The 57441-nt window shown below is 71.1% G+C and carries 53 protein-coding genes, 4 tRNA genes and 1 riboswitch (1 of these 58 only partly in view); of the genes, 46 read left to right on the forward strand and 11 right to left on the reverse strand.

Features of this window, described 5'->3' with window-relative positions; genetic code table 11:
* Nucleotides 1–124 precede the first annotated feature (124 nt).
* The gene (locus HLB15_RS03055) at nt 125–802 is read right to left on the reverse strand and encodes a response regulator (protein WP_171103581.1); all 678 of its coding nucleotides are present in this window, start codon (nt 800–802) and stop codon (nt 125–127) included.
* Between the two features lie 112 nt (nt 803–914).
* Here HLB15_RS03055 and HLB15_RS03060 point away from each other — a divergent pair, with 112 nt between their 5' ends.
* Nucleotides 915–1598, forward strand: coding sequence for a polysaccharide deacetylase family protein (locus HLB15_RS03060; protein ID WP_171103584.1), 684 nt, complete (start codon nt 915–917; stop codon nt 1596–1598).
* A gap of 2 nt (nt 1599–1600) precedes the next feature.
* Nucleotides 1601–3514, forward strand: coding sequence for an SGNH/GDSL hydrolase family protein (locus HLB15_RS03065; protein WP_171103586.1), 1914 nt, complete (start codon nt 1601–1603; stop codon nt 3512–3514).
* Nucleotides 3515–3553: 39 nt separating this feature from the next.
* On the opposite strand, the gene rarD is transcribed toward HLB15_RS03065, so the two are convergent.
* Nucleotides 3554–4462 carry an EamA family transporter RarD gene (rarD, locus tag HLB15_RS03070; RefSeq protein ID WP_171103588.1) on the reverse strand — a complete coding sequence of 303 codons (909 nt, stop codon included), beginning with the start codon at nt 4460–4462 and terminating at the stop codon, nt 3554–3556.
* A gap of 124 nt (nt 4463–4586) precedes the next feature.
* On the opposite strand from rarD, the gene HLB15_RS03075 reads away from it, so the two are divergent.
* Nucleotides 4587–4668, forward strand: a tRNA-Tyr gene (locus HLB15_RS03075).
* Between the two features lie 137 nt (nt 4669–4805).
* Here the strand turns inward: HLB15_RS03075 and HLB15_RS03080 are convergent.
* Nucleotides 4806–5312, reverse strand: a complete 507-nt coding sequence (locus HLB15_RS03080; RefSeq protein WP_171103590.1) for an alpha/beta hydrolase family protein — start codon at nt 5310–5312, stop codon at nt 4806–4808.
* A 109-nt stretch (nt 5313–5421) separates the two neighbouring features.
* Between HLB15_RS03080 and HLB15_RS03085 the strand changes: the two genes are divergently transcribed.
* From HLB15_RS03085 to HLB15_RS03110, 6 genes are all read left to right on the forward strand, one after another.
* A tRNA-Thr gene (locus HLB15_RS03085) sits at nt 5422–5494 on the forward strand.
* Nucleotides 5495–5545: 51 nt separating this feature from the next.
* Nucleotides 5546–5622 (forward strand) — tRNA-Met (locus tag HLB15_RS03090).
* Nucleotides 5623–5705: 83 nt separating this feature from the next.
* Nucleotides 5706–5876 (forward strand): 50S ribosomal protein L33, encoded by a 171-nt coding sequence (gene rpmG / locus HLB15_RS03095; protein ID WP_013837798.1) that lies wholly within the window; start codon nt 5706–5708, stop codon nt 5874–5876.
* A 22-nt stretch (nt 5877–5898) separates the two neighbouring features.
* On the forward strand, nt 5899–6384 hold the full coding sequence (locus tag HLB15_RS03100) for an FAS1-like dehydratase domain-containing protein (RefSeq protein ID WP_171103592.1): 486 nt from the start codon (nt 5899–5901) through the stop codon (nt 6382–6384).
* Entirely contained in the window at nt 6381–6803 is a 423-nt protein-coding gene (locus tag HLB15_RS03105) for a MaoC family dehydratase (RefSeq protein ID WP_171103594.1), read from the forward strand. Before HLB15_RS03100 ends, HLB15_RS03105 begins: the two co-directional genes overlap by 4 nt.
* 107 nt (nt 6804–6910) lie before the next feature.
* On the forward strand, nt 6911–9139 hold the full coding sequence (locus tag HLB15_RS03110) for an N-acetylmuramoyl-L-alanine amidase (RefSeq protein WP_212759445.1): 2229 nt from the start codon (nt 6911–6913) through the stop codon (nt 9137–9139).
* A gap of 69 nt (nt 9140–9208) precedes the next feature.
* Here the strand turns inward: HLB15_RS03110 and HLB15_RS03115 are convergent, their stop codons facing one another.
* On the reverse strand, nt 9209–10540 hold the full coding sequence (locus HLB15_RS03115; RefSeq protein ID WP_212759446.1) for a C39 family peptidase: 1332 nt from the start codon (nt 10538–10540) through the stop codon (nt 9209–9211).
* Between the two features lie 131 nt (nt 10541–10671).
* Nucleotides 10672–10777: riboswitch (TPP riboswitch) on the forward strand.
* On the opposite strand from HLB15_RS03115, the gene thiC reads away from it, so the two are divergent.
* Complete coding sequence (gene thiC / locus HLB15_RS03120; RefSeq protein ID WP_171103596.1) at nt 10772–12505, forward strand: phosphomethylpyrimidine synthase ThiC; 1734 nt, start codon at nt 10772–10774, stop codon at nt 12503–12505. It overlaps the preceding riboswitch by 6 nt.
* A 63-nt stretch (nt 12506–12568) precedes the next feature.
* On the opposite strand, the gene HLB15_RS03125 is transcribed toward thiC, so the two are convergent.
* Complete coding sequence (locus HLB15_RS03125; RefSeq protein WP_171103598.1) at nt 12569–13702, reverse strand: LacI family DNA-binding transcriptional regulator; 1134 nt, start codon at nt 13700–13702, stop codon at nt 12569–12571.
* A 90-nt stretch (nt 13703–13792) separates the two neighbouring features.
* On the opposite strand from HLB15_RS03125, the gene HLB15_RS23930 reads away from it, so the two are divergent.
* Nucleotides 13793–15028 carry an MFS transporter gene (locus HLB15_RS23930; protein ID WP_171103600.1) on the forward strand — a complete coding sequence of 412 codons (1236 nt, stop codon included), beginning with the start codon at nt 13793–13795 and terminating at the stop codon, nt 15026–15028.
* Between the two features lie 218 nt (nt 15029–15246).
* Entirely contained in the window at nt 15247–16401 is a 1155-nt protein-coding gene (locus HLB15_RS03135) for a UDP-N-acetylmuramate dehydrogenase (RefSeq protein ID WP_229785723.1), read from the forward strand.
* A 37-nt stretch (nt 16402–16438) separates the two neighbouring features.
* On the opposite strand, the gene HLB15_RS03140 is transcribed toward HLB15_RS03135, so the two are convergent.
* Together HLB15_RS03140 and HLB15_RS03145 are read right to left on the reverse strand one after the other, a co-directional pair.
* Nucleotides 16439–17554 (reverse strand): L,D-transpeptidase family protein, encoded by a 1116-nt coding sequence (locus tag HLB15_RS03140; protein ID WP_249359863.1) that lies wholly within the window; start codon nt 17552–17554, stop codon nt 16439–16441.
* A gap of 131 nt (nt 17555–17685) precedes the next feature.
* A complete protein-coding gene (locus tag HLB15_RS03145; protein ID WP_171103604.1) occupies nt 17686–18759 on the reverse strand; it encodes an adenosine deaminase in 1074 nt (357 codons plus the stop codon).
* 182 nt (nt 18760–18941) lie between these two features.
* Here HLB15_RS03145 and HLB15_RS03150 point away from each other — a divergent pair, with 182 nt between their 5' ends.
* Nucleotides 18942–20858, forward strand: coding sequence for a protein kinase domain-containing protein (locus HLB15_RS03150; protein ID WP_171103606.1), 1917 nt, complete (start codon nt 18942–18944; stop codon nt 20856–20858).
* 22 nt (nt 20859–20880) lie between these two features.
* Here HLB15_RS03150 and HLB15_RS03155 read toward each other — a convergent pair whose 3' ends face one another.
* Genes HLB15_RS03155 through HLB15_RS03170 form a run of 4 tightly spaced genes read right to left on the reverse strand, consistent with a single transcriptional unit; the run spans nt 20881 to nt 24626 of the window.
* Nucleotides 20881–21492 carry a response regulator gene (locus HLB15_RS03155; protein ID WP_171103608.1) on the reverse strand — a complete coding sequence of 204 codons (612 nt, stop codon included), beginning with the start codon at nt 21490–21492 and terminating at the stop codon, nt 20881–20883.
* Nucleotides 21489–22757, reverse strand: a complete 1269-nt coding sequence (locus HLB15_RS24435; RefSeq protein WP_171103609.1) for a sensor histidine kinase — start codon at nt 22755–22757, stop codon at nt 21489–21491. The genes HLB15_RS03155 and HLB15_RS24435 overlap by 4 nt, the downstream gene beginning before the upstream one ends.
* Entirely contained in the window at nt 22747–23628 is an 882-nt protein-coding gene (locus HLB15_RS03165; RefSeq protein ID WP_171103611.1) for an ABC transporter permease, read from the reverse strand. Before HLB15_RS03165 ends, HLB15_RS24435 begins: the two co-directional genes overlap by 11 nt.
* Entirely contained in the window at nt 23628–24626 is a 999-nt protein-coding gene (locus HLB15_RS03170) for an ABC transporter ATP-binding protein (RefSeq protein WP_171103613.1), read from the reverse strand. Before HLB15_RS03170 ends, HLB15_RS03165 begins: the two co-directional genes overlap by 1 nt.
* 230 nt (nt 24627–24856) lie before the next feature.
* Here HLB15_RS03170 and HLB15_RS03175 point away from each other — a divergent pair.
* From HLB15_RS03175 to HLB15_RS03335, 33 genes are all read left to right on the forward strand, one after another.
* A tRNA-Trp gene (locus HLB15_RS03175) sits at nt 24857–24932 on the forward strand.
* Nucleotides 24933–25034: 102 nt separating this feature from the next.
* Nucleotides 25035–25280, forward strand: coding sequence for a preprotein translocase subunit SecE (gene secE, locus HLB15_RS03180; RefSeq protein WP_171103615.1), 246 nt, complete (start codon nt 25035–25037; stop codon nt 25278–25280).
* A gap of 247 nt (nt 25281–25527) precedes the next feature.
* Nucleotides 25528–26316: a transcription termination/antitermination protein NusG gene (gene nusG / locus HLB15_RS03185; RefSeq protein ID WP_171103617.1), complete on the forward strand. Its 789-nt coding sequence runs from the start codon at nt 25528–25530 to the stop codon at nt 26314–26316.
* A 71-nt stretch (nt 26317–26387) separates the two neighbouring features.
* On the forward strand, nt 26388–26819 hold the full coding sequence (rplK, locus tag HLB15_RS03190) for a 50S ribosomal protein L11 (RefSeq protein ID WP_171103620.1): 432 nt from the start codon (nt 26388–26390) through the stop codon (nt 26817–26819).
* 79 nt (nt 26820–26898) lie between these two features.
* Nucleotides 26899–27615: a 50S ribosomal protein L1 gene (rplA, locus tag HLB15_RS03195; RefSeq protein ID WP_171103622.1), complete on the forward strand. Its 717-nt coding sequence runs from the start codon at nt 26899–26901 to the stop codon at nt 27613–27615.
* A 278-nt stretch (nt 27616–27893) separates the two neighbouring features.
* Nucleotides 27894–28526, forward strand: coding sequence for an RNA polymerase sigma factor (locus HLB15_RS03200; RefSeq protein ID WP_171103624.1), 633 nt, complete (start codon nt 27894–27896; stop codon nt 28524–28526).
* Nucleotides 28517–29071 carry a peptidase associated/transthyretin-like domain-containing protein gene (locus HLB15_RS03205; RefSeq protein WP_171103626.1) on the forward strand — a complete coding sequence of 185 codons (555 nt, stop codon included), beginning with the start codon at nt 28517–28519 and terminating at the stop codon, nt 29069–29071. The genes HLB15_RS03200 and HLB15_RS03205 overlap by 10 nt, the downstream gene beginning before the upstream one ends.
* 94 nt (nt 29072–29165) lie before the next feature.
* Nucleotides 29166–30632: a S8 family peptidase gene (locus HLB15_RS03210; protein ID WP_171103628.1), complete on the forward strand. Its 1467-nt coding sequence runs from the start codon at nt 29166–29168 to the stop codon at nt 30630–30632.
* A gap of 10 nt (nt 30633–30642) precedes the next feature.
* Entirely contained in the window at nt 30643–33261 is a 2619-nt protein-coding gene (locus tag HLB15_RS03215) for a CHAT domain-containing protein (protein WP_229785725.1), read from the forward strand.
* A 120-nt stretch (nt 33262–33381) separates the two neighbouring features.
* The gene (locus tag HLB15_RS03220) at nt 33382–35979 is read left to right on the forward strand and encodes a CHAT domain-containing protein (RefSeq protein WP_171103630.1); all 2598 of its coding nucleotides are present in this window, start codon (nt 33382–33384) and stop codon (nt 35977–35979) included.
* A gap of 305 nt (nt 35980–36284) precedes the next feature.
* Nucleotides 36285–36815, forward strand: coding sequence for a 50S ribosomal protein L10 (gene rplJ / locus HLB15_RS03225; RefSeq protein WP_171103632.1), 531 nt, complete (start codon nt 36285–36287; stop codon nt 36813–36815).
* 84 nt (nt 36816–36899) lie between these two features.
* Entirely contained in the window at nt 36900–37289 is a 390-nt protein-coding gene (rplL, locus tag HLB15_RS03230) for a 50S ribosomal protein L7/L12 (protein ID WP_171103634.1), read from the forward strand.
* A gap of 397 nt (nt 37290–37686) precedes the next feature.
* Nucleotides 37687–41199 (forward strand): DNA-directed RNA polymerase subunit beta, encoded by a 3513-nt coding sequence (rpoB, locus tag HLB15_RS03235; RefSeq protein WP_171103636.1) that lies wholly within the window; start codon nt 37687–37689, stop codon nt 41197–41199.
* Between the two features lie 96 nt (nt 41200–41295).
* A complete protein-coding gene (locus HLB15_RS03240) occupies nt 41296–45180 on the forward strand; it encodes a DNA-directed RNA polymerase subunit beta' (RefSeq protein ID WP_171103638.1) in 3885 nt (1294 codons plus the stop codon).
* 451 nt (nt 45181–45631) lie between these two features.
* Nucleotides 45632–46006 (forward strand): 30S ribosomal protein S12, encoded by a 375-nt coding sequence (rpsL, locus tag HLB15_RS03245; RefSeq protein ID WP_020016109.1) that lies wholly within the window; start codon nt 45632–45634, stop codon nt 46004–46006.
* On the forward strand, nt 46006–46476 hold the full coding sequence (rpsG, locus tag HLB15_RS03250; protein ID WP_119139920.1) for a 30S ribosomal protein S7: 471 nt from the start codon (nt 46006–46008) through the stop codon (nt 46474–46476). Before rpsL ends, rpsG begins: the two co-directional genes overlap by 1 nt.
* A gap of 94 nt (nt 46477–46570) precedes the next feature.
* Nucleotides 46571–48673, forward strand: coding sequence for an elongation factor G (fusA, locus tag HLB15_RS03255; protein ID WP_171103640.1), 2103 nt, complete (start codon nt 46571–46573; stop codon nt 48671–48673).
* 123 nt (nt 48674–48796) lie between these two features.
* Nucleotides 48797–49993 carry an elongation factor Tu gene (gene tuf / locus HLB15_RS03260; RefSeq protein ID WP_171103642.1) on the forward strand — a complete coding sequence of 399 codons (1197 nt, stop codon included), beginning with the start codon at nt 48797–48799 and terminating at the stop codon, nt 49991–49993.
* Nucleotides 49994–50517: 524 nt separating this feature from the next.
* A complete protein-coding gene (rpsJ, locus tag HLB15_RS03265) occupies nt 50518–50826 on the forward strand; it encodes a 30S ribosomal protein S10 (RefSeq protein ID WP_019146773.1) in 309 nt (102 codons plus the stop codon).
* A gap of 14 nt (nt 50827–50840) precedes the next feature.
* Nucleotides 50841–51494, forward strand: coding sequence for a 50S ribosomal protein L3 (gene rplC / locus HLB15_RS03270; protein ID WP_171103644.1), 654 nt, complete (start codon nt 50841–50843; stop codon nt 51492–51494).
* Nucleotides 51495–51501: 7 nt separating this feature from the next.
* Nucleotides 51502–52203, forward strand: coding sequence for a 50S ribosomal protein L4 (gene rplD / locus HLB15_RS03275; protein ID WP_171103647.1), 702 nt, complete (start codon nt 51502–51504; stop codon nt 52201–52203).
* Complete coding sequence (gene rplW / locus HLB15_RS03280) at nt 52200–52502, forward strand: 50S ribosomal protein L23 (protein WP_171103649.1); 303 nt, start codon at nt 52200–52202, stop codon at nt 52500–52502. Before rplD ends, rplW begins: the two co-directional genes overlap by 4 nt.
* A gap of 32 nt (nt 52503–52534) precedes the next feature.
* On the forward strand, nt 52535–53371 hold the full coding sequence (rplB, locus tag HLB15_RS03285; protein WP_171103651.1) for a 50S ribosomal protein L2: 837 nt from the start codon (nt 52535–52537) through the stop codon (nt 53369–53371).
* Nucleotides 53372–53385: 14 nt separating this feature from the next.
* A complete protein-coding gene (rpsS, locus tag HLB15_RS03290; RefSeq protein ID WP_171103653.1) occupies nt 53386–53667 on the forward strand; it encodes a 30S ribosomal protein S19 in 282 nt (93 codons plus the stop codon).
* 67 nt (nt 53668–53734) lie between these two features.
* The gene (gene rplV, locus HLB15_RS03295) at nt 53735–54106 is read left to right on the forward strand and encodes a 50S ribosomal protein L22 (RefSeq protein ID WP_119139904.1); all 372 of its coding nucleotides are present in this window, start codon (nt 53735–53737) and stop codon (nt 54104–54106) included.
* Nucleotides 54106–54927 carry a 30S ribosomal protein S3 gene (gene rpsC / locus HLB15_RS03300; RefSeq protein ID WP_171103655.1) on the forward strand — a complete coding sequence of 274 codons (822 nt, stop codon included), beginning with the start codon at nt 54106–54108 and terminating at the stop codon, nt 54925–54927. The genes rplV and rpsC overlap by 1 nt, the downstream gene beginning before the upstream one ends.
* Before the next feature lie 2 nt (nt 54928–54929).
* The gene (rplP, locus tag HLB15_RS03305) at nt 54930–55346 is read left to right on the forward strand and encodes a 50S ribosomal protein L16 (protein WP_119139900.1); all 417 of its coding nucleotides are present in this window, start codon (nt 54930–54932) and stop codon (nt 55344–55346) included.
* Nucleotides 55346–55585: a 50S ribosomal protein L29 gene (gene rpmC, locus HLB15_RS03310; RefSeq protein ID WP_116673593.1), complete on the forward strand. Its 240-nt coding sequence runs from the start codon at nt 55346–55348 to the stop codon at nt 55583–55585. The genes rplP and rpmC overlap by 1 nt, the downstream gene beginning before the upstream one ends.
* Nucleotides 55586–55589: 4 nt before the next feature.
* Entirely contained in the window at nt 55590–55877 is a 288-nt protein-coding gene (rpsQ, locus tag HLB15_RS03315) for a 30S ribosomal protein S17 (protein ID WP_171103657.1), read from the forward strand.
* 133 nt (nt 55878–56010) lie between these two features.
* Nucleotides 56011–56379: a 50S ribosomal protein L14 gene (gene rplN, locus HLB15_RS03320; protein ID WP_013837848.1), complete on the forward strand. Its 369-nt coding sequence runs from the start codon at nt 56011–56013 to the stop codon at nt 56377–56379.
* 2 nt (nt 56380–56381) lie between these two features.
* The gene (gene rplX / locus HLB15_RS03325) at nt 56382–56723 is read left to right on the forward strand and encodes a 50S ribosomal protein L24 (RefSeq protein WP_119139896.1); all 342 of its coding nucleotides are present in this window, start codon (nt 56382–56384) and stop codon (nt 56721–56723) included.
* On the forward strand, nt 56723–57295 hold the full coding sequence (gene rplE / locus HLB15_RS03330; protein ID WP_171103659.1) for a 50S ribosomal protein L5: 573 nt from the start codon (nt 56723–56725) through the stop codon (nt 57293–57295). Before rplX ends, rplE begins: the two co-directional genes overlap by 1 nt.
* Nucleotide 57296: 1 nt before the next feature.
* Nucleotides 57297–57441: the 5' portion of a type Z 30S ribosomal protein S14 gene (locus HLB15_RS03335; RefSeq protein WP_021480434.1), read on the forward strand. It continues 41 nt past the right edge of the window; the window shows 145 of its 186 coding nt (coding positions 1–145); it begins with the start codon at nt 57297–57299; the stop codon falls past the right edge of the window.

A 57441-nucleotide genomic window follows, 5' to 3' on the forward strand; every position in this document is an offset into this window, starting at 1 on the left:
CGCCGCGGCCGCCGCGGTCGCCATCGCGACCGCGACGAACGCCAGGACCATCCGGGCGCGCAGGCTCCACGGCCGCCGGCGCCGCCCGGCCCGGCCCTCGTCCGTCCGCAGGGCGTCCACGCCCCTACACCGGCCCGAACCGGTAGCCGAACCCGCGCACCGTCTGGATGTAGACGGGGGAGGACGGGTCGGTCTCGATCTTCGCGCGCAGCCGCTGCACGCCGTTGTCCACGAGGCGTGAGTCCCCGAGGTAGGAGTGCTCCCACACCGTCCGGAGGAGCTGCTGCCTGCTCAGCACCTGGCCCGGCGACGCCGACAGCTCGAGCAGGAGCCGCAGCTCGGTCGGCGTCATCGCCACCGGCCGGCCCGCCCGGGTCACCGTCATCGCCGCGCGGTCGATCACCAGGTCGCCCCACGCCGACGTCCGCCCCGGCGCGGCGGGCGCCGCACGGCGCAGCACCGCTCGGATCCGTGCGTCGACCACGCGCGGCTCGACCGGCTTGACGACGTAGTCGTCCGCGCCCGCCTCCAGCCCGCTCACGACGTCGATGTCGTCGCCGCGGGCCGTGAGCATCACGATGGGCACCGTCCCGGCCGCGCGGATCCTGCGGCACACCTCGAAGCCGTCGATGCCGGGCAGCATGAGGTCGAGCACCACGAGCTCCGCCGCGTCCTGCGCGTGCCGCCGCAGGCCCTCCTCGCCGGTCGCCGTGGCCACCACGTCGTGCCCGTACCGCCCCAGCGCCGTCGCCAGACCGACCCGGACGGCATGGTCGTCCTCGATCAGCAGGATGCGCGACATGGCTCCAGTATCGAGGAGCCGTCCGGGCCGGACCACGCCTCCCGCCGTTCTGCGACACGGTTGCGACACGGCGACGACGGCGCGGGGACCTGCGCGCCCGAGCGTGGCAGGCATGACACGGACATCGGCACGACCACGACGGCTCCTCGCCGCTCTCGCCCTGCTCCTGACCCTGCCCGTCCTCGCGGCAGGCTGCGCGGCCGCCGGTGCCCTCCGCCCGGCCGACGCCGCGGCCGCCGAGCCGAAGGTGCTCTACCTGACGTTCGACGACGGCCCGGGGGACGAGACCGTCGAGATCCTCGACCTCCTGCGCGCGCACGACGGCAAGGCCGTCTTCTTCGCGCTCGGCCAGAACCTGGCCCGGCACACCGACCTCGGCCGCCGCATCGTCGCCGAGGGGCACGCGCTGGCCAACCACACCTGGAACCACGCGAACCTCACCGGCCTCGACGCCGACGCCCGCGCCCAGGAGCTCGAGCCCACCGCCGACCTCCTGCGCAGCCTCGGCTCCGAGAGCCCCTGCGTCCGACCGCCCTACGGCGCCACCGACGACGCCGTCGCCGCCGACCTCGCCGCCCGCGGCACCGAGCAGGTGCTCTGGACCGTCGACCCCGCCGACTGGTCCCGCCCGGGCGCCGACGTCATCGCCGAGCGGATCCTCGCGGCACCCCGCGGCGCCGTCGTGCTGCTCCACGACGGCGGCGGCGACCGCACGCAGACCGTCGACGCCCTCCGCCAGGCCCTCCCGCGGCTGGCCGCCGACGGCTGGACCTTCGACGTCGTGCCGGGTTGCTGACCATGGGTGCGACCCTCGCCGCCCCGCGCACCGCGGCACCACGCGACGCCGGACGCCGGGAGCACCTGCCGGCGCTCGACGGCCTGCGCGGCGTCGCGATCGCCGGCGTGCTGCTCTTCCACGCCGGCCATCTCGGCGGCGGTTTCCTCGGTGTCGACCTGTTCTTCGCCCTGTCCGGCTACCTCATCACCGACCTGCTCCTGCGCGAGGTCGAGGCGACGGGCACCGTCTCGCTACCCGCCTTCTGGGCCCGCCGTGCACGGCGTCTGCTCCCCGCGCTCGCCGTCCTCCTGGCCGTCGTCACGCTCGCGACCTGGGCCGTCGGCGACGCCGACCTCCGGCGGTCGGCGCTGTCCGACGGCCCCTGGGTCCAGGCGAACCTCGTCAACTGGCACCTGCTCGGGCAGTCGGCGGGCTACTGGGAGGGGTTCGGCGTCGGCCGGGTCTTCGGCCACCTGTGGAGCGTCGCCGTCGAGGAGCAGTTCTACCTGGTGTGGCCGGTCCTCGTGCTGCTGCTCGCACGGGGCGCTCGCGGGTCCGGGGGTGCGGCCGGACGGCGGGTGGCCCTCGCCGCCCTGCTCGGCTCCCTCGCCTCCCTCGCCCTCGTGCTGGTCCTCGCCGACCCCGCCGACACCACCCGTGTCTACACCGGCACCGACACCCGCGCGTCCTCGCTCCTGCTCGGCGCGCTCCTGGCGACCGCACCGGCGCGGCACGTGCTCGGGCGCGCCGTCGGCCGGTGGGCCGGCGTCGTCCTCCTGGTGCTCGCCGGCGGCGTGGCCGCCCTGTGGGGCGTGGCCGACGGCGAGGCCTCGCCCTGGCTCTTCCAGGGCGGACTGTTCGCCCACTCGCTGGCTGCCGCGCTGGTCGTGGCGCTCTGCGTCCGGGCGCCCGGCAGCGCCGTCGCCCGGGTGCTGGGCGCCTGGCCGCTGCGCACCCTCGGGCTCGTGTCGTACAGCCTCTACCTCTGGCACTGGCCCGTGTTCCTGCTGCTCTCCGAGGACCGGCTCGGCCTGGACGGCTGGCCCCGCACCCTCGTCGTGTGCGCGGTGTCGCTGGCGCTCGCGGCCCTGTCCACCGTGCTCGTCGAGAACCCGGTGCGCTTCCGAGCGGGCTGGGCGCGCGGGCGCACCGGGCTCGTGGCGCTCGTCGCGACGACGGCGGCGCTCGCCCTGTTCTGGGTCGTCGTGCCCCGGCCGGTGGCGCCCGTCGTCGACGCGGACGCGGTGGCGGGCCCGTCCGCCGGCTCGTCCGCCGCGGGGTCCGCGGGCGACGGGATCTCGACGGTGCTGCTCCTGGGTGACTCGGTCGCCGCAGGGGAGGCGCTCCCGCTCGGGGCGGCCCTCGACGCCGCCGGTGTCACGCTGGAGTCGCTCGCGGCGGACGGCGGCGGTGGCGTGGTCGGTCCGCTCGGCGAGGCGACGTGGGAGCAGCTGCCCGGTGCGGTCGCGACGGCGCGGCCCGACGTCGTCGTCTACCAGCTCACCACCTACGACTGGGGTACCGCTCAGGAGCAGCGTGCGGGGTACGAGCGGCTGGTGCGCATGGTGTCGGACGCCGGGGCCGACCTCGTGCTCGTCCCTTCACCGCCCATCCGCCCCGACGAGTTCTACGCACCTCACATGGACGAGCTCGCCGGCGCCGAACGCGTCGCGCGCGAGGTCGCCGAGGCCTCGGGCGGGCGCGCCGTGTACCTCGACAGCGCGCCCGTGTGGGGCGAGGCCTACGAGCGCGTGCGCGACGGCGTGCCCGACCGCAGCGCCGACGGCATCCACACCTGCCCGCAGGGTGCCGCCCGGTTCACGGGCTGGCTGCTGGGCGAGCTCGCGCAGCGGTACCCGGGGTTCGCGCCGGCGGACCCCGAGGCCTGGCTGGACGCCGGGTGGGCGGCGGACCCGCGGTTCACGGGCTGCTGACGTCCGCCGCCGCGGTCGCGTCCCGGGCCGGGACCGGGCTCAGGCCCGGTCCAGTCCGGGGCGCGGCGTACGCCGGGCCCGCCGCACGCCGTCGACGGTGAGCAGCACGAGCGCCACCCAGACGAGCGCGAACCCCGCCCACCGCGCGGGCGGCATGTGCTCGTGGAAGACGAGCAGGCCGACGAGGAACTGCAGGGCGGGCGCCAGGTACTGCAGCATGCCGACGACGGACAGGGGCAGCCGACGCGCGGCGGCGCCGAACAGCAGCAGCGGCAGGGCCGTGACGATGCCCGCCGACATCAGCAGCAGCACGTGCCCGGTGCCGTGCCCGGTGAACGTGCCCGACCCGCCGAGCCAGACGAGGTAGCCGAGCGCGACCGGCGTCGCGACGGTCGTCTCGACCGCGAGGCCCGGCAGCGCCGCGACCGTGCGGCCCACCCGGTTCTTCACGAGCCCGTACAGGCCGAACGAGAGCGCGAGGCACAGCGAGATCCACGGCAGCCCGTCCAGCCCCGTGGACAGCACGACGACGGCCGCGACGCCGAAGCCGATCGCGAGCCACTGCACCGGCGCGAGCCGTTCGCGCAGCACGAGCACGCCGAGCAGCACGGTCACGACGGGGTTGATGAAGTAGCCGAGGGCCGCGTCGAGCACCCGGTCGGTGAGGACGGCGTACACGTACACCACCCAGTTGATGACGATCAGCACGGCCGCCACGGTGAACGTGCCGAGGATGCGCGGCGTCCGCAGCGCCGTCACGAACCCGCCGAGCTGACGCAGGACGGCGAGGGCGATCAGGCAGAAGACGAGACTCCACACGATGCGGTGCGCCACGATCTCGAGCGCGCCCGCCGGCTCCAGCAGCGGGAAGAACAGGGGCATGGCGCCCCACAGCACGTACGCGCCGACACCGAGGGGAAGGCCCCAGCGGTCCTGGTTTCCTGTCACGCCGTCACGATAGGTCGCGCGGGCTCCTGCGGGCCCCCACCGGGCTGTGGGGCTCGTCACCCGAGGGGCGCGGGTTTCGATTTCTCGCGCGGGGCCTCGGGGGGATATGCTCGGCACCGTTCACGGCTGGTTGCCCGAGCGGCCAAAGGGATCTGACTGTAAATCAGACGGCTTCGCCTTCGGGGGTTCGAATCCCTCACCAGCCACGTGAAGCACCGTAGGGCCTGACCAGGGAAGACTCTGGCCAGGCCCTACGTCGTCGTCGGGGGCGTGGCCGCACATCGCGGCCACCGGCCCCACGTCCTGGCCCAACGGACACCCCGGCCTCGACGCCACGCTCCGTCTACGGGCGCACGAGCCGCACCAGCGCCGGCCAGGCCATGGCGCCGAGCCGCGCGTCGGCCTCCGCCGAGCCGCCGCGGGCGATGTCCAGGCCTGCCGTCGGTGCCTGCTCGCCGGGCAGGGCTGCCCGGTGGCCGGCCGTCGTGTGGTCGACGACCGTGGTCGGCAGCCCCGCCTGGTCCCTCCGCCCGGCGATGCGGCGCGCGTGGTCGACCGGGTCCCAGACCCGGTAGTCGCCGCCGGCGACGACGAGAACCTCCCGGATCCGTTCGACGGGGATGGCTGCCGCGACAGCATGGTCGGGGTGGGCAGCGCGGGATGCGGCGTACAGCTCGCGGAACTCCGGCGGGTGCGTGGCCGGGGCCCGCCGACGGTCGAGCGGGACGAAGGGCAGGGGCGCGGCGTCGATCCGACCGCTGGATCCGGCGAGGACGAGGACGCCGACGCCGGTCGGGTCGTCGGGCAGGAAACGCACTCCTTCAGGGGCGGAGAGCCGGGTCTCGTCCATGGGCCGGAACTCTACGGAGTGGTGGGAACTCGCTCCCCACCACGCGCGGCGCACCTCACACCCGATTCGATTTCACGCCAGGCCGGAGGGCATGTAGAGTCTTCCTCGCGCCCCGATAGCTCAGTCGGCAGAGCATCTCCATGGTAAGGAGAAGGTCAAGGGTTCGATTCCCTTTCGGGGCTCTGTGATCGACGCGGGGTCGCCTCCGGGCGGCCTCGCGTTGAGTCACGCGCGGCGGGGTAGCTCAGCTGGTCAGAGCGCACGACTCATAATCGTGAGGTCGCGGGTTCGAGCCCCGCCCTCGCTACCAAGCAAGTAGACCCGTCCGGTGTCCTGTGCCGGACGACGAGAACACACATGGCGCCTCCCTCTCGAGGCGCGGAGGTGAGAGCCATGGCAAGCAAGAGCGCGGACGTCCGCCCGAAGATCACGCTGGCCTGCGTGGACTGCAAGGAGCGGAACTACATCACGAAGAAGAACCGCCGCAACGACCCCGACCGCCTGGAGTTGGCGAAGTTCTGCCCGCGCTGCGGCAAGCACACCTCGCACCGCGAGACCCGCTGAGTCCAGGCAGGTTCACACCGACGTGGCGAACGCTGACTTCGAGGGCCGGGTCTACCCGGCCGACGCCCCCTACTCCGTAGGCCGCGAGAAGATCCGCGAGTTCGCCACAGCAGTCGGTGCCACCCACCCCGCGCACCACGACCTCGTGGCGGCGCGGGGTTCGGGCTATCCGGACCTGGTCGCCCCGCCCACCTTCGCGGTGGTCGTGGCGCAGCGCAGCGAGGCGCAGTACATCCAGGACCCCGAGGCCGACATCGACTTCTCCCGCGTGGTCCACGCGGACGAGCGCTTCACGCACCACCGGCCGATCGTGGCGGGCGACGAGCTGACGACCGTGCTGCACGTGGACCGCATCGTGTCGCGCGGCGCCATCAGCATGGTGACGACGCGCTGCGAGCTCTACGCCATGCCGCAGCAGGTCGAGGTGCCGTCGCCCGAGGCGGACTCGCCCGGCGAGCACGTCGCCACGGTCGTCTCCACGCTCGCGATCCGAGGTGAGGACGCATGACCCGCCCTGACATCGCGACCCTGTCGGTCGGCGACGTGATCGGCCAGCGCGTCGTGACGTTCGACCGCGCGGCCCTCGTCCGCTATGCCGGTGCGAGCGGCGACCGCAACCCGATCCACTGGAGCGACCGCGTCGCCCGCGAGGCCGGCCTGCCGGGCGTCATCGCGCACGGCATGCTCACCATGGGCACCGTCGTCAACGTCGTCGTCGACTGGGCGGGCGACCCGGGCGCCGTCGTCGACTACCAGACGCGGTTCACGAAGCCCGTCGAGGTCCCGGACCCGGGCGAAGCGACCATCGAGGTCACCGGTACCGTCGGCGCCCTCGACGCCGAGGCGGGCACCGTCCGCGTCGACCTGGCCGTCACGGTGGACGGCGCCAAGGTTCTGGGGCGCGCCCAGGCGCTCGTGCGGCTCTGACCCGCAGCAGACCAAGTTTTTTCACCCCGGGGGTTCTCTCCGCGCGGCTGATCGGGTGTGATGCTCTCGTCCGGAATTTCATCCGGCCCGACGAGAGGACCATCCGCGTGACGTCACGACGACGTTCCACCGCCCTGGCCGCAGCGGCCGGGGTGCTGCTCCCGCTGATCCCGCTCTCCGCAGCAGCCGCTCCGGCGGCCGACCCCGCCCCCGCGTCGACCGGCGCGACCGTCGACTGCGCCTCCGTGCTCGCCGCCGGGTCGCTCGACGAGTCGTTCGCTGCGGCGTCCGAGATGACCGGCGTGCCCGCCGACCTCCTCAAGGCCGTCTCCTACCTCGAGTCCCGCTGGGACCAGCACGCCGGCGAGGCGAGCGTCGAGGGCGGCTACGGGGTGTTCAACCTCGCGGCAGCGGCGCCGTCGGGGCACGCCCAGGGGCCGGGCCTGCCCGCGTCCGCCGTCACCGACAAGGACGGTGCCGAGCGGGCGGGCACCTCCGAGCTTGCCCGCGCCGCGGCGCTGACCGGACTGTCCGAGGCGGCCCTCAGGGCCGACGCCCAGGCGAACGTGTGCGGCGGCGCCGCGCTGCTCGCCTTGTACCAGGCGCAGGCGGAGCACGCGGGCGCGGCCGATGCCGCCGGCCTGGCCGCCTGGGAGGGCGCCGTGTCCCGGATGAGCGACGTCGACGGCTTCGCGGCGCACGTCTACCGCACGCTGCACGACGGCGCGGGCACGACCACCCCGGCCGACGGCGCGGTGATCCTCGCGGCGCGCTCCGACGTCGTCGTGCCGGAAGCCGCCGGCGACCCGGAGGCCGACTGCCCGGCGGAGCTGGACTGCGAGTGGCTGCCCGCACCGTACGAGAAGGGCTCGCCCGACCTGCCGGACGGCACCGGCGACTACGGCAACCACGACCAGGCCGACCGCACGGGCACGGGCGGCCCGAGCCTCGACTACATCGTCATCCACGACACCGAGACGGCCTACCAGCCGAGCGTGAACCTCGTGCAGGACCCGACCTACCTGGCCTGGAACTACACGCTGCGCTCAACGGACGGGCACATCGCCAACCACCTCGACCCGGCCGACGTCGGCTGGCACGCGGGCAACTGGTTCTTCAACATGCACTCGATCGGCCTCGAGCACGAGGGCTGGGCGGGGACCGGCACGTGGTTCACGGAGGCGATGTACCAGTCGTCGGCGGCGCTGGTGCGCCACCTCGCGGCCGAGCATGACATCCCGCTCGACAGGGCGCACGTCATGGGCCACGACCAGGTGCCCGGCATCCTGCCCGGCTACACGCAGAACGTGCACTGGGACCCGGGCCCGTACTGGGACTGGGACCACTACTTCGAGCTGCTGGGCGCGCCGATCGGCGGTGACCTCGAGGCGACGACGGACGTCGCGCCGGGGGACGTCGTCGAGGTGCGGACCGGCTACGCCGACAACCCGAACACGGTGACCGGCTGCGAGGAGGCCTCGCCGGGCTCGGGCGACTGCGTCGAGGGCGCGGGCACGAACTTCCGCTACCTCTACCAGGAGCCGTCGACGGACGCGCCGCTGGCCAGGGACCCGGGCTGGAAGCCGGACGGCTCGGACGGCACGACCTTCGCGAGCGACGTGAGCGCCCGCGTGCAGTCGGGGCACAAGCTCGTCGTCGACCAGGTCGAGGGCGACTGGCTGGGCGTCTGGTGGGCCGGTTCGCCGGCCTGGCTGCACAACCCGGCGGACCGTCCGGTGGTCGTGCCGGCGACGGCGAAGACGGTCACCGTGCCGGGCGACGTCCCGGCGCCGGTCTACGGCCGTGCGTATCCCGAGGTCGCGGCCTACGCGGCGCACCCCGACGTGCCGGTCCAGGAGGTCACGCCGATCGAGTACACGGTCGGGGTCGGCCAGACGTACGCGGTCGCGGACGACGACGTGCCGTCCGACTACTACCGCGCCGCGACGTTCGACGGCTCGGGTCCGGGTGACCGGACGGTCGTCCGTGGCGACGACGTCTACCACCAGCTCTGGCTCGGGCACCGCCACGTGTTCGTGCGCGCCGCCGACGTCGAGCTGCACGACGCGGTCGTCGCCGATGTGACGGCCCCGTCGATCGAGGGCACGGCGCGCCCGGGCAGGGTCCTGACGGCGCGGCCCGGCACGTACGTGCCGGCGGACGTCCGGGTGCGCTACCACTGGCTGCGCGACGGCGAGCCGGTGCGGCACGCGGTCGGCGCCCGTTACCTGGTGACGGGCCGCGACCGGGGCGCCGAGCTCCAGGTCGAGGTCACGGTCACGGCCCCGGGTCACGCGGCGGCGACGTACGTCTCGCCCCCGGTCCGCGTCCCCTGACCTCCGGTCGAGTGCGGGATCCTCGCCCTGTGCCGTGTGGCGGAAGGGCGAGGATCCCGCACTCAGCGGTCACCAGTTCGGGGTGGTGCCCGGGACCGAGGCCGGCAGGGGGACGTCCTCCGGGTGGAAGACGTACGTCAGGCCGTCGGTCGACGTCTGCCACACCCGCTCGAAGTTCTCGCGCGTGTACACGACCCGCACGTCCTCGTTGGACGCCTTGTTCGGGTCGTTGATCACCGGGTCGCCGTCGGCGGTGAACCCGCGCAGCACCACGAGGTGGCCGTTCGTCTCGTACCCGGCCTCCGGCATCTCCTCGGCGGTGAAGTTGATCGACACGACCAGCGGGATCCCCGCCTCGATGAACCGCTCCGCCTCCGCGAGCGAGCGCAGCCGCGTCACGAACGCGTCGACCCCGAACGTGCCGGCGTAGGCCGCGTTGAACGCCCAGTTGCCCGCGCCCTCGTACGTGTGGTCCCACGTGTGCATCGCGGCGTAGTCGACCTGCGGGTCACCGTTGGGCGCCTCGATGCCCTCGAGCTCGTCGGCCGGCACCTCGCGCCCGTAGGAGTACAGCACCATGGTCGACGACGTCGGCGAGCACCACACCTGCCCGCCGCCCCCGAACTCGGGGTACTCGCCGCGGTGGATGTTCTGGCTGAGCTGCGGCACGTCGAGCACCAGCTCACGGCCCAGCGTGAAACCGGACGTGCCGGTGTAGTGCGCGTCCGGCAGGTACTCGTTGGTCATCGTGCTCACCGAGTCCAGGCGCGGCGACGTCGTGCTGCCCTCCGGCCGGTACAGGGTCACGCGGGTCTGGAACGCCTCCGGCTCGTGGCCCGACTTCGCGACGTAGGTGTCGGTGAACAGGTACGCGTCGTCGTCGGTCTGCCCGTCGACCGACGTGCGGTGGATGTCCCCCACGCCGCGCTCCGGGGCGTGGTCGGCGCCCGAGGCCCAGCGCCCCATGACGAACCACTTCGTCCACGCGCCGTCGGCCTTGCGTCCGCGGAACTCGACCTCGACCCACGTGCCCGTCGGGGTCTCAGCCGTCCACGACGTCACCGACTCGTCGACCGCGTACCCCGTCTCGACCACCGGCGACGTCCACCGGCCGGTCTCGTAGCGCACCGGCGTGCCGTCGCCGAACGGGTCCGTGTACTCGACGACCTCCCCGCGGCCGCGCAGCACCAGCCCGTCGTGCGGCCCGGGCCGCAGGTTCGTCGTCCGCCCGGCGCGCAGCTCGCGGACGCCGTCCCACGCCGTGAGCGTGATCTGGTTGTCCGATGCCGCGGCGTCCGGCGTCCCCGTCGCGGCTCCCGCCGCCACTCCTGCCTGCATCACGAGCGCTCCCGTCGTCGCCAGCGCGAACACCGTGGTCCGCAGCCTTCCCCTTGTCGACATCCCTGCCTCCGTGTCCCGGGCGCACACCCGCGTGAACCAGTCCTGGACTCTCTTTACCAGAGTGACCGGCTCGGCAGAAGAGAAATGCCCTGATCCGGGACAGGGCGGGTGGCGCGGTGCTACCGTCGTCGGCGATCCCACGGGTGCCCCGCGCAGGGGCTGAGATCGGGCTGGACGGCCCGGGACCGTTGAACCTGTCCGGTTAACACCGGCGTAGGAAGCAGGAGTCTGATGATGGAGCACACCCCGTCCCGCACGCTCGCGTACGAGCAGGACGCCCACGACCCGGACCTCCGGGTCCCCGTCACCGAGATCACGCTGGCGCCGTCGCCCGACGGCACGCCCAACGACCCCGTGCGCGTCTACCGCACGCAGGGCCCGGGCTCCGACCCGGTACGCGGCCTGGCCCCGGCGCGCGAACCCTGGGTCGTCGCGCGGGGTGACACCGAGGAGTACGACGGCCGCAGGCGCGACCTGGCCGACGACGGGCGCGGCGCCGTCCGTCGCGGCGCCGCCTCCCAGGAGTGGCAGGGCGAACGACGCCGTCCCCGGCGCGCGCTGCCCGGCCGCACCGTGACGCAGATGCACTACGCGCGCCAGGGCGTGATCACCCCCGAGATGCGGTACGTCGCCGTCCGCGAGGGCTGCGACGTCGAGCTGGTCCGCAGCGAGGTCGCCGCCGGCCGCGCGATCATCCCGAACAACGTGAACCACCCCGAGTCCGAGCCGATGATCATCGGCAGGGCGTTCCTCGTGAAGGTCAACGCGAACATCGGCAACTCGGCCGTCCACAGCTCCATCGCCCAGGAGGTGGAGAAGCTCCAGTGGGCCACGACGTGGGGCGCCGACACCGTCATGGACCTGTCCACCGGCGACGACATCCACACCACGCGCGAGTGGATCCTGCGCAACTCGCCTGTGCCGATCGGTACCGTGCCGATCTACCAGGCGCTCGAGAAGGTGAACGGCGACGCGAGCGCGCTGACCTGGGAGGTCTACCGCGACACCGTGATCGAGCAGGCCGAGCAGGGCGTCGACTACATGACCGTGCACGCGGGCGTGCTCCTGCGCTACGTGCCGCTGACCGCCGACCGCGTGACCGGCATCGTCAGCCGCGGCGGCTCGATCATGGCGGGCTGGTGCCTCGCGCACCACCAGGAGAACTTCCTCTACACCCACTTCGACGAGCTCTGCGAGATCTTCGCCGCCTACGACGTCGCCTTCTCGCTCGGCGACGGCCTGCGCCCGGGCTCGATCGCCGACGCCAACGACGCCGCCCAGTTCGCCGAGCTCGACACCCTCGCCGAGCTCACCCACCGCGCCTGGGAGCACGACGTCCAGGTCATGGTCGAGGGGCCCGGCCACATCCCGTTCCATCTCGTGCGCGAGAACGTGGAGCGGCAGCAGGAGCTCTGCGACGGCGCCCCGTTCTACACGCTCGGGCCGCTCGTCACCGACGTCGCGCCCGGGTACGACCACATCACCTCGGCCATCGGCGCCACCGAGATCGCCCGCTACGGTACCGCGATGCTCTGCTACGTCACGCCCAAGGAGCACCTCGGCCTGCCCGACCGCGACGACGTGCGCACCGGCGTCGTCACCTACAAGATCGCCGCGCACGCCGCCGACGTCGCCAAGGGGCACCCCGGTGCCCGCGACCGCGACGACGCGCTGTCCAAGGCCCGCTTCGAGTTCCGCTGGCGCGACCAGTTCAACCTGTCGCTCGACCCCGAGCTCGCCGAGGCGTACCACGACGAGACGCTCCCGGCGGAGGCGGCCAAGACCGCGCACTTCTGCTCGATGTGCGGCCCCAAGTTCTGCTCGATGCGCATCTCGCAGGACATCCGCGACGAGTTCGGCGGGGCCCAGGCCCAGGAGGCGCTCGTCGGCATGGCGGCGAAGTCGCAGGAGTTCCGGGCCGCGGGCGGCGAGGTCTACCTCCCGCACCCCACCCACCGCCCGTAACCCTCGCCGGGTGCGGGATCGTCGCCCTCCTCGGTGTGTGCCGGGAGGGCGACGGTCCCGCACTCAGCGGGTCGGGTCGGTCAGGTCCGGGACCGGGCCCGTGGTCGTGCCCTCGACCAGGTTGACCGGGAGGGTCACCGACTCCGGCTCCTCGCCCGCCAGCAGCGCGACGACGGCGTTGCCCAGCGCCCGGCCCTTCTCGACCAGCGGCTGGTGCACGCTGGTGAGCACGTCGGGGGAGAGCCACGGCAGGTCGAGCCCGTCGAACCCGGCGACGGACACGTCCTCGGGCACACGCAGCCCCAGCTCGCGGGCGGCGATCACCGCACCGGCGGCGAGCAGGTCCGAGTGCGCCACGATCGCCGTCGGCCGGTCCCGCGCCGGGGCCCACTCCGAGAGGATCTCCGTCGCCGCGTCGCGCCCGTGCTCCACGAGCGAGGCCGGCGTCTCCCACGACATCACCGGCTCGACGACGTCGCGCACGCCGGCCAGCCGGTTGCGGGTCGGGGTGCGCTCGGCGGCGGCGAGACGGTCGGCGTCGACCAGCCCCGACCGCTCGTCGCGGCCGAACGGCAGCGCGATCTCCGCGATCCGGGTGTGCCCCAGCTCGACGAGGTGCCGCACGGCCTCGGCGGCGCCGTGCCGGTCCTCGACGCCCACGACGGGCACGCCCGGCACGTCCTGCCCCTCGCCGATGACGACGGGGACGCCGCGGCGCTGCAGCGCCGCGAGGTTGGGGTCGTCCGGCAGGGTGCCCCACACGAGCACGGCGACGTCCATCGCGGCGGCCTCGACCAGCGGGTCGACGGCGGTGGGCAGCGCGGCCCCCGCGGCGGCGCCGACCGACTGCGCGGTCGCACCCTGCGGCATGCCGGGGATGAGCAGCACCCCCAGCCCCTGCTCGCCGATCGCCGAGACGAGGCCGTGCAGCACCTGCGTCGACACCGGGTCGCGGAACGACCGGCCGAGCTGGTCGCCGATCACGACGCCCACGATGCCCGACCGCCCCGACCGCAGCTGCCTGCCCAGGGGGTTGGGCCCCGAGTAGTCGAGCTCGCGCGCGGCGGCCAGCACCTTCTCGCGGGTCTCCGGCGTGATCGGCCCGGCGCCGGAGAACGCCAGCGACGCGGTGGAGACGGACACGCCTGCCAGCTCGGCGACCCTCGCGAGGGTCGGTCGTACGTTCTGGCGGCTCATCACGTTCCTGCTCTCGGTCCAGGGGAATCTGCTGGGCTCATCCCAGATTGTGGCTTACGGTCGGGAGATTCAATCGCACCAAGGAGTTCCGTGCCTACTGCACACGCCGCCGCTCGCGCGGTCTTCGCCGTCTTCGCCGCGAGCGGGTTCGCGTTCGCGAGCTGGGCGTCCCGCCTCCCCGCCGTCCGTGACGGCCTCTCGTTCTCCGAGCAGGACATGGGCCTGCTGCTGCTCACCGGCTCCATCGGGTCCGTCGCGGCGATCCCGCTGTCCGGCCTGGTCGCCGAGCGGATCGGCACGGCGCGGACCATCCTGCTCTCCGCGGGGATCCTGGTCGCGGGCCTGACCGTCGCGGGGCTCGGCGTCGCGGCGGGGGAGCACATCGCGGTGCGGATCGGCCTGGTCCTGTTCGGTGTGGGCGCGGGCGTGTGGGACGCGGCCATGAACCTCGAGGGCGCGACCGTCGAGCAGCGCCTCGGCCGCGCCGTGATGCCGGTCTTCCACGCCGGCTTCTCGTTCGGCACCGTGGTGGGGGCGGGGGTGGGTGCGCTGGTGGCGACCGCCGGCGTCCCGGTGGCCTGGCACGTGATCGGCGCCGGTGCGCTCGCGTTCGCCTCCGTGGTGGTCGCGGTGCGGTTCTTCACGCCCGCCGTGGTCGGTGCGGCGCTGCCCGACGGCGCCGCCGGAGCGGCCGCCGGGACGGCCGACCCGGGCGCCGTGACCCCGCCGTCGTCGGGCATCGCGGGCCTGCTCGCGGCCTGGCGCGAGTCCCGCACGCTGGCGATCGGTCTGGTCGTGCTCGCCGCGGCGCTCACGGAGGGCGTGGCCAACGACTGGGTGAGCCTCGCGGTGGTCGACGGGTTCGGCACCTCCGACGGCCTGGGCGCCGTGGGCCTCGCCGTCTTCCTCACGGCGATGACCGCGGCGCGGCTGGCCGGCACCCGTGCCATCGACCGGTACGGCCGCGTCCCGGTGCTCGTGCTCTCGACGCTGTTCGCGTTCGCCGGCGTGCTGACGTTCGCCCTGGTGCCGTACCTCTGGCTCGCTCTCGTGGGCGTCGCCCTGTGGGGCCTCGGCGCGGCGCTCGGCTTCCCCATGGGCATGAGCGCGGCGTCCGACGACCCGCGGCGCGCGGCCATGCGGGTGGCCGCCGTCTCGACCATCGCGTACACCGCGTTCTTCGTCGGGCCGCCGCTCATCGGCTTCGTGGCGCACACGACGGGCTACCGCCTCGCGGTGCTCGTCCTCCTGGTGCCGATGGTGCTCGGTCTGGCCGTCGCCCGCTCGGTGCGGCCGCTGCCCGGTTCGGGGCTGCGGCGGGAGTGATCTCGGCGTGTGAAGGAGTGGTGCAGGCGCGCCGGGCACCCGGGGCCGCCGGGCAGGCCCGCCGCCGCGGGCATTGAACACGTTCGCGGACACCGGAAGGTTCCAGAAACGACAGACATCACCCAGGGCATGTCGAAGATGTGCACAAATCCAACGCGACAGGTAGATAGGCTTGCACGGTGAGCCCATACCCGGCAGACACCGTTCAGGCGCAAGCGGTGGCCCCCAGCCTCGCCGACCTCACCACGCTCCGAGTGGGCGGGCCGGCCGCCTCGTACGTCGAGGCCGAGGACGAGGCGGCCCTGATCGAGGCCGTCAGCACGGCCGACGACGACGGCGTGCCGCTGCTCGTCGTGGGCGGCGGCTCGAACCTGCTGGTGGCCGACGAGGGGTTCGGCGGCGTCGTCGTGCGCGACGTGCGCTCCGGGATCACCGTCGAGTCGGAGGACACCTGCGGCGGGGCCGTGGTCTCCGCCCCGGCCGGGCAGAACTGGGACGAGCTCGTGGCGCGTGCCGTCGACGAGGGCTGGGTCGGCGTCGAGTCGCTGTCGGGCATCCCCGGCACCGTCGGTGCCGCCCCGGTGCAGAACATCGGCGCCTACGGCCAGGAGCTGTCGGGCGTCGTCTCGCTCGTGCGCACCTGGGACCGCGCCGAGCGCCGGGTGCGGACCTTCGCCGTCGGGGAGCTGGCCTTCGGGTACCGCACCTCGCTGCTCAAGCGGTCCATGCACAGCGAGGGCCGGGAGGGTGACCCGCTCGCCCCCTGGTACCCGTCGCCGCGGTACGTCGTGCTGAGCGTGCAGCTGCAGTTCCGGCTCGGCACCCTGTCGGCGCCCGTCGGCTACGCGGAGCTCGCCCGGCGCCTCGGCGTCGAGGTGGGGCAGCGCGCCCCGATGCAGGACGTGCGCGACACGGTGCTCGGCCTGCGTGGCGGCAAGGGGATGCTGCTCGACAGCCCGGAGCTCGGCGGCGGGCCGGACCACGACCGCTGGAACTCGGGCTCCTTCTTCACCAACCCCGTGATCCCGGTGGAGCACCTCGAGCACCTGCCCGCGGACGCCCCGCGCTACCCCGTGCGGTCCTCGACGCCGGAGACGACCACGGGCCCGAGCCTCGGTGCCGTGGACCCGGCCTACGTGAAGACGAGCGCGGCCTGGCTCATCGAGCGCGCGGGCTTCGCGAAGGGGTTCGGCCTGGCGGGCGAGCAGAGCCCGGCCCGGCTGTCGACCAAGCACACCCTCGCGATGACGAACCGCGGAGGCGCCAGGGCCGAGGACGTCGTGGCGCTGGCCCGGGCGGTCCGGGACGGGGTGCGCGACCGGTTCGGCGTCACCCTCGTCCCGGAGACCGTGCTGGTGGGCGTCTCGCTCTGACCGGCCGCCCGGGCGTCCGCCCGGGCGGCCGTGCTCGTCAGTAGACGACGACCGGGGTGCCCGTCGTGGCGCCCCAGGAGTCGCGGACCCAGTCCATGGCGCTGTTCGACACGCGCACGCACCCGTGCGACGCCGGGAACGCGGGCACCGACGCCGACCCGTGCAGCGCGATGCCGCCCGTGAAGAACAGCGGCCGCCACATGTCGCCGAGCTCGAGCGTCGACGAGTGCATGCCGTTCACCTGTCGGTACACCGCGAACGAGCCGCGCGGGGTGTAGGCCGTGTACCGGTTGCCGCGCGCCTCGTAGGTCTCCCCGTTGCCCGAGGACGCGTTGATGATCCGCACGACCCGGCCGTCCTCGACCGCGAGCACGAGCTGCCGGTCGATGTCGATCTCGATCGCCTTGCCCGACGACGTCCGTGCGCGCGGCACCACGCCGTCCTCGGCGGCGCCCTCGGTGCGGGCGCCCACGACGCCGTCCCGGTACAGGCCGCCTGCCTTCTGCAGCGCGAACACGGCCTGCTGCGTCTCGCTGCCGAACGAGCCGTCGACGGACGTGATGAAGTAGCCCAGGTCCTGGAGCCGCTCCTGCAGGGCGCTCACCCGCTCGCCCGACGTGCCGTAGGCGAGGTGGTCGGGCTCCTCCGGCTCCTCGTCCTTGCCGTCGCCCCGGCCGCCGTTCTCGCCGTCCTCCGTGCCGCCCTGCTCGTCGCCCTGCTCGTCGCCCTGGCCGGGACCGCCGCCCGTCGCGTCGTCGCCCGGCTCGTCGGACCCGGCGTCGCCGTCCTGCCCGTCCTGGCCCGCGTCGTCCGAGGGGGTGGCGCTCGGTGTCGCCTCGGGTTCCGCCGAGGGGTTGTCCGAGGGGCTCGCGGACGGGCTCTCCGCCGGTGCGCTCTGCGCGGGTGCCGACGTGGTGGGTGCCGACGAGCCGGTCCCCTCGGCGTCCGACGGTTCCTCGCCGTCGCCGCACGCCGTCAGGAACCCGGCGGTGAGCACCACCGCGCCGAGCGCGCCGAGCACCCGGGCGCCCGTGGGCGCCGCGCCGCGCACCTCGACCCGCGCCGTCCGTCCCTGCCCTGCTCGTGCCTGCTCCGCCGCTGTCCGGTCCGTGCCTGTGTGCCGAACCCGCATGACCCGCTGCATGACCCGCATCGTGACTCCTCCTCGACCGCACCCTCTGGGGTGGCGCGGTGCCGCACCACGAGCCGAGGTCGTCGGCTCGTGAGTGGTCCTGTATCTCTAACCGACGCGCGGCCGCTCAGGATGGTTGGGGAGACGTTTCGTCACCCAATCGTGACCGTGCCCCGTTCGGGGGCCATGGCCGCCACGTCGGCGGGGTCGGGGGACCGCAACCATGCGTCGACCTCGGTGAGGAGGCGCGCCTTGGTGCTCTCCGACGCCCGGCTCGCCCGGATGGACGACGCCGCCAGGGCGGCCAGCTCGGCGTCGGTGAACCCGTGCGCCGTCCGGGCGATCTCGTACTGGTCCACCAGCCGGGAGCCGAACAGGAGCGGGTCGTCCGCACCGAGCGCCACCGTCGCGCCCGCGTCCACCAGGGTGCGGAGCGGCACCTCGGCCGCCTCCGCGTACACGCCCAGGCCGATGTTCGACCCGGGGTTCACCTCCAAGGCTATGTCGCGCTCCACGAGGTCCGCCAGCACCCGCTCGTCCTCGGCCGCGCGCACGCCGTGCCCGATGCGGTCGGGCGACAGCGCGCGGACCACCTCGGTCACGTGGTCGGGACCCAGCAGCTCGCCGCCGTGCGGCACGGCCGCCAGGCCGGCCCGCCGGGCGATCTCGAAGGCGCGGGCGAACTGCGCGGTGTCCCCGCGGCGCTCGTCGTTGGAGAGACCGAAACCGACGACGCCGCCGACGCCGTCGCCGGCGTGCCGGGCGGCCAGCCGGGCGAGCGTCCGGGCGTCGAGCGGGTGCTTCATGCGCGACGCCGCGATGATCACGGCCACCTCGATGCCGTGCGCGGCGCTGGCCTGCCGCGCCGCGTCGATGACGATCTCGACGGCGGGGGTGATGCCGCCGACGAACGGCGCGTACGACGTCGGGTCCACCTGGATCTCGAGCCGCCGGGAGCCCTCGGCGGCGTCGTCCTGCGCCGCCTCGTCGACGAGGCGGCGCATGTCCGCCTCGGACCGGACGCAGGCGCGCGCGGCGTCGTAGAGACGTTGGAAGCGGAACCAGCCGCGTTCCGTGGCGGGCAGGCGCAAGGGGTCGTTGTCGACCAGGGCCTCGGGCAGCCGCACTCCGTAGGCGGCGGCCATGTCGACGAGGGTCGGCACCCGCATGGATCCGGTGAAGTGGAGGTGGAGGTGCGCCTTGGGGAGGAGTGCGAGGTCGCGCATCTGCGTAGTCTGGCAGCGCGACGGACCGGTGGCAGCCGCGATCGTGATACTCCGCACTCCTCACACAATCTCGTGAGTCTGCGTTGGTGCGCCCGAGGTCCGCTAGATATCCTGAGAAGCGCCATGCCCCAGATTGCCGAGATGACCTATTTGCCCGACCTGCGACAGACACCGGTGAACAAGTGAACGAAGAGATCACGGGCGAGGCCGACGCGGCAGACCTCCCCGTCCACGTCGTCCTCGGCGGCAGGTACGAGCTGGTCGACGTGCTCGGTACCGGCGCCACGTTCACCGTCTACGAGGCACAGCGCCTCGCGCAGCCGGCCCCGGCGCAGGGCGACGGCGACGCCGCCGACGGTACGGAGGCGGACGAGGAGTCGGCCGCCACCACGGGCGAGACGGCGCCGGACGGCGAGGACGCGCAGGGCACGGCGACGGACGCGCAGGCGGACGGCGACACGAGCGGCACCGAGGCCGCCGCGGGCGACACGACGAGCGCCGACGAGGCAGCGGCCGACGATCCCGCCGACGCCGACGCGACGCAGGAGATGCCGTCCCCCGGCACGGACGAGGACGAGGCGGCGGCGCAGACGGACGCCGAGCCGGACCAGCCGCTCGTCGTCAAGGTCCTGCACCCGCACCTCGTCGACGACGAGAACGCGCGCACCTCGCTGCGCCGCGAGCTCGAGGCCTCGTCCCGCGTGGACCACCCGGGCGTCGTCAAGGTGCTCGACTCGGGCGAGGAGGACGTCGCGGGTGCGAACGTCCCGTGGACGGTCATGAACCGCATGCCCGGCATCTCCCTCTCGGACCTCGCGGGCGACACCGGCCTGCCCTGGCGTGACGCGCTGGAGATCATCGGCGGCCTGCTCGAGGCGCTCGCCGCCGTGCACGAGGCGGGCCTGGTGCACCGGGACGTCGCGCCGCGCAACGTCATGGTGGAGAAGCGTCCCGACGGCACGTACGGCGTCGGCCTGATCGACCTCGGCCTGACGCGGCCCGCGGGGGAGAGCGACGGCGAGACCGTCGCGGGCTCCGTCATCGGCATGTCGCCCGAGCAGGCGCGCGGCAGGCCGCTCGACGCCCGCAGCGACATCTACGCCGTCGGCGCGCTCGCGTACTACGCGCTGACGGGGCACGCGCCCTACGAGCGTGCCCAGCCCGAGGACGTCCTGCGGGCGCACATCAACGCGCCCGTGCCCGCGGCGTCGGCGCGGCGTGCCGCGGTGCCCGCCTCCGTCGACCGTCTCGTCTCGCGCGCGATGGCGAAGGACCCGAACCGGCGGTTCCCGACGGCGGACTCCATGCGGGAGACCGTGACGGTCCTGCTCGGCGGCCCGGCGGGGCGCTTCGGCACCAGCGGCGAGACCATGCAGCTGGGCGTCGGCGCCGGGGGTACCGAGGTCATCGACCCGCTCGGGGGCGTGGCCGGCTCGGGCACGATGAAGCTCGGCCAGGTGCCCGAGGGGTCGGACCGGACGACCCTGATCGGCGCCGTCGGCGCCGGTGCCGCGGCGGGCGCCGCCGCAGGAGCGGTCGGGGCGGCCCCCACGGCCGTCGCCGGACCGCCCCCGGTCGCGCCGCCCCCCGTGGCCCCGGAGGAGCCGAAGACCTTCTGGCAGAAGATGACCACGGGCCGCGGCCGCGTGGTCACGATCCTCGTCTTCGCGATCCTCGTGCTCGGCGGCGCGGGCCTGGTCATCGCGTCGATGTTCGACGACGGCGGCACGCCGGCGGTGACGCCGAGCGCGACGCCGAGCGTGACCCCGTCGCGCACGCCGTCCCCGACCCCGACGCCGACTCCCACGCAGACGGAGGAGTACGTGCCGCCGCCGCCGGTCTACACGCCGACGCCGACACCGACCCCCACGCCCACGCCCACGCCGAGCCCCACGCCGACGCCGTCGAACCAGCCCACCGGTGAACCGTCCAACGAGCCGACCGAACCGGTCGAGCCGACGGGCGAGCCGACCGGCGGCGAGACCGAGGAGCCGACGAACGAGCCGAGCGCGCCGACCCAGCCCTCGACGGATCCGACCGGCGAGGGGCAGGCCGAGGGCGGCACCGACGGGGGCACGTCGGGAACCACCGGGCGGTAGCCGCAGCGCTCCGCCGACGTGGTCAGCCGATCCAGCCGCGCTCGCGGGCGACCGTGACCGCCGCCGTCCGGTCGGCCACACCCAGCTTGGCGAAAGCCCTGATCAGGTGGGTCTTGACCGTGGCTTCGGTGATGGACAGCTCGCGCCCGATCTGGGCGTTGGACCGCCCCAGCGCCACGAGCGCGAGCACCTCGGCCTCGCGGGCCGAGGGCCGCTCCGCCGTCGTCCGGACGGAGCTCACCAGTCGCGTGGCCACGCTCGGGGCGAGCACCGTCTCGCCCCGGGCCGCCGCCCGGACGCCCGAGACCAGCTCGGCCCGCGGCGTGTCCTTGAGCAGGTACCCGGTCGCGCCCGCCTCGACGGCGCGCAGGATGTCGCCGTCCGTGTCATAGGTGGTCAGCACGACCACCCGCGGCCCGGTCCCGACGATCTGCGCCGTAGCGGCCACCCCGTCGAGCACGGGCATGCGCAGGTCCATGAGCACGACGTCGGGCCCCAGCGCGCGTGCCAGGGCCACGGCCTCCTGGCCGTCGCCCGCCTCGCCCACGACGTCGAGGTCGTCCTCGACGCTGAGCATGCCCGCCAGCCCCGACCGCACCACCGGATGGTCGTCCACCACCAGCACCCGGATCACTCGGCCACCTCCTGTCCACGCACCTCGTCCGCCGCGCCCTCCGGCGACGCCTCCACCGGCACCCGGGCGCACAGCGTCGTCCCGCCGCCCGGTCCTGGCCCGACGGCGAGCCTGCCACCCACGGAGCGCACCCTGTCGCGCATGCCCGACAGGCCGAACCCGTCCGGCACGCCCGGAGCGATGCCCTGCCCGTCGTCGGTCACCACGAGGACCACCTCGTCGCCGTCCCGCGACAGGCGCACCGTGACCGTCCGCGCCCTGGCGTGCCTGCGCACGTTCGCCAGCGCCTCCTGCGCCGCGCGCAGCAGCACCACCTCGATCGGGGCGGGCAGCGGCCCGACACCGTCGGCCCGGTAGTCCACGACCAGCTCGGCCTCGTGCGCGAACAGGTCCGCGAGGCGGCCCAGCGCCTGCGGCAGGGGAGCGTCCTGCAGCGCGACGGGCGTGAACGCCGCGACCAGCGCCCGCGCCTCCGCCAGGTTCGCCCGGGCCGTGTCCTCCATGACGTGCAGCCGGTCGCGGGCAGCCGCCTCGTCACCCACCTCCAGCGCCGCCGACGCCGCCTGCGCCTGCATCACGACGCTCGTGAACCCCTGCGCCAGCGTGTCGTGGATCTCCCGGGCCAGCCGCGCCCGCTCCGCCAGCACCCCCGACTCGTGGTTCGACCGCGCCAGCTCCGCCTGCGCGGCGCGCAGCTCGTCGAGCAGCCGCGAGTGCTCCTCCGCGCGCTGCATCGACACGTGGAACCACAGCCCCAGCCCGATCGCGAACACCAGCGTCACGAGCATCTCCGGCACGAGGTCGCGCAGCACCTCCGCCGTGAACCCCGCCCGCGCGCCGATCCCCACGGTCACGGCCGCCGCCAGCACCAGGCAGCCCACCACGCCCCGCCGGATCGTCTCCAGCAGCATCCACACCTGCGCGAACGCGATGAACAGCAGTAGGGACGCCGGCCCCACCTGCGCCACCGTCACGGCCGTCCCCGCCACCAGGACCACGAGGTAGGCGAGCGCCCGCCCCTGCTCCCGCGTCAGCGCCGCCCGCGCGCCCCACACCACGTACGCGAGCACGATCGCCGCCATCGCGACGACCGTGACCAGCAGCGGGGTGCCACGCGTCCCGTCCTGCACCACGGCCACGAGCGTCAGCGCGACGATCACGCCGAACGCGGCGTGCCACCACCGCACCTGCTGCCCCCAGCCGGAGTACAGGCGGTCGACCGCGCTCTCCGGCGGGCCGTCCTCCGGCGCCGGCTCAGCCGTCATCGTGCCGCCGCCACCGGAACGTCCTTGTGCCCACCACGAGCGCGACGATCAGCCATACCGCCAGTACAGCAGCCGTCGTCCCCGCCTGCCAGGCACCGGACGGCTCCGCGACGGCGAACGCGTCCGGCAGGAACACCGACCGCATCCCCTGCGCGATCCACTTGAGGGGGAACAGCGACGACAGGTCGATCATCCAGTCGGGGAGCTGGCTGACGGAGAAGAACACGCCCGACGTGAACTGCAGCACCAGCAGCGGTGTCACCACGACGGCGCTCGCCGACCGGCCCGACCGCGGGACCGACGAGTAGGCGACCCCGCACACCGCGCCCGTCGCGGTGCCCAGCACGAACACCCACGCGAACGTCGCCCACCGGGCCGGGTCGTCGGGCAGGGGGACGTCGAAGAGCAGCGCGGCGACGGCGAGCAGGAGCGCCGTCTGCACGAGGACCGTGGTCAGGGACAGGACGACCTTGCCGAGGAAGTACGACGCCGGCGGGAGCGGCGTCGCGCGCAGGCGCTTGAGGCTGCCGTCGTCACGCTCGACGGCGATCGAGATCGCGAGCGTCTGGTACGTCGAGAGCATGATGCCGGTCGCGACCATGCCCGGCAGGAAGTACTGCGCGAAGCTCACGCTCGTGCCGTCCACGGCGATCGGGTCGTCGTCGCCGAACACGGTGGCGAAGATCGCGAGCATGACGATCGGGTAGGCGAAGCCGAAGATGATCGAGTCGCGCTCGCGCACGTACTCGCGCAGCTCCACACCGCCGCGCACCAGGCCGAGCCAGAGGGTTCCGGGCAGGCGCCGTGCGGGCGTGCGCCCGCGGGCCGCGGCAGCGGTCCCCGTCGCCGGGCTGTTCGTCGCCGTGCTCATCACGCCGCCTCCGTCCCCGCCGGCGCGCCGCCCGCGGTGTCGTCGTCCTGGTCCGTGCGAGGCCCCGTGCCGTCGTCCTCCGACTCCCCGATGAGCGACAGGTAGACGTCCTCGAGCGTCGGCCGGGTCACGGTCAGACCGGGCACCTCGCCGTCCGGTCCCGCCGCCGCGATCAGGCGGGCGACGAGCGCGGTCGGCCGGTCGGTGCGCTCGCTGCGGCGCACGCCGTCCTGCTCCCAGGTCACCACCGGCGTCCGTGCCTCCGGGCCGCCGAGCGTCCCGGGCGTGCCCTCGGCGACCACGACGCCGTCGCGCACCACGACCACACGGTCCGCGAGCTGCGCCGCCTCGTCGAGGTAGTGGGTGGTCAGCAGGATGGTCGTGCCGTCGTCCCGCAGGCTCGTCACCAGGTCCCAGAAGGACCGCCGGGCCTGCGGGTCGAACCCGGTGGTGGGCTCGTCGAGGAACAGGAGCTCCGGCCTGCCCACGATCCCCAGCGCGACGTCGAGCCGACGTCGCTGCCCACCCGAGAGCCCCCGCGTCCTGGCCCGGGCCTTCTGCTCGAGGCCGACGGCCGCGACGACCTCCTCGGCGTCCCGCGGGTCGGGGTAGGCGGCGGCGGTGGCACGCACCTTCTCCAGCACCGTGAGCTCGCTCATGTCCCGCGAGTCCTGCATGACGACGCCGATGCGCGCCCGCCAGCCGCGGCCCGCCCGCCGCGGGTCCTCGCCGAGCACGGCGACCTCGCCGCCGTCCCGGTCGCGGAAGCCCTCGAGGATCTCCACGGTGGTGGTCTTGCCCGCGCCGTTCGGCCCCAGGACCGCGACGATCTCCCCGTGCGCGACGTCGAGGTCGAGGCCGGCGACGGCGTCCTTGTACCCGGTCCGCGGCGCGCCGTAGCGCTTGCGGAGACCGCGCACCCGGACGGCGGCGGTCTCCGAGGGCTGTCCGCTGCTTCGCCCGCTGCCCTGCCTGCTGTCCCGCCTGCTGTTCTGCATACCGTGAGCATCGCCTGCGCGCGCGGCCCGGCGGGACGCCCGTTCGGTCGCACCCGGTGTCGTCCGTTCGGTGGACAGCTGCCCGGCGCGGGCGCGGACGTGCGCGTGGCGCGTGCACCGTGACGAGTTCGACCTACGGGCGTGGGTACCGTACAGTTATCCCTCGGTGATCGATGCCCACCTGTTGTGGCGCGCCGTAGGGGCGCGCGACGGCGCCGCATCGAGCACAAAGGGTAGTGGCGCAATTGGTAGCGCAGCGGTCTCCAAAACCGCAGGTTGCAGGTTCGAGTCCTGTCTACCCTGCCAGCGTGAACCCCAGCGGGGCCGCGCGCAGCGGGCCCACGTGAGTGGACCCTGAAAGCCAGTCCGCGCCGCCCGGGCGCGCCGGGCCACAGGAGTGGGGTAGCAGTGAGCGACACCGAGGTGATCCAGAGCGCCGCGGAGCGTCCGAGCAAGGGCGGCGGCAACATCTTCGCCCGCATCGCACTGTTCGTGCGCCAGGTCGTGGGCGAGCTCAAGAAGGTCGTCGCGCCCACGCGCTCCGAGCTCATGACCTACACGACCGTGGTCCTGGTCTTCCTGATCGTGGTCATGATCTTCGTGGTCGCCCTGGACTACGCCTTCGGCATGCTGGCGGGCTGGGTCTTCGGCTGACGAGGCCTCACCACGGCGGTCGCAGCGGCGGCCGTCCCGGCCCCGGGGCACCGACCCCGAACCCGCCGGGGTGCGTCGAGCCCGGCCATGGGGCACGCTGCGCAGTATCTCGCTGTGATCGTTCTCGCCTGTCGCCGATTGTTCCTCCGCGGAGGTTTCGCGCGACAATGAGCGGATACAGCTCGTAGAGGTACGCACACCCGTGCCGGGCGCAGCCCCGGCGCACGAAGAGAAAGCAGGTTCGTTCGTGTCCCAGGACTCTCTGGACCAGACGGAGAACGTCTCGACGCCCGAGGGCGACGAGGCGGCCGTCGACGCGCCCCTGGACGCCGAGAACGCTGACGTGCCTGCGGACGCCGAGACTCCCGCCGAGCCCGCCGAGGAGCGTCCTTCCGACGCCGACGGCGACGTCATCGTGGACGAGGTCGAGGAGTTCAAGCGCACGCTCCGCAGCCAGCCGGGCGACTGGTACGTCATCCACTCGTACGCCGGCTACGAGAAGCGTGTGAAGACCAATCTCGAGAACCGCATCCAGAGCCTGAACATGGAGGACTACATCTTCCAGGTCGAGGTTCCGATGGAAGAGGTCACCGAGATCAAGAACGCGCAGAAGAAGATCGTGAACCGGGTCCGCATCCCCGGTTACGTCCTCGTGCGCATGGACCTGACCGACGAGTCGTGGGGCGCCGTCCGGCACACGCCGGGCGTCACCGGCTTCGTCGGGCACACGCACCAGCCGGTGCCGCTGAGCTTCGACGAGATCTACTCGATGCTCGCGCCGTCGATGCTGCCGCAGCAGGCGCAGGGCGGTCAGCCGGCCGCGGGCGCCGCGGCGGCCGCGACGCCGGGCAAGGCGCCGGTCCACGTGGACTTCGAGGTCGGCGAGTCGGTCACCGTCACGGACGGTCCGTTCGACACGCTGCCCGCCTCGATCTCCGAGATCAACGTCGAGGCCCAGAAGCTCAAGGTCCTCGTGTCCATCTTCGGCCGGGAGACCCCGGTCGAGCTGGGGTTCAACCAGGTCGCCAAGATCTGAGCCCGTACCCCCGCAGTGCAACCGGGTCATCGCCCACGGCGTCGGCCCACCCGACCAGAAGGTAGACAAGCATGCCCCCGAAGAAGAAGGTCGCCGGCCTCATCAAGCTCCAGATCCAGGCCGGTGCGGCGACGCCGGCCCCGCCGATCGGCCCCGCGCTGGGTCAGCACGGCGTGAACATCATGGAGTTCTGCAAGGCGTACAACGCGGCGACCGAGTCGCAGCGCGGCAACGTCGTGCCGGTCGAGATCACGGTGTACGAGGACCGCTCGTTCACCTTCATCACGAAGACCCCGCCGGCCGCCGAGCTCATCAAGAAGGCCGCCGGTGTGGCCAAGGGCTCCGCGACCCCGCACACCGTCAAGGTCGCCTCGATCACGAAGGACCAGGTCCGCGAGATCGCCACGACCAAGATGCCCGACCTCAACGCGAACGACATCGAGGCGGCCTCGCTGATCATCGCGGGCACCGCCCGCTCGATGGGCATCACCGTCTCGGAGTGATCTCCCGGGGCTCACGTCCCGGACCGAACCACCACAGTGGCAGGGCCGCACGGCCCGCTACGACCACAAGGAGAGAAACATGGCAAAGCGCAGCAAGGCGTATCTCGCCGCCGCGGAGAAGATCGACAGCACCACGCTGTACTCGCCGCTCGAGGCCATCCGCCTCGCCAAGGAGACCGCCACGGTCAAGTACGACGCCACCGTCGAGGTCGCGTTCCGCCTGAGCGTGGACCCGCGCAAGGCGGACCAGATGGTCCGCGGCACGGTCAACCTGCCGAACGGCACGGGCAAGACCGCCAAGGTCATCGTGTTCGCCAACGCCGCCAAGGCGGAGGAGGCCCGCGCGGCCGGTGCCGACGAGGTCGGTGGCGACGAGCTGATCGAGAAGGTCGCCGGCGGCTACACGGACTTCGACGCGGCCGTCGCCACGCCGGACCTCATGGGCAAGGTCGGTCGCCTCGGTAAGGTGCTGGGCCCCCGCGGCCTCATGCCGAACCCGAAGACCGGCACCGTGACCATGGACGTCACCAAGGCCGTGTCCGACATCAAGGGCGGCAAGATCGAGTTCCGCGTCGACAAGCACGCGAACCTGCACTTCATCATCGGCAAGTCCTCCTTCTCGGAGGCCCAGCTGCTGGAGAACTACGCGGCCGCGCTCGAAGAGGTCCTGCGCCTCAAGCCGTCGTCGGCGAAGGGTCGCTACATCAGCAAGGCGACCATGACCACGACGATGGGCCCCGGCATCCCGCTGGACCAGAGCAAGACCACCAAGATCGTGGAGGAGCTCTCGGCCTGAGCCGAGCCCACCAGGACCTGAGAAGGCCCGCACCCCCTCGGGGGTGCGGGCCTTCTTGATTGGTTCTCAGTTCGATGTATCTAGCGGGGCCCTCGTCCCTCTTGTCTGATGTGCGGCGTCCTGCCCACGTCATCGGTCGAGGGAAGGAGGAGTGCCCGGTGGGCACTGTCTTTGACCTCCCCGGACCCACTGCGTCGGTCGTAGACTCGGCTGGTCCACGTACTCCACGTCCGCTACCGGATGTGGAAACATCCGCCAGCAGAGAATCCCGTGGTGCAATGACAGGATCAAGGGAGGCCCTGCCCGACGTCGACGGGTCCGGTCTCACGCTCGGCGATCGTGCTGCGATCGCGCTGACCGAGTACCGCAACGGCAACCACCAGGCACTCGGTGAGCTGGTCCGTGAGGCGACGCCGCTGCTGTGGCACACGGTGCGTGCCCAGGGGGTCGAGCACGACGCCGCCGAGGACGTCGTCCAGAGCACCTGGGTGGCGCTCGTCCGGCACGCGGAGACCATCGCCGAACCGAAGGCCGTGCTCAAGTGGCTGCTGGTGACGGCGAAGCGGGCCGCGTGGGAGGCGGTGCGCAAGCACCGCGACGACGAGAAGCGCCGCACCGAGCTCCCGGACGACAGTCCTGAGCACCCGACGTCGCTCCCCGCGAAGGATCCGCTGCCCGACGCGCAGGTGCTGAGCGACGAGCGCGACCGCATCCTGTGGTCGTCGCTCCAGCAACTTCCCAGGCGCTGCCAAGAGCTGCTGCGCCTGGTGTCGCTCGCCGACCGGCCGGACTACCGGTACATCTCGGCGGCGATCGGCATGCCGATGGGTTCCATCGGCTCGACCCGTGGCCGCTGCTTGGCGAAGCTGCGCACCATCCTCGACGAGCAGGGGGACTTCTCGTGGACCTGACGCCGGAACGTAACGACGACGAGGCCGTGGGGCACCTCTCGTTCGATCCCAAGGGCGTGCTCGACGCCGGGGACGGCGCCGTGCTGACCCGCCTCGCACGCCTGGTGGAGTCGGCCGACCCCGTGCCGGACGACCTCGTCGAGCGCTCGCTCTTCGCGATCACGCTGGCCGGCCTGGAGGCCGAGATGATGGAGGCGGTCTACCTCGACACGCCGCTGGCCGGTGTCCGGGGGGCCGCCGCCGCACGTGCCGACGACACCGCGCCCACCGAGGCGAAGACCATCACCTTCACGCACGACTCGCTGACCGTGATGATCAGCCTGTCGCCCGCACCGGGCGGCAAGGTCCGGATCGACGGCTGGGCGGCACCCGCCGCGGGCCTGTCGGTCGAGCTGCACCGTCCGGGCGCCGACGTCGTGACGGTCGCCTCGGACGAGGACGGGCGCTTCGCCTTCGAAGCGGTCGACCGCGGGCGGGCGAGCCTGGTGGTCCGCCGGACCGACGGCGGTGCCGGGGCGGTGAGCACGCCGGTCATCGAGCTCTGAGCACGGAGCCGGACAACAGTCAGTAGCACGTCAGGCCCAGCCACACGGGGTGGTGGGGTCCAGCAGGTATGCCCATCGATGGAGAGGTGTAGTTGTGAGTGAGTCGACGCCAGAGCGCGAGCTGCGGGTACGGGACCATGCGGGAGGGTGGAGGCCGGTTCGGCGCCTGGATCCGACGGATGCACACTGTCGCCGTGACGTGCGGCTCGCGCCGACCAGGTACGTAGCCGACCGGTTGATCGTTCGAGGCTCTGCCGATGCGGACGATGGTCTCCTGAGGTTGCTGCGTGACCGTGCGGCGGCTCGTGGACTCTCGCTCGAGATCGAGGAGCTGCAGTCGGCGTCCATGCGGGCGGATGCTGCGCGTCCGGGCATGGCCGTGCACGTGTCTACCGAACGGGACGACGACGCGGACGTCTGGGACCTGTTCGACGACGTAGCAGCGCAAGCGGGTAGCGATCAGCGGAGGATCGGCCTCGACCATGTGCTGCAAGGGCACAGGGCGAAGCCAGGTGTAGGCGTTCCAGGCGACCGTGAGCCGTCCCTCCACGTCGGACCCGTCCCGAAGAGGTCCCTTGCCTCGGGCCCGACCCCGTGGCTCTCGGCTGACGGCGTCTCCCGGCCTGTGGTCGCAGTGGTGGACACAGGGATTGGTGAGCACCCGTGGTTCGATGGCGCACAGGTCGTGATCCGTGATGCACAGGTCGACGGGCGCCCGATCGGCACGTTTACGGAGAGCGAGCCGGCAGCGGCCCGCCAGCCGATGACGGAGCTTGCCCCGTATCTCGGCCACGGGACCTTCATTGCCGGGATAGTCCACCAGGTGTGCCCGGATGCGGCGATTCTGCCGGTGCGCGTCATGTATACCGATGGCGAGGTCCGCGAGTGGGACCTTGTTCGTTCGCTCGAGCGACTTCTGGAGTACCACCTGCGTGGCGTTGCAGGGACTGACGGCTACGCACCTGTCGACGTCGTGGTGCTTGCCATGGGATTCCAGCCTGAGACGTTCGATGACGACGACTACGAGGGGCTCCTTCGCGGTGTGCTCCGTGATCTGCGTCGTGCCGGGGTGCTTGTGGTTGCCTCAGCTGGTAACGACGGCCGGGAGCAGCCGGTGTTCCCTGCGGCGTGGGCGCCACGCGTTCGTCGGGTCGATGGGCGCGCCGAACCGCTCGATCCGCGTGACCTTCGCGCGAACTACACGCCGTTGCTGGTCGTCACTGCATCCAACCCCAATGGGACGCTCGCTGACTTCGCGAACGACGGACCGTGGGTGACGACCGTCCGTCCAGGCACTAACGTGCACAGCACGATGCCGGTGACCGCGGACGGAGCGCTCGAGCCACGACTGATCGGTGAGAACGGCCGTGAGTCGGTGGATCCTGACGACTTCACGGGTGGGTTCGCCACGTGGAGCGGTACGTCGTTTGCGTCGCCGGTCCTGGCCGGGGAGCTGGCCCAGCGTCTTCTCGACGGTCGAGTGGCAGGGCGCTCTGCCGGCCGGGTTGCCGCCGCATGGGAGGCAGCGCACGAGGCGACGGGACTGCCGATCCCGTACTGATGATGACGAGGTGACTGTGGGGGCGACCACTCGCCAGGGACTGTGGGACGGGTTGTTCGAGCGGCTGGAAGTCGCGCGGAACCTGCATGCCAGGGCGAAGTGGTCGTCTGCCGAAGCGGACTTTCGCGGGCTGCTCGCCGACCTGGAGACAGAGGACGCGGACGAGTTGGGCCCGGAGGAGCGACAGCAATGGACCGAGCTGGTCGTCCGGAGCTATCTGGGATTGTCCAACCCCGTCTACGCGCTCTACGGATCCCTGGACCGGGCGCTCGCACTCTGCGACCAGGCCGCCGAGATCGAGCGAGCGTCTCCCGATCCCCGCATGGCAAGCCTGGTGCACGTGCAGCGGGGGGTTCTCCACTCGCGCGCCGGACAACCACTCCGGGCGTTGGGTGACCTGACACGAGCCCTGCGTGAGCCTGGTCTTGTGGACCATCGTGACCTCGCGACCACGTTCTTGAATCGCGGAGCCGTGCACTCGGAGCTCGGCGACTTCTCTCAGGCGCTGCGGGACTATGAAGCCGCGCTCAACCACGCCGAGGCGCTAGGGCACGCGCAGTTCGTCGCATTCTCACTGCACAACGTCGGCTACGCGCTGTACACGCTAGGCGACCTGCCGGTGGCGCTTGACTCCATGGAACGGGCGGTCGCAGCGGACCCGAACTGGGACGACGGCATCCCGGAGCTCGGCAGAGCCGAGGTCTTGTTCGAAAGCGGCCTGCTCGCAGACGCAGAACGGCTCCTTGACGATGCCGCTTCTCGGTTGTCCCATGCGGCGCTCAGGCTGGAGCACGCCGAAGCGGAGTGGTTCCGCGCGCGTGCTCTGCTCGGACTCCATCGGTTCGACGAGGCACGCGCGCAGGCCGCACGAGCGAGGCGTCGGTTCGAACGCGCCGGTCAACGATCGATGGCCGCGCTCGCCGGTGTACTGGAGCTCGAGGCCCAGCTCATCGAGGCGTCGCGGGCACCCACGAGACCGGACCGCGCCACGACCCGTCGACGTGCTCGCCAAGCACTGGCCGTGGCGGCCATCGGTGACGAGGCAGGGCCGACCCTGGGTTATCACCCCGGGCACTCCGCCCGGTTCGTGGCAGCGCGTTGGTTCGTGCTCGGGAGCGAGCTCGACGCGGCACGCGATGTTCTTTCCACACTGCCCCGCGTCCTGCCACGGGCACCCCTGACCGTCCGGATCCAGCACTACACCGCACAGGCCGAGCTGGCCTTCGCTTCCGGCAACCGCGCCCGAGGTGTCCGAGCCGTCCGAGCGGGCCTTTCCCTCCTGGCCGACCACCGCAGCAGGCTCGGCGCCGTCGAGTCGGTCACGGCCGCAGCCGCGCACGGGGTCGACCTCACCCGTCTCGACGTCGAGGCCGCCGCCCGCACCGGTCGGCCGAGCGCGCTGTTCGATGCCGTCGAGCGAGGTCGAGCGACCTTCGCGGGCACCGGCAGGGTCACACCGCCTGAGGACCCCGAGGCTGCCGCCCTGCTCACCGAGGCGCGCGGTCTCCTGGCCAAGGCGCGGGAGCTCGGTCCCGCAGAGGCCCGCGAGCGTGAGCGCCTGACGCGTCGTGCCGGCCGTATCCAGGACGAGGTGCGTGAGCGGTCCTGGCGGCACGCGGGCAACGCAGGCGCTGTGCAGCGCCCGGTCACCACGCAGGAGCTGCGCTCGGTTCTCGCCCGGCACGCCGGTACGTCACCGGTCGTGGCGAACTACCTGGTGATCGACGACGTCGTGCGCTGCGTCCGCGTCGACGCACGCGGCGTGGCCGCATACGACATGGGCCCAGCGGCGGACGTCACGGAGAGCGTCCGACGCCTGGCAGCTGACTTCGGTATGGCGGCCAACGAGCTCATCCCGGCACCTCTCCGTGCGGCGGCGCAGGCCTCGGCCGAACGCAACCTCAAGAGGCTGGACGATCTCCTTCTCGCCCCCCTGCGCGCCGACGGCGACCTCTACGTCGTCGGCCGCGAGCCGCTCCTGAGTGTGCCGTGGTCCGCGCTCCCGTCCCGCAGCGGCCTGCGCACCGCGGTGAACTCGTACGTCGCACGCGGCCGCACCGACGCCCGCCCGTCGGGCAAGCGCCGTCTGCTCGCCGCCGCGGGGCCGGGCGTGCCGCACGGCGCCGCCGAGGCGCGGGCGGTGGGGGAGCAGTGGGCCGGTGCCACCGTGCTAACCGGCGACGACGCCGTCACCGAGCGGGTGCGCACCGCCCTGGCAACCCACGACGTCGTGCACCTGGCCACCCACGGGCAGCACGACGCCGACAACCCGCTCTTCGCGAGCATCGACCTCGCCGACGGGCCGCTGTTCGCCCACGAGCTCGACGGCACACCGCTGCCGGGGTCGGTCGTCATCCTCTCCTCCTGCGAGGTCGGCGGTTCCACGCAGGTGCTCGGTGGCGAGCTGCTCGGCCTCACGTCGGTTCTCCTGCGGCTCGGCGCCCGCGCCGTCATCGCGTCCGTCGCCAAACTTTCCGACGAGCTCGCCGCCCGCGTCATGCCGCGCCTGCACGCACACCTGCGCGAGACCGACGACCCGGAGGCGGCGCTGGCGGCGGCGCTCGCGGACGTCGCACAGCCTGTGCCGCTGGTCTGCTTCAGCTCGGTCGAAGGGCTCAGCGCCGACTGATCCGTCTGCATGTACACCGCTGACCTGCGCGGTTGCCCTCACCGGTGACACGCTGCCCCGTGCCCCGCTATCGTTCCCGCCCGATACCCCGAGGGGGCACCAGGAGACAGGGGACGTGGCATGTGGCCGGAACTGGAGGACGAGCTGTCGGCCGCCCGGGAGCTCACCTCCCGGTCACGCCCCGGCGACGCTCTTCCCCGGTTCCGCGCCGTGCTCGACCGCCTGAGCACCGTCGACCTCGCCGACCTCGATCCCCCCGACCGGGAACGCTGGTCCGAGGGCATGGTCCGCGGCCTGGTGGGGGAGGCCGTCGCCGTCCACGCCATCGAGGACACCCTCGACAAGCCGCTCGCCCTCCTCGAGGACGGCGACGCCCGTGCCGGCTCCGCCCCGCCGCAGGCACGCCAGGTGTTCGCCGCCGTCGTCGACGGCGCGCGCGGGCTGCTGCTCCAGCGCGCCGGACGTCTGCACGAGGCCACCGCGGCCTTCGACCGCGTGCTCGCCCTCGCGGACCGGCTCCCCGTCCGCGACCGGGCGACGGCCCTGCTCAACCGTGGTGCCGCGGCGATCGAGGTCGGCCGGCTCGACCGGGCGCTCGCCGACTTCGACGCCTGCCACGAGCTGGCCATGGGCGCCGACCTCGCGAGCACCGCCTCGCTCGCCCTGCACAACACGGGCTTCGTCCGGTACGCGCTCGGTGACCTCCCCGGCGCGCTCCGGGCCATGGCCGCCGCCCGCGCCGTCGACCCCGAGCGGTCCGACGGCGTGCTCGACATCGGCCGTGGTGCCGTGCTCTACGAGGCGGGCCTGCTGGAGGACGCCGAGCAGGTGCTCACGCAGGCGATCTCCCGCATGGTCGTGCCGGGCCGCGCCCACCACCGTGCGGAGGCCGAGTACTTCCGGGCCCGCTGCCTCCTGGCCTTGCACCGGTGGGAGGAGGCACGCGCGAGCGCCGCGTTCGCGCGGCGGTACTACGTGGGCGTCGGGCACCCGCAGCGGGCCGCCATCGCCCGGGTGACCGAGCTCGAGGCGATCCTCCTGCCCGTCCGCCGCGGCGAGGCGCCCGTGCCCGCCGACGCGCGCCGGCGCGCCGAGCAGGCGGTCGAGGCGGCGGAGGCGGGGGACGAGGTCGACCCGCTGCTCGGTCAGCGCCCCGGGCTGACCGGCCGGTTCGTCGCCGCGCAGTGGTACCTCCTCGCGGACGACGTCGCGGCCGCCCGCGCCGTGCTCGACGACCTCCCCGCCAGGATCGACGAGGCCCCGCTGTCCACCCGCATCCAGCGGCAGACCGTCCTCGCCCAGATCGCGTTCGCCTCGGGCGACCGCGCGGCCGGCGTCGACGCGGTGACCGCCGGCCTGGGCCTGCTCGCCGACCACCGCATGGGCCTCGGATCGCTCGAGTCGGTGACGGCGGCCGCCGTGCACGGCGTCGACCTGCAGTGGACCGACGTCCGCGCCGCGCTCGCCACCGGTCGACCCGACGAGATCTTCGAGGCTGTCGAGCGTGGCCGTGCCACGTTCGCGGGCATGGGCGGCACCGCGGCCCCCGACGAACCCGCCGTCGGCGCGCTCGTCACCGAGGCGCGCGGGCTCGTCGCCCGCGCCCGCGGACTCGGCGCCAAGGAGGCGGTGGCCGAGCGCGCCCAGCTGTTCGAGCGGTCGCGCCGGCTCCTCGCCGTCGCCCGCGAACGCGCCTGGCACCGCACCGGCGCCGAGGAGGGCGTCGTCAAGCAGCGCGCCGCACGAGCCGAGGAGGTCCGTGCGCTTCTCGCCGCCCGCGGCGACGGCGCCGTGCTGGCCGACTTCCTCGTCGTCGACGGCGTGCTGCGCTGCGTCCGGATCGACGCGCACGGCGCACGGCTGCTCGAGCTCGGCCCGCTGTCCGACGTCACCGAACGCATCGCCCGCACCCGCGCCGACCTCGGCGTGTGCGTCAACGACCTGGTGCCGCCCGCCCTGCGTGCCGCCGCCCGCCGCTCCCTCGACCGCAACCTCGCCGCGCTCGACGCCCTGCTCGCCACACCGCTCGAGGCCGCCGCCTCCCTGTACGTCGCGGGCCGCGACCCCGTCATCGGGGTGCCCTGGACCGCCCTCCCGTCCCGCCGCGGCCTGCGCACCACCCTGCGCACCTACGTCGCCCACGGGCGGACGCCGGCCCGCCCCGGCGCGCGCCACCGTCTGCTCGCCGCGCACGGCCCCGGTGTGACCCTCGGCGCGAGCGAGGTCCTCGCCGTCGGGCGCACCTGGCCCGGCGCGACCGTCCTCACCGGCGCCACCGCGACCGCGGACGCCGTCCGCACCGCGCTCGCCACCCACGACGTCGTCCACCTCGCGACGCACGGCAGGCACGACGCCGACAACCCGCTCTTCGCGAGCATCGACCTCGCCGACGGCCCGCTGTTCGCCCACGAGCTCGACAGCACGCGCGTGCCCGGCTCGGTCGTCATCCTGTCCGCGTGCGAGGTCGGCGGTTCCTCGCAGGTCGTGGGCGGCGAGGTGCTCGGCCTGACGTCCGTCCTCCTGCGGCTCGGCGCCCGCGCCGTCGTCGCCGCCGTCGCCCCGCTCTCCGACGCCGCGGCCGCGCGCGTCATGCCGCGCTTCCACGAACACCTGCGCCGCACCGACGACCCGGAGGCCGCGCTGGCGGCCGCGCTCGCGGACGAGCCGGAGCCCGCGCCGCTGGTGTGCTTCGGGTCGCTGGAGGGTCTGGAGCGCTGACCGAGCCTCCGTGTGGCGCAGGCAACCGCCGCCGATGTCACGACCACGCCCGGCATCGTGTAATCTTCTCGGGTAACCCAAGACCGCCGGTCGTCCGACGCTGCCCACGCTCCCCGGAGCAGAGGGCGGAAGAAGACCGAAGTTCCGCGAACCGCGGAGGCCTGCGCAGGTGAACGAACTCGAATGTGGCCCTGCCGCGTGAATCCGAGCCCCGTGCGCCTGCGCCGGGGCTCTTCTCGTGTTCCGGGGCCTGCCCGGGGCCTCGCGCCCCCGGGGACGGTGGTACCACCACCGGAAGGATTGCCATGGCGAGGCCGGACAAGGCAGCCGCCGTCGCAGAGCTCGCGGACAAGTTCCGTGGCTCGAACGCGGCCGTGCTGACCGAGTACCGCGGGCTCACCGTCGCGCAGCTCAAGGAGCTGCGTCGGTCGCTCAGCGGCAACGCATCCTACGCCGTGGTGAAGAACACGCTGACGGGGATCGCGGCCAAGGAGGCCGGTGTCGAGGGTCTCGACGCCGACCTGAAGGGCCCGTCCGCCATCGCATTCGTGACCGGTGACCCGGTCGAGGCTGCGAAGGGTCTGCGTGACTTCGCCAAGGCGAACCCTGCTCTGGTCATCAAGGGCGGCGTGCTCGACGGCCGCCCGATGTCGAGCGCAGAGATCACGAAGCTCGCGGACCTCGAGTCCCGCGAGGTTCTGCTGGCCAAGGTGGCCGGCGGCCTGAAGGCGACGCTGACGCGTGCTGCGTACGCCTTCACCGCCAAGCCCGCCCAGGTCGCCCGTGCCATCGATGCCCTGCGTCAGAAGCAGGAATCGGAGGGTGCTGCCGCCTGACCAGGTGGCAGTGCCAGATCACAACCCCCTGCTTCTCGCGGGTCCGCACCGGCCCGCGAAGCGCCAACTGAAAGGAACGCCATCATGGCGAAGCTCAGCACCGACGAGCTCCTGTCCGCCTTCGAGGAGCTCACCCTCATCGAGCTCTCCGACTTCGTGAAGGCCTTCGAGGAGAAGTTCGACGTCACCGCCGCCGCCCCGGCCGCCGTGGCCGTCGCCGCCCCCGCCGGTGGCGACGCGGGCGCCGCTGCCGCCGAGGAGAAGACGGAGTTCGACGTCATCCTCGAGGCCGCCGGCGACAAGAAGATCGCGGTCATCAAGGAGGTGCGCGGCCTGACGTCCCTCGGTCTGAAGGAGGCCAAGGACCTGGTCGACGGTGCCCCCAAGCCCGTCCTGGAGGGCGTCGACAAGGACGCTGCCGACAAGGCCAAGGCTGCCCTCGAGGGCGCCGGCGCCACGGTCACCCTCAAGTGATCTGACGGCGGAGCCGCCTCCGGGCGGCGTCGCCGGAACACGGAGGCCCGCATCCCGTCCAGGGGTGCGGGCCTCTGTCGTACGACCGCGCCGTGGGGTACGATCATGCAGGTGGCCAGGGCGTCCAGCCATCGCTCCGCAACGGTGCGGATGCGCAACGGTTCGAGGAATACCACAGCCTCGGCGTGCGGTTCCTGAGGGCACTGGACATACTTACGGCAGATAGGTATGCTAGCGCTTTGCGCCCGCGTGTGCCCTCGACGCCTCCCACCGCTTCCCGAAAGTCCTGGTCCCGCCCCTCATCCGGGGGCGCCCTCCGGAGACCGGTGAAGCCGGCAGAGTCCTGCAGCACCGCAGAGCGTACAGCGTTCACCCGAACTGCAGGGAAGGACCCCTCTTGGCTGCCTCGCGCACCCCTTCAGCTCCGTCCGCCGAAGCCATTGCGAACCGTACCGCTTCCCGTCGCGTTTCCTTCGCAAAGATCTATGAGCCGCTCGAGGTCCCGGACCTGCTCGGTCTTCAGACCGAGAGCTTCGACTGGCTCCTTGGTAACCCAGCCTGGCAGGCCAGGGTAGAGGCTGCCAAGGCCGCCGGTCGTCACGACGTCCCCGAGACCTCCGGTCTCGAGGAGATCTTCGAGGAGATCTCCCCGATCGAGGACTTCGGCTCCTCGATGTCGCTGTCCTTCTCGAACCACCGCTTCGAGCCGCCGAAGTACACGGCGGACGAGTGCAAGGAGAAGGACTTCACCTACGCGGCCCCGCTGTTCGTCACCGCGGAGTTCGTCAACTACACCACCGGTGAGATCAAGAGCCAGACGGTCTTCATGGGCGACTTCCCGCTCATGACGGAGCGTGGCACCTTCATCATCAACGGCACCGAGCGCGTCGTCGTCTCGCAGCTGGTGCGTTCGCCGGGCGTGTACTTCGAGCGCACCCCGGACAAGACCAGCGACAAGGACGTCTTCTCCGCGAAGATCATCCCGTCGCGTGGTGCGTGGCTCGAGTTCGAGATCGACAAGCGCGACGCCGTCGGCGTGCGCGTCGACCGCAAGCGCAAGCAGTCCGTCACGGTGCTGCTCAAGGCGCTCGGCATGACCGAGGCGCAGATCCGCGAGGAGTTCGCCGAGTTCCCGTCGGTGCTCGACACGCTCGAGAAGGACCACGTCCACACCGAGGACGAGGCCCTCGTCGACCTGTACCGCAAGATCCGCCCGGGCGAGCCGCCGACGGTCGAGGCCGGTCGCGCGCTGCTGGAGAACTTCTACTTCAACCCGAAGCGTTACGACCTGGCGAAGGTCGGCCGCTACAAGGCGAACAAGAAGCTGGGCGTCGACGCGGAGCTGGCCGAGTCCACGCTGTCGCTGACCGACGTGGTCGCCACGATCAAGTACCTGGCCGCGCTGCACGCGGACAAGACCACGATGGACGGCGTCCGCAACGGCCAGCCGGTCGAGGTGCGGGTCGAGGTCGACGACATCGACCACTTCGGCAACCGCCGCATCCGCGCCGTCGGCGAGCTCATCCAGAACCAGGTGCGCACGGGCCTGTCCCGTATGGAGCGCGTGGTTCGCGAGCGCATGACGACGCAGGACGTCGAGGCCATCACGCCGCAGACGCTGATCAACATCCGCCCGGTCGTCGCGTCGATCCGTGAGTTCTTCGGCACCTCGCAGCTGTCGCAGTTCATGGACCAGAACAACCCGCTGGCCGGTCTGACGCACAAGCGTCGTTTGAACGCGCTGGGCCCGGGTGGTCTGTCCCGTGACCGCGCCGGCATGGAGGTCCGTGACGTCCACCCGTCGCACTACGGCCGCATGTGCCCGATCGAGACCCCTGAGGGTCCGAACATCGGTCTGATCGGTTCGCTCGCGTCGTTCGGTCGCATCAACCCGTTCGGCTTCATCGAGACGCCGTACCGCAAGGTCGTCAACGGCAAGGTCACCGACACGATCGAGTACCTGACCGCCGACGACGAGGACCGCTACGTCATCGCGCAGGCGAACACGCCGCTGGCGGAGGACGGCTCGTTCGTCCTCGACCGCGTCCTCGTGCGCACCAAGGGTGGCGAGACCAACGACCTCCCGGGCACCGAGGTCGACTACATGGACATCTCGCCGCGCCAGATGGTGTCGGTCGCGACCGCCCTCATCCCGTTCCTCGAGCACGACGACGCCAACCGCGCCCTCATGGGTGCGAACATGCAGCGCCAGGCCGTGCCGCTGGTCCGCTCCGAGGCGCCCGTCGTGGGCACCGGCATGGAGCGCCGTGCGGCGGTCGACGCGGGCGACGTCATCGTGGCGACCAAGCCCGGTGTGGTCACCGAGGTCTCGGCCGACCTGATCCTCGTGGCGAACGACGACGGCACGACGGGCTCCTACCGCGTGCACAAGTTCGTCCGCTCGAACCAGGGCACGAGCTACAACCAGCGCGTGCTGGTCGACGAGGGCTCGCGGGTCGAGGCCGGCTCCGTGCTGGCCGACGGCCCGGCGACGGACGAGGGTGAGCTCGCGCTCGGCCGCAACCTGCTGGTCGCGTTCATGTCGTGGGAGGGCCACAACTACGAGGACGCGATCATCCTGTCGCAGCGCCTCGTGGAGGACGACGTCCTCTCCTCGATCCACATCGAGGAGCACGAGGTCGACGCCCGCGACACGAAGCTCGGCCCGGAGGAGATCACGCGGGACATCCCGAACGTCTCCGAGGAGGTCCTCGCGGACCTCGACGAGCGCGGCGTGATCCGCATCGGTGCCGAGGTCGGCGCGGGCGACATCCTGGTCGGCAAGGTCACCCCGAAGGGTGAGACCGAGCTGACCCCGGAGGAGCGCCTGCTCCGTGCGATCTTCGGCGAGAAGGCGCGCGAGGTGCGCGACACCTCGCTCAAGGTCCCCCACGGCGAGCAGGGCACCGTCATCGCGGTGCGCGAGTTCAACCGGGAGGACGGCGACGAGCTGCCCGCCGGCGTGAACCAGCTGGTGCGCGTCTACATCGCGCAGCGCCGCAAGATCACCGTCGGTGACAAGCTGGCCGGCCGCCACGGCAACAAGGGCGTCATCTCGAAGATCCTGCCCCAGGAGGACATGCCGTTCCTCGAGGACGGGACCCCGGTCGACGTCATCCTCAACCCGCTGGGTGTGCCGGGCCGCATGAACGTGGGTCAGGTGCTGGAGACCCACCTCGGGTGGATCGCCAAGCAGGGCTGGGACGTCGAGCTCGCCGAGGACAAGGGCGGCGAGTGGGTCAAGAGCCTGCCCGAGGTCGCGCACAAGAGCGAGCCGGGTCGCCCCGTCGCCACGCCGGTGTTCGACGGTCTGGAGGAGGAGGCGCTGCGCGGTCTGTTCGGCGCCACCCTGCCGAACCGTGACGGCCAGCGCATGGTCAACAAGGACGGCAAGGCCCGCCTGTTCGACGGTCGCTCCGGCGAGCCGTTCCCCGAGGCCGTGTCGACCGGCTACATGTACATCCTGAAGCTGCACCACCTGGTCGACGACAAGATCCACGCCCGCTCGACCGGCCCGTACTCGATGATCACGCAGCAGCCGCTGGGTGGTAAGGCGCAGTTCGGTGGTCAGCGCTTCGGTGAGATGGAGGTGTGGGCGCTCGAGGCGTACGGCGCCGCGTACACGCTCCAGGAGCTGCTCACCATCAAGTCCGACGACGTCCCGGGCCGCGTGAAGGTCTACGAGGCGATCGTCAAGGGCGAGAACATCCCCGACTCGGGCATCCCGGAGTCCTTCAAGGTCCTCCTCAAGGAGATGCAGTCGCTGTGCCTGAACGTCGAGGTGCTCTCGAGCGACGGTGTCTCCATCGAGATGAAGGAGTCGGACGACGAGGTGTACCGCGCCGCTGAGGAGCTCGGCATCGACCTCTCGCGGCGGCCGAACGCCGCCTCCAGCGTCGACGAGATCTGACACCGGTCCGCGCCCGGGGGCACCGGGCGCGGACCTGGACACCAGGCGCAGTCCTGGACACCAAGGATTTTCGAGAACTTCAGGAAGTAGGACATCTTGCTCGACGTCAACGTCTTCGACGAGCTGCGCATCGGCCTGGCCACGGCCGAGGACATCCGTGCCTGGTCGCACGGTGAGGTGAAGAAGCCCGAGACCATCAACTACCGCACCCTCAAGCCGGAGAAGGACGGGCTCTTCTGCGAGAAGATCTTCGGCCCCACCCGCGACTGGGAGTGCTACTGCGGCAAGTACAAGCGCGTGCGCTTCAAGGGCATCATCTGCGAGCGCTGCGGTGTCGAGGTCACGCGCTCCAAGGTGCGCCGTGAGCGCATGGGCCACATCGAGCTGGCCGCCCCCGTCACGCACATCTGGTTCTTCAAGGGTGTGCCGTCGCGTCTGGGCTACCTGCTCGACCTGGCGCCGAAGGACCTGGAGAAGGTCATCTACTTCGCGGCCTACATGATCACCTCGGTCGACGAGGAGGCCCGCCAGGAGGACCTGCCGAACCTGCAGAACGAGATCGATCTCGAGAAGAAGGAGATCGCGGACCGCAGGGACAACGACATCAACGCCCGCGCCCAGAAGCTCGAGGCCGACCTGGCCGAGCTCGAGGCCGAGGGTGCCAAGGCCGACGCGCGCCGCAAGGTGCGCGACTCCGCCGAGCGCGAGATGGCTCAGATCCGCAAGCGCGCGGACCAGGAGCTGGACCGCCTCGAGCAGGTGTGGGACCGGTTCAAGAACCTCAAGGTCGCCGACCTCGAGGGCGACGAGATGCTGTACAGGCAGCTCCAGGACCGCTACGGCACCTACTTCGAGGGCGCCATGGGCGCCAACGCCATCCAGCAGCGTCTGCAGAGCTTCGACCTGGAGGCCGAGGCCGAGTCGCTGCGCGAGACGATCCGGACGGGCAAGGGCCAGCGCAAGACCCGCGCCCTCAAGCGCCTCAAGGTCGTCAACGCGTTCCTCACGACGACGAACTCGCCGACCGCCATGGTGCTCGACGCCGTGCCGGTCATCCCGCCGGACCTGCGCCCGATGGTGCAGCTCGACGGTGGCCGGTTCGCGACGTCGGACCTGAACGACCTGTACCGCCGCGTGATCAACCGCAACAACCGCCTCAAGCGGCTGCTGGACCTGGGCGCGCCGGAGATCATCGTCAACAACGAGAAGCGGATGCTCCAGGAGGCCGTGGACTCGCTGTTCGACAACGGCCGTCGTGGCCGGCCGGTCACGGGCCCGGGCAACCGTCCGCTGAAGTCGATCTCCGACATGCTCAAGGGCAAGCAGGGCCGGTTCCGCCAGAACCTGCTCGGCAAGCGCGTCGACTACTCGGGCCGTTCGGTCATCGTGGTCGGCCCGCAGCTCAAGCTGCACCAGTGCGGCCTGCCCAAGCAGATGGCGCTCGAGCTGTTCAAGCCCTTCGTCATGAAGCGGCTCGTGGAGCTCAACCACGCGCAGAACATCAAGAGCGCCAAGCGCATGGTCGAGCGCACCCGCCCCGTGGTGTGGGACGTGCTCGAAGAGGTCATCACCGAGCACCCGGTGCTGCTGAACCGTGCGCCGACGCTGCACCGCCTGGGTATCCAGGCGTTCGAGCCGCAGCTCGTCGAGGGCAAGGCCATCCACCTGCACCCGCTCGTGTGCGGCGCGTTCAACGCCGACTTCGACGGTGACCAGATGGCCGTGCACCTGCCGCTGAGCGCCGAGGCGCAGGCCGAGGCCCGCATCCTCATGCTCTCGAGCAACAACATCCTCAAGCCGTCGGACGGCCGTCCGGTGACCATGCCCTCGCAGGACATGATCATCGGTCTGCACCACCTCACGAGCGACCGTCCCGGCGCCGTGGGCGAGGGGCGTGCCTTCAGCTCGGTGGCCGAGGCCATCATGGCGTTCGACCGCGGCGAGCTGGACATCAACGCGAAGATCAAGCTGCTGATGGCCGACCTGGTCCCGCCGCTCAAGGGCTTCGAGGCCCCTGAGGGCTGGGAGCCCGGCCAGAGGCTGCTGTTCGAGACCACTCTCGGCCGGTACCTCTTCAACGAGGCGCTGCCCGTCGACTACCCGTACGAGAACGGCGTGGCCGACAAGAAGCGCCTGTCCGCGATCGTCAACGACCTCGCGGAGCGGTACCCGAAGGTCGAGGTGGCCGCTGCGCTGGACGCCCTGAAGGACGCCGGCTACAGGTGGGCGACCCGCTCGGGCGTCACGATCGCCATCTCGGACGTCGCCGCGCCGACGGTCAAGGGCGAGATCCTCGACGAGCACGAGGCTCGGGCCCTCAAGGTCCAGCAGCAGTTCGACAAGGGTCTGATCACCGACGACGAGCGCCGTCAGGAGCTCATCGAGATCTGGACGCAGGCGACCGACCGTGTCGCGTCGGCCATGCGCGAGAACCTCGAGAGCGACCAGCGCAACACCGTCATGCGCATGGTGGGTTCCGGCGCCCGCGGTAACTGGATGCAGGTCCGTCAGATCGCCGGTATGCGCGGTCTCGTGGCGAACCCGAAGGGCGAGATCATCCCGCGCCCGATCAAGTCCAACTACCGCGAGGGCCTGTCCGTCCTCGAGTACTTCATCGCGACGCACGGTGCCCGCAAGGGTCTGGCCGACACGGCCCTCCGTACGGCGGACTCGGGTTACCTGACCCGGCGTCTGGTGGACGTGTCGCAGGACGTCATCATCCGTGAGGACGACTGCGGCACGGAGCGTGGCCTCACGCTGCCCGTCGCGGAGAAGCTCCCCGACGGCTCGCTGGTCCCGCACGACCGGGTCGAGACGAGCGTCTACTCGCGTACCTTCGCGACGGACGTGGTGGACGCGGACGGCAACGTCATCGCCACCGCGGGCTCGGACGCCGGCGACGTGGTCATCAACCAGGTGATCGCCGCGGGCATCGAGAACGTCAAGGTCCGCTCGGTGCTGACCTGCGAGTCGCGCGTCGGTACCTGCGCCAAGTGCTACGGCCGCTCCCTGGCCACGGGCAAGCTCGTGGACATCGGCGAGGCCGTCGGCATCATCGCGGCCCAGTCCATCGGTGAGCCGGGTACCCAGCTCACGATGCGTACGTTCCACACCGGTGGTGTGGCGGCGGCCGAGGACATCACGCAGGGTCTGCCGCGTGTCACCGAGCTCTTCGAGGCCCGCACCCCGAAGGGTGAGGCGCCGATCGCGGAGTACACGGGCCGCGTGACGATCGAGGACACCGAGCGCACGCGTCACCTCGTGCTCACGCCGGACGACGGCGGCGAGGAGATCAAGTACCCGGTCACGAAGCGCGCGCGCCTCAAGATCGCGGACGGCGACCACGTCACCGTCGGTACCCAGCTCGTCCAGGGTGCCGTCGACCCGAAGAAGGTCCTGCGCATCCTCGGCCCGCGTGCCACGCAGACGCACCTGGTGGACCAGGTCCAGGAGACCTACCGCAGCCAGGGCGTGGACATCCACGACAAGCACATCGAGGTCATCGTGCGGCAGATGCTGCGGCGCGTGACCGTGCTCGACTCGGGTGACTCGCAGCTGCTGCCCGGTGAGCTCGCGGAGCGCATGCGCTTCGAGGACGCGAACCGCAAGGCCGTGGCGGAGGGTGGCCAGCCGGCCGCCGGCCGCCCGGAGCTGATGGGTATCACGAAGGCTTCGCTCGCGACCGACTCGTGGCTCTCGGCGGCCTCCTTCCAGGAGACCACCCGCGTGCTCACCGAGGCGTCGATGAGCGGTCGTCGCGACCCGCTGCTCGGCCTCAAGGAGAACGTCATCATCGGTAAGCTCATCCCGGCCGGTACGGGCCTGCCCCGCTACCGCAACGTCGAGGTCGAGCCGACCGAGCAGGCCAAGGCCGAGCTCTACCCGAGCTTCGGCTACGACGAGATCGACTTCCCGACGCTCGGTATGGGCTCGGGCGAGGCGATCCCGCTGGAGGACCTGGACCTCGGCGACTTCCGCTGATCCGGTCCGCTGACCGCGACTCCTGACGGAGCCTGCCAGAGCGCCTGTCCTGCCCCGCACGGGTCACCCCGTGCGCGGGCGGGGCAGGCGCTCTGCTTCGCGAGATTCCAAGGGTTTCCGGGTGCACCTCACACCCGATTCGTTTTGACCCCCCGGAATCGCGCAGGTAGCCTAGGAGTCTGTGCCCGCGCCGTCGGGTCGCACCTCCTGAAGAGCCGCTGCGAGGCGGCGTCGGAAGCGACCGATGTGAGTGCGTGGGCACCCCGGCTGAAAACGTCGCGGGGCACGTCGTGCCCTGGTGGCGGAGCCGGGCCATCGAGCCGGTGGTAAGTGGCGTAGCAGTCCCCGCGGGGGCTGTGGGTGCCGCATGCGATCGGCACGCACAAGCCAGAACCATCGACGGGGACGCCGGCAGGGCGTCGCCGAAGCTCGAGAAGACGACGGAGACGTAGTGCCTACGATCCAGCAGCTCGTCCGCAAGGGGCGGACCTCGAAGGCCGGGAAGTCGAAGACCCCGGCTCTCAAGGGCTCCCCCCAGCGGCGCGGCGTGTGCACCCGCGTGTACACCACCACCCCCAAGAAGCCGAACTCGGCCCTGCGCAAGGTCGCCCGTGTGAAGCTCTCCTCGCAGGTCGAGGTCACCGCGTACATCCCCGGTGTCGGCCACAACCTCCAGGAGCACTCGATCGTGCTCGTGCGCGGGGGCCGTGTGAAGGACCTTCCCGGTGTCCGGTACAAGATCGTCCGCGGTGCGCTCGACACGCAGGGCGTGAAGGGCCGCAAGCAGGCCCGGTCCCGTTACGGCGCCAAGAAGGAGAAGAGCTGATGCCCCGCAAGGGTCCGGCCCCGAAGCGGCCGCTCATCGTCGACCCGGTCTACGGGTCCCCTGTCGTCACGCAGCTGATCAACAAGGTCCTGCTCGACGGCAAGAAGTCGACCGCCGAGGCGATCGTCTACGGCGCCCTCGAGGGCGTCCGTGCCAAGACCGACGGTGACCCGGTCGTCGTGCTGAAGCGCGCGCTGGACAACGTCCGTCCCGCGCTCGAGGTGCGTTCGCGCCGCGTCGGTGGTGCCACGTACCAGGTGCCGGTCGACGTGCGTCCCGCCCGTGCCACGACGCTCGCGCTCCGCTGGCTCACCGACTTCTCCCGCGCCCGCCGCGAGAAGACGATGACCGAGCGCCTCATGAACGAGATCCTCGACGCGTCGAACGGTCTCGGTGCCGCGGTCAAGCGCCGCGAGGACATGCACAAGATGGCCGACTCCAACAAGGCCTTCGCGCACTACCGCTGGTAGTAGCTTCCGAGCGGCCCCGGGTACCCCCCGGGGCCGTCGGTGGATGCCTCACCGCCGGCTTCCCACCCACCTTCAGACCAAGGGGTAAGACACCGTGGCACTCGACGTGCTGACCGACCTGAACAAGGTCCGCAACATCGGCATCATGGCCCACATCGATGCCGGCAAGACCACGACGACCGAGCGCATCCTGTTCTACACGGGTGTGAACTACAAGATCGGTGAGACGCACGACGGTGCGTCGACGATGGACTGGATGGAGCAGGAGCAGGAGCGCGGCATCACGATCACGTCCGCCGCGACGACCTGCTACTGGAAGAACAACCAGATCAACATCATCGACACGCCGGGTCACGTCGACTTCACGGTCGAGGTGGAGCGCTCGCTCCGCGTGCTCGACGGTGCCGTTGCCGTGTTCGACGGCAAGGAGGGCGTCGAGCCCCAGTCGGAGACGGTGTGGCGCCAGGCGGACAAGTACAACGTCCCGCGCATCTGCTTCGTCAACAAGATGGACAAGCTCGGCGCGGACTTCTACTTCACCGTCGACACCATCATCAACCGCCTCAAGGCGAAGCCGCTCGTCATCCAGCTCCCGATCGGCGCTGAGAACGACTTCGAGGGCGTCGTCGACCTGGTCGAGATGAAGGCGCTCACGTGGCGCGGCGACACCAAGATGGGCGAGGAGTACGAGGTCGAGGAGATCCCGGCCGACCTCCAGGAGCGTGCCGAGGAGTACCGCTCGCAGCTCGTCGAGGCCGTCGCCGAGACGGACGAGGAGCTGCTCGAGAAGTACCTCGGTGGCGAGGAGCTGACGGTCGCCGAGATCAAGGCCGGCATCCGCAAGCTCGTCATCAGCTCCGAGGCCTTCCCGGTGCTGTGCGGCTCGGCGTTCAAGAACAAGGGCGTGCAGCCCATGCTCGACGCCGTCATCGACTACCTGCCGTCCCCGCTCGACGTGCCCGCCATCGAGGGTCACGACGCCAAGGACGAGGAGAAGAAGATCGAGCGCCACGCGTCCGCGGACGAGCCGTTCTCGGCTCTCGCGTTCAAGGTCGCGGCGCACCCGTTCTTCGGCAAGCTGACCTACGTCCGCGTGTACTCGGGCAAGGTGCAGCAGGGCGCGCAGGTCCAGAACTCGACCAAGGGCAAGAAGGAGCGCATCGGGAAGCTCTTCCAGATGCACTCCAACAAGGAGAACCCGGTCGAGGAGGCCCAGGCGGGCCACATCTACGCGTTCATCGGGCTGAAGGACGTCACCACCGGTGACACCCTGAGCGACCCGGCGAACCCGGTCATCCTCGAGTCGATGACCTTCCCTGAGCCGGTCATCGACGTGGCCATCGAGCCGAAGACGAAGGCCGACCAGGAGAAGCTGTCGACCGCGATCCAGAAGCTCGCCGAGGAGGACCCGACCTTCCGCGTGCGCCTGGACGAGGAGACCGGCCAGACCGTCATCGGCGGTATGGGTGAGCTCCACCTCGACGTCCTCGTCGACCGTATGCGTCGCGAGTTCAAGGTCGAGGCGAACGTCGGCAAGCCGCAGGTCGCGTACCGCGAGACGATCCGCCGCACGGCGGAGAAGATCGAGTACACGCACAAGAAGCAGACCGGTGGTTCCGGCCAGTTCGCCAAGGTCCAGGTGACCTTCGCGCCGCTGGAGACGACGGAGGGCGAGCTCTACGAGTTCGAGAACGCCGTCACCGGTGGTCGCATCCCCCGCGAGTACATCCCGTCGGTGGACGCCGGTATCCAGGCGGCCATGCAGCAGGGTGTGCTGGCCGGCTTCCCGGTGGTCGGCGTCAAGGCGACGCTGATCGACGGCGCCTACCACGACGTCGACTCCTCGGAGATGGCGTTCAAGATCGCCGGTTCGATGGTCTTCAAGGAAGGCGTCAAGCGCGCCGACCCGGTCCTGCTCGAGCCGGTCATGGCCGTCGAGGTGCGTACGCCCGAGGAGTACATGGGCGACGTGATCGGCGACATCAACTCCCGACGTGGCATGATCCAGTCCATGGAGGACGCGACCGGTGTCAAGGTCGTTCGCGCCCAGGTGCCGCTGAGCGAGATGTTCGGCTACATCGGTGACCTGCGGTCGAAGACCCAGGGTCGCGCGGTGTACTCGATGCAGTTCGACAGCTACGCCGAGGTTCCCAAGGCGGTTGCCGAAGAGATCATCAAGAAGACCCGGGGCGAGTGAGTCCCCACAGGTCGACCCGCACAACCAACCTGTAGGAAAAACCGCAACGCCCCGCAGTTGTAGGCTTCTTGGCCGAGCATCTGCAACGTTCGGAACATCTACCCAAGTCCCAGGAGGACCCCAGTGGCTAAGGCCAAGTTCGAGCGGACCAAGCCGCACGTCAACATCGGCACGATCGGTCACGTCGACCACGGCAAGACGACGCTGACCGCGGCGATCTCGAAGACGCTTGCGGACAAGTACCCGGACCTGCCGGCGAACACGCAGCGCAACTTCGACGAGATCGACGCCGCGCCGGAGGAGAAGCAGCGCGGCATCACGATCAACATCGCGCACATCGAGTACGAGACGCCGAAGCGTCACTACGCGCACGTTGACGCCCCGGGTCACGCCGACTACATCAAGAACATGATCACCGGTGCCGCCCAGATGGACGGCGCGATCCTGGTGGTCGCCGCGACGGACGGCCCGATGGCCCAGACGCGTGAGCACGTGCTGCTCGCCCGCCAGGTCGGCGTGCCCTACCTGCTCGTGGCGCTCAACAAGGCCGACATGGTCGACGACGAGGAGATCCTCGAGCTCGTCGAGATGGAGGTCCGCGAGCTGCTGTCGTCGCAGGAGTTCGACGGCGACAACGCGCCGGTCGTGCGCGTCTCGGGCCTCAAGGCGCTCGAGGGCGACCCGGAGTGGGTCGAGAAGGTCGTCGAGCTGATGGACGCCGTGGACGAGAACGTCCCGGAGCCGCAGCGCGACCTCGACAAGCCGTTCCTCATGCCGATCGAGGACGTCTTCACGATCACCGGTCGTGGCACCGTCGTCACCGGTAAGGTCGAGCGTGGCGCGCTGGACATCAACTCCGACGTCGAGATCGTCGGTATCCGCGAGCCGCAGAAGACCACGGTCACCGGTATCGAGACGTTCCACAAGCAGATGGACCAGGCTCAGGCCGGCGACAACACCGGTCTGCTCCTGCGCGGCATCAAGCGCGAGGACGTCGAGCGCGGCCAGGTCGTCGTGAAGCCGGGTTCGATCACCCCGCACACGAACTTCGAGGCTCAGGTCTACATCCTGGGCAAGGACGAGGGTGGCCGTCACAACCCGTTCTACTCGAACTACCGCCCGCAGTTCTACTTCCGTACCACGGACGTCACCGGCGTCATCACGCTGCCCGAGGGCACCGAGATGGTCATGCCCGGCGACAACACCGAGATGACGGTCGAGCTGATCCAGCCGATCGCCATGGAGGAGGGCCTCGGCTTCGCCATCCGCGAGGGTGGCCGCACGGTCGGTTCCGGCCGTGTCACCAAGATCATCAAGTGATCCTGGAGCACGGGCTCATCTGACGGAAGTCAGCTGACACGAGGGGGCCCGGGCGCTTCGGCGTCCGGGCCCCTTCGCGTACGTAGCGGGTGTCACACGCCCTCCGTTTGGCCGATGCCAGGACGTGTGGCAAGATTGCATAGTTGCCTGTCACAGGCGCGCTCTTTCAAGTGTCGAACAGTGTGCAGAACCGCAGTCCGCGATCCGGTCCGTCCGGGTCGGTCGAGACTGGAGCGGTCACCCTCCCGGGGAGAGATCCGGGAACGGGGTCGCGGGATTTGTCGCCTGCTTCGATCTGTACTGGGCGCCCCGCGGAGCACACGCTCTCCGGTCTCACCGGAGGCACTGTTCCGAGCAGGCTCGGCAAACGTCGTGGTCGGCCCCGGTTCACACCAGGGCAGATCACTTCCCAACGGCCCCGGCACCAGGAATGGTGCTCTGCGCCCGGCTGTGCCGCGTCAAGCGACACGCCCGAGCGCGTGGGTCGGTCAGTAGCGGTTCGAGAGAGAGAGTCAGACGACGCCATGGCGGGACAGAAGATCCGCATCCGGCTCAAGTCCTACGACCACGAGGTCATCGACAGCTCGGCGCGCAAGATCGTCGACACGGTGACTCGCGCTGGTGCGACGGTCGTGGGTCCGGTGCCGCTGCCGACGGAGAAGAACGTCTTCGTCGTGATCCGGTCGCCTCACAAGTACAAGGACAGCCGCGAGCACTTCGAGATGCGCACGCACAAGCGGCTCATCGACATCATCGATCCCACGCCGAAGGCCGTCGACTCGCTCATGCGGCTCGACCTGCCGGCGGACGTGAACATCGAGATCAAGCTCTGAGGCTGGAGGACATCATGACCAACCAGCAGAAGAACGTGACCGCGGTGCTCGGCACCAAGCTCGGCATGACGCAGCTCTGGGACGAGGCGGGTCGCCTCGTGCCGGTGACCGTCGTCTCCGTGGGCACGAACGTGGTGACGCAGATCCGCACCGCGGACGCCGACGGCTACTCGGCCGTGCAGCTCGCGGCCGGTCAGGTCGACCCGCGCAAGGTCACCAAGCCGCTCAAGGGCCACTTCGAGAAGGCCGGCGTGACGCCGCGCCGCCACGTGGCCGAGATCCGCACCGAGAACGCCTCCGAGTTCACGCTCGGCCAGGAGATCACCGCCGACGTGTTCGAGGCCGGTGCCAAGGTCGACGTGGTCGGTACCACCAAGGGCAAGGGCACCGCCGGTGTCATGAAGCGTCACGGCTTCGCCGGCGTGGGTGCCTCGCACGGTGCGCACCGTAACCACCGCAAGCCCGGCTCGATCGGTGGCGCGTCGACGCCGTCGCGAGTCTTCAAGGGCCTGCGGATGGCTGGTCGGATGGGTAACGCCCGTCAGACCACCCAGAACCTGACCGTTCACGCGGTCGACGCAGAGAAGGGTCTGCTGCTCGTCAAGGGCGCGGTTCCCGGCCCCAAGGGTGGCGTCGTCCTCGTGCGTAACGCCGCGAAGGGAGCGTGACGCAGCCATGACCACGCAGACCGCTCTGTCCGTGGACGTCGTCGACGCCCAGGGCAAGAAGTCCGGCACGGCCGAGCTCCCCGCTGAGGTGTTCGACGTCGCCGTCAACGTCCCGCTGATCCACCAGGTGGTCGTGGCGCAGCGCGCCGCCGCCCGCCAGGGGACGCACGCCACCAAGACCCGCGGCGACGTCCGCGGTGGTGGCAAGAAGCCGTACAAGCAGAAGGGCACCGGTCGCGCCCGCCAGGGTTCGACGCGCGCCCCGCAGTTCGCCGGCGGTGGCACCGTCCACGGCCCGCAGCCGCGCAAGTACGACCAGCGCACCCCGAAGAAGATGAAGGCCGCCGCCCTGCGTGGCGCTCTCTCGGACCGCGCTCGTGCCGGCCGCGTGCACGTCGTGACGGGCTTCGGCCTGGACGGCTCGCCGTCGACCAAGACCGCGCTGGCCACGATCGCGAAGCTGACCTCGCGCGAGCACGTGCTCGTCGTGACGCAGCGTGACGACGAGATCACCATCAAGTCGCTGCGCAACGTCCCCGAGGTGCACCTCCTGGTCGCCGACCAGCTGAACACCTACGACGTGCTCGTCTCCGACGACGTCGTCTTCACCGAGGGTGCCCTCGCCGACTTCCTCGCGGGCCCCGCCAAGGGTGCGAAGGCCGTCGCGACGGAGTCCGAGGCCGAGACCGCTGAGGAGACCGCAAAGTGAGCGTCACCGTGAAGGACCCGCGCGACATCCTGATCGCGCCGGTCGTCTCCGAGAAGAGCTACAACCTGCTCGACGAGGGCAAGTACACCTTCATCGTCGACCCGAGCTCGAACAAGACCGAGATCAAGATCGCGATCGAGAAGGTCTTCGGCGTCAAGGTCGCCTCGGTGAACACGATCAACCGCAAGGGCAAGACGCGCCGCACGCGCTTCGGCCTCGGCAAGCGCAAGGACACCAAGCGTGCGATCGTCACCCTCCGCGAGGGCACGATCGACATCTTCGGCGGGCCGGTCGGCTGAGCCGGACGAGAGCAGATTGAGGACAGGTTTCCATGGGAATCCGTAAGTACAAGCCGACGACGCCCGGCCGCCGCGGCTCCAGCGTCGCCGACTTCGTCGAGGTCACGCGCTCGCAGCCGGAGAAGTCTCTGATCCGCCCGCTGAGCAAGACCGGTGGTCGTAACAACACCGGTCGGATCACGACGCGTCACAAGGGCGGCGGGCACAAGCGTGCCTACCGCGTCATCGACTTCCGTCGCCACGACAAGGACGGCGTGCCCGCGAAGGTCGCTCACATCGAGTACGACCCCAACCGCACGGCCCGCATCGCGCTCCTGCACTACGCGGACGGCGAGAAGCGCTACATCATCGCGCCGAACAAGCTGTCGCAGGGCGACCGTGTCGAGGCCGGAGCCGGCGCCGACATCAAGCCCGGCAACAACCTGCCGCTGCGCAACATCCCGACCGGTACGGTCATCCACGCCATCGAGCTGCGGCCCGGTGGCGGCGCGAAGATCGCCCGCTCGGCCGGTGCGTCGGTGCAGCTCGTCGCGAAGGACGGCCCGTACGCGCAGCTGCGCATGCCGTCCGGCGAGATCCGCAACGTCGACCTGCGCTGCCGCGCGACGGTCGGCGAGGTCGGCAACGCCGAGCAGTCGAACATCAACTGGGGCAAGGCCGGCCGCATGCGCTGGAAGGGCAAGCGCCCGACCGTCCGCGGTGTCGCCATGAACCCGGTCGACCACCCGCACGGTGGTGGTGAGGGCAAGACGTCCGGTGGTCGTCACCCGGTGAGCCCCTGGGGCCAGCCGGAGGGTCGTACCCGCCGTCCGAACAAGTCGAGCGACCGGCTGATCGTCCGTCGCCGTCGTACCGGCAAGAAGCGCTGATAGGAGCCTGAAACATGCCTCGTAGCCTGAAGAAGGGCCCCTTCGTCGACGACCACCTCCAGAAGAAGGTGGACGCGCAGAACGAGAAGGGGACCAAGAACGTCATCAAGACCTGGTCCCGTCGGTCGGTCGTCACGCCCGACTTCCTCGGTCACACCTTTGCCGTGCACGACGGTCGCAAGCACGTCCCGGTCTTCGTGACCGAGGCGATGGTCGGCCACAAGCTCGGCGAGTTCGCTCCCACGCGGACCTTCCGCGGCCACGTGAAGGACGACAGGAAGGGTCGTCGCCGCTGAGGCGTGGGGATTCCCCGCCCAAGCGAGCGATGACTCGGACTGTCTGAGAAAAGGAAGCAGGACAGCAATGGAAGCCAAGGCGCAGGCGCGGTTCGTCCGTGTCACGCCCCAGAAGGCCCGGCGCGTCGTGGACCTCATCCGTGGCAAGCAGGCCTCTGAGGCCGTCGCGGTGCTGAAGTTCGCACCGCAGGCCGCCAGCGAGCCGATCCGGAAGGTCGTGGAGAGCGCGATCGCCAACGCCCGGGTGAAGGCCGACCGCGCGAGCGAGCGCTTCGACGAGGGCGACCTGGTCGTCTCCGCCGCGTTCGTGGACGAGGGCCCGACCCTCAAGCGGTTCCGCCCGCGGGCTCAGGGACGTGCGACGCGCATCCTCAAGCGCACGAGCCACATCACCGTGGTGCTCGCCGACAAGCAGACCGTCAAGGAAGGGGCCCGATAGTGGGACAGAAGGTTCACCCGCACGGGTACCGCCTCGGTATCACCACCGACCACCGGTCGCGCTGGTTCGCCGACAGCACCAAGCCCGGTCAGCGGTACCGCGACTACGTCCGCGAGGACGTGCAGATCCGCAAGCTCATGGGCACCGGCCTCGAGCGGGCCGGCATCTCCAAGGTCGAGATCGAGCGCACGCGTGACCGCGTCCGCGTGGACATCCACACGGCGCGTCCGGGCATCGTGATCGGCCGCCGGGGTGCCGAGGCCGACCGCATCCGCGGCGAGCTCGAGAAGCTCACGGGCAAGCAGGTCCAGCTCAACATCCTCGAGGTCAAGAACGCGGAGATCGACGCGCAGCTCGTTGCTCAGGGCATCGCCGAGCAGCTGGCCAGCCGCGTCTCGTTCCGTCGTGCGATGCGCAAGGGCATGCAGTCCGCCCAGCGCGCCGGCGCGAAGGGCATCCGCGTGCAGGTCTCGGGCCGCCTCGGCGGCGCCGAGATGAGCCGCTCGGAGTTCTACCGCGAGGGCCGCGTGCCCCTGCACACGCTCCGTGCGTACATCGACTTCGGCTTCTACGAGGCCCGCACCACCTTCGGCCGCATCGGCGTGAAGGTGTGGATCTACAAGGGCGAGGTCACCGAGAAGGAGTTCGCCGCTCAGCAGGCCACCGCCGCGCCCCGTCAGGGCCGTGGTCGCGGTGAGCGTGGTGGCGACCGTCGCGGCGGCCGTCGCAACGAGCGTCCGGCCGAGCGCAGCGCCGAGCCCGCCGCCCCCGCGGCGGAGGCTGCTGCCGCTCCGGCCGCAGAGACCGGAACGGAGGCCTGACCATGCTGATCCCGCGCAGGGTCAAGCACCGCAAGCAGCACCACCCGTCGCGCTCCGGCGCCGCCAAGGGTGGTACCCAGATCGCGTTCGGCGACTTCGGCATCCAGGCTCTGGAGCCGGCGTACGTCACCAACCGCCAGATCGAGGCGGCGCGTATCGCGATGACTCGCCACATCAAGCGTGGCGGCAAGGTGTGGATCAACATCTACCCGGACCGTCCGCTGACCAAGAAGCCTGCCGAGACCCGCATGGGTTCCGGTAAGGGTTCGCCGGAGTGGTGGGTCGCCAACGTCAAGCCCGGCCGCGTCGTCTTCGAGCTGGCCGGTGTCGACGAGTCCCTTGCTCGTGAGGCCATGCGCCGCGCGATGCACAAGCTCCCGATGAAGTGCCGTTTCGTGGTGCGCGAGGGTGGTGTCTGATGGCTATCGGTACGCAGGGGCTGGCCCCCATCGATCTGGATGGCATGGACGACGAGACTCTCGTCGCCAAGCTGAAGGAAGCCAAGGAGGAGCTCTTCAACCTCCGTTTCCAGTCGGCGACCGGCCAGCTCGAGAGCCACGGCCGGCTCAAGGCCGTGCGTCGCGACATCGCCCGGATCTACACGATCCTGCGTGAGCGCGAGCTCGGCATCCGTACGGCTCCGAGCGTGAGTGAGTGAGGCAATGAGCGAGAACACGACTGCTGAGGCCACCGAGGCCCAGCGCACGACGCGCAAGGTGCGCCGTGGCTACGTGGTCAGCGACAAGATGGACAAGACCATCGTGGTCGAGGTCGAGGACCGGGTGAAGCACCCGCTCTACGGCAAGGTCATCCGTCGCACCAACAAGGTCAAGGCGCACGACGAGCAGAACACTGCCGGCATCGGCGACCTGGTCGTCATCATGGAGACCCGCCCGCTGTCCGCGACCAAGCGGTGGCGCCTGGTGGAGATCGCCGAGAAGGCCAAGTAAGACTGCTTATCCCGCCGGGGGCGGTGCGTGACACACGTACGCGTGACGCCCCCGGCACAGCAACTATCCGTTCGACAAGGCTCGCCGGAACCAGTCCGCGCGAGAACCGGTTCGACGTCAGGAGTTCACTCACATGATCCAGCAGGAGTCGCGACTCCGGGTCGCCGACAACACGGGTGCCAAGGAGATTCTCTGCATCCGCGTGCTCGGTGGTTCGGGCCGTCGCTACGCCGGTATCGGCGACACCATCGTCGCCACCGTCAAGGACGCGATCCCGGGCGGCAACGTGAAGAAGGGCGACGTGGTCAAGGCCGTCGTCGTCCGGACCGCCAAGGAGCGCCGTCGTCCGGACGGTTCCTACATCAAGTTCGACGAGAACGCCGCCGTGATCCTGAAGAACGACGGCGAGCCTCGCGGCACCCGTATCTTCGGCCCGGTCGGCCGTGAGCTGCGCGACAAGCGGTTCATGAAGATCATCTCGCTGGCGCCGGAGGTGCTCTGACCATGGCGAAGATCAAGAAGGGCGACCAGGTCATCGTGATCTCGGGTCGCGACAAGGGCAAGACCGGCCGCGTGCTGGAGGTCCTCAAGGACTCCGACCGCGTCGTGGTCGAGGGCGTGCAGCGCGTCACGAAGCACACCAAGGTGGGCCAGTCGCAGCGCGGCACCCGCACCGGTGGCATCGAGACGGTCGAGGCGCCGATCCACGTGAGCAACGTGATGATCGTCGACCCGGAGACCAAGAAGGGCACCCGCGTCGGGTACCGCCTCGAGCAGGTGGAGCGGGACGGTCGTACCAAGACCGTCCGGATCCGCGTCGCGAAGCGCTCCGGGAAGGACATCTGATGACCGAGACGACCATCGAGGCCCCGGCCCAGCCGCGCCTCAAGCAGAAGTACCGCGAGGAGATCCTCCCGGCGCTGATCGAGGAGTTCGGCCACAAGAACCTGCACCAGGCCGGCGGTCTCACCAAGATCGTCGTGAACATGGGTGTCGGTGACGCGGCCAAGGACTCGAAGCTCATCGAGGGCGCGATCCGCGACCTCTCGGCGATCACCGGTCAGAAGCCGCAGGTCACCAAGGCCCGCAAGTCCATCGCGCAGTTCAAGCTGCGCGAGGGCATGCCGATCGGTGCGCACGTCACGCTGCGCGGCGACCGCATGTGGGAGTTCCTCGACCGCCTGCTGTCGATCGCTCTGCCGCGCATCCGCGACTTCCGCGGCCTGTCGCCCAAGCAGTTCGACGGCCACGGCAACTACACCTTCGGCCTCACGGAGCAGTCGATGTTCCACGAGATCGACCAGGACAAGATCGACCGGGTCCGCGGTATGGACATCACGGTCGTGACGACGGCGACGACCGACGACGAGGGCCGCTCCCTGCTGCGCCGTCTCGGCTTCCCCTTCAAGGAGAACTGACATGGCGAAGAAGGCCCTGATCAACAAGGCGGCCGCCAAGCCGAAGTTCGCGGTCCGCGCCTACACCCGGTGCCAGAAGTGCGGTCGCCCGCACTCCGTCTACCGCAAGTTCGGCCTGTGCCGCATCTGCGTGCGGGAGATGGCCC

The sequence above is a fragment of the Promicromonospora citrea genome (assembly GCF_013004695.1).
In the GTDB taxonomy this organism is placed as follows: Bacteria; Actinomycetota; Actinomycetes; order Actinomycetales; family Cellulomonadaceae; genus Promicromonospora; species Promicromonospora citrea.

Coding starts and splice junctions, on each gene's coding strand:
- rplP (WP_119139900.1), top strand. CDS start 54,930: ATGCTGATCCCGCGCAGGGTCAAGCACCGCAAGCAGCACCACCCGTCG.
- HLB15_RS03200 (WP_171103624.1), top strand. CDS start 27,894: ATGACAGGATCAAGGGAGGCCCTGCCCGACGTCGACGGGTCCGGTCTC.
- HLB15_RS03140 (WP_249359863.1), bottom strand. CDS start 17,554: ATGCGGGTCATGCAGCGGGTCATGCGGGTTCGGCACACAGGCACGGAC.
- rplV (WP_119139904.1), top strand. CDS start 53,735: ATGGAAGCCAAGGCGCAGGCGCGGTTCGTCCGTGTCACGCCCCAGAAG.
- rplN (WP_013837848.1), top strand. CDS start 56,011: ATGATCCAGCAGGAGTCGCGACTCCGGGTCGCCGACAACACGGGTGCC.
- rplB (WP_171103651.1), top strand. CDS start 52,535: ATGGGAATCCGTAAGTACAAGCCGACGACGCCCGGCCGCCGCGGCTCC.
- HLB15_RS03220 (WP_171103630.1), top strand. CDS start 33,382: ATGTGGCCGGAACTGGAGGACGAGCTGTCGGCCGCCCGGGAGCTCACC.
- HLB15_RS24435 (WP_171103609.1), bottom strand. CDS start 22,757: ATGACGGCTGAGCCGGCGCCGGAGGACGGCCCGCCGGAGAGCGCGGTC.
- rplX (WP_119139896.1), top strand. CDS start 56,382: ATGGCGAAGATCAAGAAGGGCGACCAGGTCATCGTGATCTCGGGTCGC.
- rpsJ (WP_019146773.1), top strand. CDS start 50,518: ATGGCGGGACAGAAGATCCGCATCCGGCTCAAGTCCTACGACCACGAG.
- HLB15_RS03080 (WP_171103590.1), bottom strand. CDS start 5,312: ATGGACGAGACCCGGCTCTCCGCCCCTGAAGGAGTGCGTTTCCTGCCC.
- HLB15_RS03170 (WP_171103613.1), bottom strand. CDS start 24,626: ATGCAGAACAGCAGGCGGGACAGCAGGCAGGGCAGCGGGCGAAGCAGC.
- rplK (WP_171103620.1), top strand. CDS start 26,388: ATGCCCCCGAAGAAGAAGGTCGCCGGCCTCATCAAGCTCCAGATCCAG.
- HLB15_RS03065 (WP_171103586.1), top strand. CDS start 1,601: ATGGGTGCGACCCTCGCCGCCCCGCGCACCGCGGCACCACGCGACGCC.
- HLB15_RS03125 (WP_171103598.1), bottom strand. CDS start 13,702: ATGAGCCGCCAGAACGTACGACCGACCCTCGCGAGGGTCGCCGAGCTG.
- HLB15_RS03060 (WP_171103584.1), top strand. CDS start 915: ATGACACGGACATCGGCACGACCACGACGGCTCCTCGCCGCTCTCGCC.
- rpmC (WP_116673593.1), top strand. CDS start 55,346: ATGGCTATCGGTACGCAGGGGCTGGCCCCCATCGATCTGGATGGCATG.
- rpsG (WP_119139920.1), top strand. CDS start 46,006: ATGCCCCGCAAGGGTCCGGCCCCGAAGCGGCCGCTCATCGTCGACCCG.
- rplE (WP_171103659.1), top strand. CDS start 56,723: ATGACCGAGACGACCATCGAGGCCCCGGCCCAGCCGCGCCTCAAGCAG.
- rplD (WP_171103647.1), top strand. CDS start 51,502: ATGACCACGCAGACCGCTCTGTCCGTGGACGTCGTCGACGCCCAGGGC.
- HLB15_RS03055 (WP_171103581.1), bottom strand. CDS start 802: ATGTCGCGCATCCTGCTGATCGAGGACGACCATGCCGTCCGGGTCGGT.
- HLB15_RS03115 (WP_212759446.1), bottom strand. CDS start 10,540: ATGTCGACAAGGGGAAGGCTGCGGACCACGGTGTTCGCGCTGGCGACG.
- rplL (WP_171103634.1), top strand. CDS start 36,900: ATGGCGAAGCTCAGCACCGACGAGCTCCTGTCCGCCTTCGAGGAGCTC.
- HLB15_RS03165 (WP_171103611.1), bottom strand. CDS start 23,628: ATGAGCACGGCGACGAACAGCCCGGCGACGGGGACCGCTGCCGCGGCC.
- HLB15_RS03145 (WP_171103604.1), bottom strand. CDS start 18,759: ATGCGCGACCTCGCACTCCTCCCCAAGGCGCACCTCCACCTCCACTTC.
- rpsS (WP_171103653.1), top strand. CDS start 53,386: ATGCCTCGTAGCCTGAAGAAGGGCCCCTTCGTCGACGACCACCTCCAG.
- rplC (WP_171103644.1), top strand. CDS start 50,841: ATGACCAACCAGCAGAAGAACGTGACCGCGGTGCTCGGCACCAAGCTC.
- HLB15_RS03105 (WP_171103594.1), top strand. CDS start 6,381: ATGACCCGCCCTGACATCGCGACCCTGTCGGTCGGCGACGTGATCGGC.
- rplA (WP_171103622.1), top strand. CDS start 26,899: ATGGCAAAGCGCAGCAAGGCGTATCTCGCCGCCGCGGAGAAGATCGAC.
- rpsQ (WP_171103657.1), top strand. CDS start 55,590: ATGAGCGAGAACACGACTGCTGAGGCCACCGAGGCCCAGCGCACGACG.
- rplJ (WP_171103632.1), top strand. CDS start 36,285: ATGGCGAGGCCGGACAAGGCAGCCGCCGTCGCAGAGCTCGCGGACAAG.
- rpmG (WP_013837798.1), top strand. CDS start 5,706: ATGGCAAGCAAGAGCGCGGACGTCCGCCCGAAGATCACGCTGGCCTGC.
- thiC (WP_171103596.1), top strand. CDS start 10,772: ATGATGGAGCACACCCCGTCCCGCACGCTCGCGTACGAGCAGGACGCC.